Genomic DNA, 56,402 nt, shown 5'->3' on the forward strand with positions numbered 1-56,402 from the left:
ATGCACATCGGCTGATTTCAGAATCAGGGCCAGTGCAGAGCATCCCTAAGCTAAATGATCTCGACCTATCGTGTGTCCCCCAAGAAAAGCAGTGGACAGTTCAGCAAAGGAATGCCCGGAGATGGAGTCACCTAAATTCATAATGCCAACCAGTCTACTGGACGAGACGCCGCCCACGGCTTTGCGCCCGATCCGCGTCCATGCAGAGGAGTACCCCGAATCCGCCGCCGCCGTGGCGCCACACAGTCATCCAGTTCATGGACAACTGTTAGCACCCACCTCGGGGGTGATCCGCATTTCGACCGACGAAGGCTATTGGATGGTGCCGCCAGGCATGGCCTTGCTTTTGCCCCCAAGAATCAAGCATGCGGTGCACTGTCCGCGGGGCACGCGTATGCACGCGGTGGTGATGGCCGCGACGGCCTTGACCAGATCCCCTGAGCCGGCCTGCCAGGTAATTACGGTGAACGCGCTACTGGGCGCCTTGATCGATGCGATGAGTGACATGCCCCACGATTACGAAATCCCCTCACCGCCGTCGCGCATGGTCGACGTTTTCGCCGATCATCTCGCCTGCGCACGCCCGCAACCGTACGGCCTGAAACGTCCCCGCGACAGCAGGCTGCGACGCGTGACTGATGCATTGGCGGCCCGGCCCGGCGACATGCGCCAGCTCGCAGGCTGGGAGGAGGTAGCTGGCGCGAGCACCCGTACCTTGGAACGGTTGTTCCAGTCCGGGACCGGTATGAGCTTCGCCAATTACCGTCGCCAGCTGCAAATGCACTCAGCAATTGCCCTGCTTGCGAATGGCATGACCGTTGGGCAAGTCGCACAGGAACTCGGCTACGCTACCCCTTCGGCATTCGGTGTCGCCTTCCGATGTGTCATGGGAACGCCACCAAGCCATTGGCGAAAATAGCTGCCCGAGAGTGATTGATCTTGCTCAAAGTCACTGCGAACATGGCGCTTGTGCGATATAAGCTGTCGCTCTGAGGAGAGTCGTTCCCGTCAATCTTCTCTATCGTTAATTTCAAGCTTCAAAGCAAAAATGGAGTTTGAAAAGCGATGGAAACAAATCACTCACGTGGGCTTGGCCCCGAGGCGATGGACTACTTATGTATCCGTCACCAAATCTACGATCTGCTCAGGCGGCTGTTCATCGAAGAACCCACGCCGGAATTGCTTTCCTTAGTGCAGAAAGGCGGAAAGGGCGTTCGCACTGATTTTCCCTGCGGGCTCGAACATGCCGTCCAAGGTAGTTTGGACCGCATTATTGGCGCTCTCTCAGGTCGGTCGCTGTCGGCCTGCGATAGCGACTATGAAGACATCCATTGGGACTTTACACGCCTGTTCATCGGTCCGCAGGTACCTGTCGCACCACCCTGGGAATCCTGTTATGTCGGCGAAGGTCTGCTGTTCCAGGAATGCACCCGCAGTGTCGAGGAATACTACCGCGCACACGGCTTTCGCCTCAAAGGCTGTGAGTTTGAAGCCGCCGACCATGTTGGTTTCGAACTGGATTTCATTTTCGCACTAAGCGGTGCGGTGCTTCAAACCGCCACCTTGTCCGCCCTGGCGCAAAGCGACGCCGAACCGGTGCTAATCGACGCGGGCCTGTTGATCGGATCGGCTGACTCTCAACTCGATTTCATTCGTAGGCATCTGATGGTCTTTGTAGATCAATTTGGGCAGAAGATCTCACGACATGCCTCGACCCAATATTACAAAGAGATCGGCACCTTCTTGCCGATGTTCATTCAGTACGACGAGAGCAGATTGTCATGCCTAGTGCAGGATCTGGAAGTCTGCTTGGCCTCGTAACACTCGCAGGAGCCTACTATGCAAGGCAGTATTATCTTTGAAATAAGTCGGCGAACCTTCGTCAAATGGTCAGCGGCCGTCGCTACGCTTGCCGCCTTGCCGCTGAGTAAGGGATTGTTCGCGTCGTCCCCGGCAGCTTCGCCCGCCATGACCACGCTGGCGGCGGGCTCTCCCCCGGCGCGCGAACCGTTAAAGGGAGTCTGGAAGCCGTCCGCCTGCTGGCAGAACTGTGGCGGGCGTTGCCTGAACAAGGTTTTCATAGTCGGCAACAGCATCATCCGGCAGAAGACCGACGACTCCCATCCCGACAGCGCGGATTATCCCCAGCAGCGCGGTTGTCTGCGCGGCCGGTCTCAGCGCCGCCACGTGCTTGGGCCGGATAGGCTGCGATATCCTATGATCCGCAAGAATTGGTCTCCCGGAGGCGGCGATAAGTCATTGCGCGGTCGGGATCGGTGGGTACGTATTAGCTGGGATCAGGCGCTCGACATCGTCGCGAGCGAGACGCGGCGCATTACCGGAAAATATGGTCAGGATGCGCTCTGGCTAACAGGAAAACCCTCTGACAACCCGCATTACCACAACATGTTTGGCGTCGCCGGCGGTTTCACCACCGATTGGGGCACCTTATCAACCGGTGCCTGGGAAGAGACCGCTGGGATGCTGGGAGTGTATACGGGCTATTTCGGCGTCAACGACCGGTTCGACCTGCGCAAATCCCAGTTGATTGTGCTGTGGGGATCTAATGCGACCTGGACCAGTCCGGGGAACCCCGTTAATTATCTGCTACACGCCAAACAGGCGGGTGCGAAATTCATCTGCATCGACCCTGTATACACCGATGTGGCGGCGCTGACCGATGCGGAGTGGATTCCGATCAACCCGGCGACAGATCAAGCGCTTGCGCTCGGTGTAATGAATGCACTGCTACAAGAGGATGATCCGGCAAACAATCCACTAATCGATTGGGACTTCCTGCACCGATGCACGGTTGGCTTCGACGCTGACCATATGCCGCCTGGCGCCGACCCGAAAGATAACTTCAAGGACTATCTGCGGGGCACCTACAGCGGCCAACCAACAACTCCGGAATGGGCTTCGGAAATCTGCGGCGTTCCGCCAGACGTCATCCGCCGATTGGCGCGCCAGATCGGCGGGACTCGTCGTGTGGCGCTTACCTGTGGCTGGGCACCCGCACGCATAAACAATGGCGAAGGCTGGGTGCAGGCATTCTCCACGCTTGGATTCATGACGGGGCACATGGGCCGCCCTGGCCGTATGACCGGACCCAACTGTCACTCGGTCGCCAACAACAATGGAACCTTCCTAGTCAACCCCGGCAAGAGTGGCTTGCCCCACTTCGATAACCCCATCACCAGGAAGATTAACCACAATGAACTGAACCGGGCTTTGCACGAGGGCAAACATCGCCAGGCGGGCAAAGGTGAAGTCGACGTCAACATTCAAATGATATTCCACGCCTTTAACAACACTATGCAGACTAGGTCGAACATCAAGGAGGCAGTCGCCGGCTATCGCAAAACGGTCGAATTCGTCGTCACACCAGCGTTTGCCTACACCACCAATGCGAAATACGCTGACCTGGTACTGCCCGTGACCACACCTTGGGAGCGCGTTGGATATTTCTCGGACAAATACGCCCGCGAATGCCTCTTCGTCACCGCCAACGTCATTCCGCCATTGTATGAGTCACAAAGCGACCAGTGGATCGCCAAGGAGATTGGTAGGCGCATTGGGCTGGATGTCGACCAGATATTTCCTATCAGCGAGAAGCAACAGTTTTTCAATGAGCTGGCAGGTGCTACGGTTATAGATACGGACGGCAAGACGCCAGTTCCCCTGGTTACGATCACGGAGGAAAATATCGTGACGTGGGGAGTGTCGGGCAAACCGCAGCAGGGGCGGATCGCGCTTGAAAAGTTCCTAGCGGAAGGAAAATACCAGGTGCAGCGGCACGATGGTGACAACTACGGCTTTATCGCCTTCGAGGATTTCGTTCGCGACCCTGAGGCCCATCCGCGCAAAACTGAGAGTGGGAAATTCGAAATCTACTGCCGTCAGCTGAACGCCCGATCAAAAGCCTATGGTTGGTCGGAGGTCCCACCGATCGCTAAGTACATCCCGCCGGTCAAGGGCTATGAAAGCACATTCGATGACTGGCAGGCGAGACGTAAAGGCGCCTATCCCTTCCAAATTGTGACGCCACACTACTTGCGCACCTCACACAGCACCTTTGACAATGTTCAGCAGTTGCAGGAGGCCATGCCCAGCCCGGTTCTCCTCAATGCCTCCGACGCGAAGCGCCTGAGCATCCGGCAAGGCGACACCGTGTTGATATCCACAGCTATGGGTCAGGTACTACGGCCAGCTCGCGTGACACACACCATCAAACCCGGAGTCATCTCACTGCCGCATGGCCGCTGGGCCAATATAGACGAGAAGACAGGCATCGACCCGGCTGGCGCCGACAATGTGCTGTATGAGCAAGTGGCTACGGGGCTAGGTACGTCAGGATGGAATTCCGGGGTGTGTAATGTCGAGAAGTGGCACGGAAAGCCACTGATCGCCGATGCGCGGCGGCCGCTACGGCTCCCCGACTTTGAGGGAGCAGAGAAATGAGCAACCCAAATCAAGTGGGCTTTTTCATCGATACGACCAAATGCGTAGGTTGCAAAACTTGCGTAGTGGCTTGCAAGGACAAGAATCAGCTCGAAGTCGGCCGCAACTTCAGGCGTGTTTACGATATGGAGAATGGCACCTACCCCAAGCCCAAGCTTTGGCATCTGTCGATCTCCTGCAATCACTGCGACGCGCCGGCGTGCGTCATCAATTGTCCGACGACAGCGATGCACAAACGCCCGGAGGATGGTGTAGTCCTAGTGGATCATACCAAATGCGTCGGCTGCCAGTACTGCACCTGGGCCTGCCCGTACGAGGCACCGCAGTTCAATCCAGCGCTTGGCATGATGACTAAGTGCGACACGTGCTACGACCTTCGCGCGCAAGGAGGAAATCCGGTGTGCGTCGATAGCTGTCCAATGAGAGCCATTGAGTTTGGGTTAATCAGCGAACTGCGTGCCAAGCACGGCACCAATGCCGACGCGGAAGGTTTGCCGAGTTCCAGCCGGACGCATCCGAACCTGGTCGTCCGCTATAAAGGAAGGGAGTAGGATCATGCATGAATGGCCTTTGATGGTGTTCACTCTAATGGCACAGGCCTCGATCGGCGGACTTTTGCTGACCTTGCTACTGTGCGTGCCCCGCTTCGCTTCTTGGACGGAGCCGCAACGTGATGAGATTTTGCGGCTGCCATTGCTGGCATTTTTCGCGGTCGGCGCGATCGGCGTCCTGGCTTCGATCCTACATCTGGGCAATCCGTGGCACATGTTCTACACGATTACGCACGTCTCCACTTCATGGATGAGCCGGGAGATTGTATCCGTCTGCGTTTATATGGGCCTGTTGGGACTTTGTGTGGCATGCGTGTGTCTGGAATGGTCCCTCGTGGCGAAGCGGTTTGCCGTGCTGGCCAAGCTAGTGCGGTGGAAACGCGCTCTTTTTCGTCCCCTTCTCCTAGTCACTGGTCTGGTCGGGTTCGGCACTGTTTTCGTTATGTCGGAGTGCTACACGGACAAAATTTTCGTAATGTGGAGCCGCCCGCTTGTGTATGCCTCCTATTGGGGAGCGACATTATTGGTCGGCGGCGCTCTGGCTTGCGCCACGCTGCTCATCACCTTGCGCAAATACGACAAAGACCAGACGTCAGTAGGACGAATGATCCAGACGGCGTTCTTCGCCGGCTGCGCCGGCCTGTTGCTGTTTGCGGCCTCGGTGCTCGCACTCCCGCCGCGTATGGACGCGCCGGTGACCAATGCTATCACGCCCCGGCAAGTTAACTTCGACACGCTGTTCCAACTGGGCCTGTTGCGCGGGGCCTTGTTGGCCGCTGGACTATTCGTCATCTATCGGATGGTCAGGCGGCCGCCCGCAGCGGCGCTAACCCTCCGGCCGCTCCTAGCCGCCATCGTTATCTTTGCTGGCGAATTCATCGGAAGGTACGTGTTCTTCAGCCTAGGCTTGAGCGCGGTGCACTGACCGTGCATTGAGAGGACCGAGAGAAGAAGCCATGCCGAGCGACATCTCTTCTACTGTATGCGTCAGGACCGATCATCAATGGTCTGCCTGCCGCGCTTGCCTGGATAGCTGCCCAGCCAAGGCGATCACCCTGAGTGCCCAAGGCGTGAACGTGTCTGCGGATGGCTGCACTGATTGTGGCCAGTGCATAGTTGCCTGTCCCGTCGGTGCCATCACCGGCAGCCCGCCCCAACGACGGCGCAACGCTACCCAGCTCTGGAGCGATGCGTCAGCAGGCCCGACGCCCAAGGAACTGCTGTTGTTCCGCGCGGACGGCGTGACCGAAGTGGCGATCTTCCCAGACCATGCGCTGTGGCGGGCGGCGCTCGATTCAGCAAACAATTTGCTGCGGCAGATGGAACTACGCCCGCTCGAGGCCGTTACCCCGCCCCCTCCCTCCCTGGAAACCGTCTCCATTGCCCGCCGATCATTCCTGCGGATGAGTCGGGACGGTGACGGCGGGGTCAGAGAAGGCGTCAAGATCCTGTCGCTCGTTGCGGCTTACCCGACACATCAATTTTTCGACATTGCCATCGATATCCACACCTGCGACCGGTGCGGTGCTTGTGCCGCTCAGTGCCCAGAGCAATGTATTTCGTTCAGCGAGGACGGGATCGAAATCGAGTCTGGCCGATGCACGGGGTGCCAGCTATGCCGGGACGGATGCACCTCGCGCTCGATTGTCGTAACTGCCGAAGTTGGGGCCCGACAGGTGAAATCCCTCGCATTCGTTCGCAAGCAATGCGATGTTTGCAAACGCGACTACGATGCCTTCAAGAATAGTAAGGCCGACGAAATCCTTTCACGCTGTCCGGCCTGTCGCTTTCGCGAAACGGTTGGCATACCTCGCCCCACGATCGGACAATGCGGCGCAGTTTCCTGAATATACGTTTACGATAATGATGACACCGATTTCCATGCAAAATATCGAGGATATCCGGAACCCGGAGTTTAGGTTCTATGCCAGACGCTACGCGGACATTGAGTCTAGGGTGATCGATACAATCGAGTCATATGGCATAGAGTTCGATCGGGATGACGGTGTTGCAGCGGCGCAGTGCCTGGCACTGAAAGCCGCGCTGGCCGCCAAGGGGGCAGTAATTTCGAATAGCGGGCATAGCGTCCACGTCAACTGGCTCTCCCCGGCGTGCGTGGCGTGCCGGACGGGCGAGGGGAGCTACACAACATTCGCTTCCCTGAAGTGCCACAGAGATTGCTACTTCTGCTTTAACCCAAATCAGGAGCATTATAAGTTCTATCAGGACCACATCCGGAATCTTCGCCGGGATGCGGCGGCGATCTGCGAGTCCGAAACTCCGTTGAAATATGTGGCGGTCACCGGCGGCGAGCCACTGATGCACAAGGCCGAAACGGTGAGTTTCTTTGGTGAAATTCACCGCCGATGCCCATCGACGCACACTAGGCTTTATACGACTGGCGACCATTTTGGCCGGTCGACGGCGGTGGAGCTCCAACAGTCTGGACTCAAGGAGATCCGGTTCAGCATCAAAATCGATGATCCGCCCGACAGACAAAGGAGAACGCTGGATCGGATTGCTCTGGCAAAGGAGTACATTCCCGCCGTCATGGTCGAGATGCCCGTTGAGCCCGGATCCCTGCTGGCCATGGAGCACCTCTTCGACGAGTTTGAGCGCATCGGCCTGGATGGCATCAACCTCCTCGAACTGTGTTTCCCGCTTACGAATGCACCGGCCTTCCGCGCCCGCGGACTGTTGTTGAAGTATCCGCCTTACGAAGTTTTCTACAACTATTGGTACGCCGGTGGCTTGGCCATCGCCGGCAGCGAGGAGTTGTGCCTGACGCTGATGCTGCGTGCGCTTGAGAAGCGTCAGCGATTCGGCATGCATTACTGTTCTTTGGCCAACAAGCATACGGGCCAAGTATTCCAGCAGAATGAAAACGCGGAGGCTGGCCCGCTGATGCACCGCTCGCAGCGTGACTTTTTCTTCAAGTCCGCCAAGATTTTCGGCGCCGGGGCCGTTCGCGTCACGCGCAACATCCTGCAAAAAGAAGGCTGGCCGTTCAGGATGGATGACCAACAGTCGAGCATCGAATTTGACCCCAAGGCGATATGCGCGCTGCGAAATCCCGACCAGGAGGTGTGCGTGGCATACTTCGTGGCCGAAGAGGATGAAACGGGCCAATCAGTCCTTGTCGAAGTCAAACTACACCGGACGACACCAGGAACATTTTCGCGCGGAGATCTTTGAACGAAGTGGAAGTCACACAATTCCTAGTAATTGGTAGGGCTCGAGTTGGTTGGCGTGCAACATCGAGACGGAGATTACTTGAACTTACAATGCCTTGTCACGGGTCCTCACCGGGTGACCATTGCGTTAGTTATGTTGCCGCATCCGTTCAGTCGCGCGGAATCAGTTCATCAGCATGCCAGCAGCTCGCGTATTGACGATCGGCAGCCCGATCCCTTTCCCCTTCTTGGACATGGAAACCTCCTGTAGGCAAGTTGCCGGACAGGGGTGCGGTTCAATCACTTTACTAAACGGGGTCGCACAAAGCGGCACCACAACTGGGTCCGCATGATTCCCAGGGGCCACGTTTTTTGACGGGGACGAAGCCTCCAAAAAGCTGACGGCCACGGTCCAGCACGGTCAATGTAGGCAGCCGGGTGTTTCTGTACAAAGGGCCGGGGCAACGCCACGATGGCCGTTTTTAGGATGTCGCGCTCCTCCTCGGTGCGTCGAAGCTGTGCGCGCAAGCGAAGGATCTCGCTCTTGGCTTCGAGCAGTTCACCGGCACGTTGCTCCGTCTTATCCGGATCTACTGCGTTCACCCAGTTGTACAGACTATGAGCCGAGACCTAACTGGGGCGGCGACTTCGCTGACAGAGTACCCGCGCTCGGTCACCTGCCTGACCGCTTCTTCCTTGAATTCCGGGGTAAAACGTTTGGTGCTCATGGACTTCCTCCTATGCTCAAATCATAGGCCCAAGCTGTCTACCTGCCCGGGGGAAGTCCAGTGCACCGCTTGTTTCTCGGCTCAGAGCACGGGTTGTTTGCATTGACACCACCGCATCCCGTATCAAGGCTGCGCGGTATTTGATCTCTGCCAGCGCATTTTCAGCGCCCCCCGTGCTCAGTGCCAGAAACTAGCTAGAACGGGCACAATCAGAGCCGTTAGCAAACCATTTAAGCCAATGCCGATCGCGGCAAACGCAGCGGCTAGACCGTTGAGCGGTGCGATCTGCGCCGCTGCGACGCCGCTTCCAGCGACGCCTGCAGCGAAACCATGAGCCCGCCAGTCGCTGATGCGCAGCCAGCCAAGCACCGTCTGTCCAACCGCTGCCGCTACAATCCCGCCAGCGATGGCCAGCGCGGCCGTCAGCGCTGGAACGCCTCCGACTTCCTGAGCAACGGCGATGGCGATGGGCGTCGTAACCGATTTCGTGGCCATTGACATGGCCACGTCGCGCGCTCCTCCGAAGAGCCAGACAAGAAGTGCGCCGGAGACGGTTGAGGTCAAGGAGCCAGCAAGCAGTGCGCAACCGATCTCGCGCATGCTGTTGCGCACATGCCCGATATTGAGCGCCAGCGGCACCGACAGTGCCACTGTGGCGGGGCCAAGCAGGAAGTTGATGAACTGTGCTCCGTTGAAGTATGTTTGGTAGGAGGTGTCCGTGAGCTCGAGCAGCACTGCCATGATGGCGATAGCGATCAGAACCGGATTCACTAACGGCGAGCCTCCGCAGAGCCGCTGGGCGATCTTGCCCACGATGAACGAACCGAGCGTGAGCGCCAGCCACAACAGTGGGCTGACGGCCATTGGAGTCCATAGCGCGTGTAAGGTAGCCATTACGCCGTCTCCTTCACTGGCGAAGATGGATTGTCCCGCCTAAGGAACGTGTAGTGCATGACCAGCGCCGTCACGAGCAACCCGAGAACAGTAGAAACTATCAGGCCAATCAGAATGGGGAGCCAGTATTCGCGCAGCAGGTGGCTTTCCGTGATGATGCCAACCCCGGCAGGCACGAACAGCAAGCCCATATTGCCTATGAGTGCGTCGGCGATGCTCGTGAGTTCCGAGCGCCGCAGTTGCGTCTCTTGGCCCCGAAGCAGAAGCGCCGCCACGAGTAGGAACATGCCGATCACCGGCCCAGGCAGAGGCAGATGCAGCAGTTGCCGGAGCAGTTCGCCAAGCAACTGTGCGCCGATGAGAGCAGCAAGCGCGTTGATCATGATCAGTTCCTCATTTGCGCGGCAGCGCCGGGAACGTTCACTTCCATGCCAGCATCCCATGCTGCCAACGCACCGAGAGCAGACCAGTCAAGATCGTCCCAGCCGCGCGCCAGCAGTGCTACCAGCCGGTCGTGAACGACTGCTGCCAGCGGCATGGGCACCCGACATTGCTCCGCCTCGGCTAGGGCCAAGCGCAGGTCCTTGGCCGCCAGAGTCGCCGCCATGCCAGCCGGAAGGTAACGCTCATCCACCATCTTGCCGCCATATGCCTTATGCACACGGCCGTCGAACATCGTGCCGGTCAGGATTTCGAATGCGCGGCGGCGGTCAATGCCGGCCTTGGACAATAAGGCCAAGGTTTCCCCCATGCTCTGCAAGGTGATTCCGGTCAGTGCGTTACACGCCACTTTCATCAGGCTGGCCATCCCGGCGTCGTCGGCGACATGGAAGATGCGCTGGGCAATGAGGTTCAGCAAGGGGGTGGCGCGGCGCAGGTCGTTCTCGCTGCCGCCTGCCAGCACGAAGGCCTGGCCGCTGTGGACGATGTCGGGATTGCCTAGGATGGCCGTGACCAAGAAGCCCTGACTCAGAGCCAGGTGGCTGGCTGCGAGCCGCCGCGAAAGTGCTGGACTAACCGTACTGGTCGCTATATGCAAGGCATTCTTGCGTAACGTACTGAAAAGCCCGCCCGGAGACTTGGTCACGCTGTTCAAGGCATCGTCGTCCGGCAACGAGGTCAGGATTGCGTCGCAGGCAGCGAGCCTATCAATCGCCGAGACCACTTGGACATTGGGCGGTGCTTCACGTTGGACGCGCTCCAAGTCACGATCGTAGACGATGGTTTTAAAGCCACCTTCGCTGAGGCGCTGGCAAAGCGCCTGCCCCATGTGCCCAAACCCTAATACACCGACAGTAATAATCTTATGATCGTCAATCTTATTGGCGTGGGGGAAAGTCTTTTCGTTTGCCATGATGAAACTCCAATGAAAACAGGTTCATCATGCCTTTCGAAGTTCAAGTACGAAATGCTGAGACGGCAAAAGACCTTTGCCAAATAAGGCCTACTCCACCTGAACGCGGTGATTCACGGAATTCCCAGCCTTCCGAAATCGCCGACCTTCCTCAAGCGAAGGTTACGCGCATGTCCCCGCTAAGCAATTCTCTTTTGCGCGTTAGGGCTTAGCCAAATTGACGCACATCATTAAGATCCTGGAATCGTAACCACTACGACTGGGAGCTTTAATGTTGACACAACCTTCACAAACAAGATCGCGCGTAGCTGGCGCTATTTATGCACTATTCAATCCCATACCGTTTGGCTTTTTCGTGGCGGCGCTTATTTTCGACGCTATTTATTCACGCAACGGTGACGTTCTATGGGTGAAAGCAGCCGCTTGGCTCATTACGCTAGGGCTGATATTCGCGATCCTTCCCCGCCTCATCAACCTCTTTCACGTCTGGCGATTATCGAACCGGTCTTCGTTCGTTGAGAAGTCCGATTTCTGGCTCAACCTCGTCGCTATAGCGGCCGGCATCATTAACGCCTTCGTGCACAGCCGCGATGCGTACGGGAGCATGCCAGAAGGTTGAGATAGCCCCCTGATTCCCCGGTCCCGTCCTATCGCTTATCTTTGAGATAGGAATAGGACTATGAATACGACTAGGCATACGGAGTCGGTGGAGGTGATTTTGAAAGACCAGCGCCGCAGGCGCTGGTCCCTCCCTGAAAAGGCAGCGCTGGTGCGGCGCACCTACGAGCCTGGGATGAGCGTGTCGCTCGTGGCTCGACAGGAAGGCGTAGCGGCCAGCTTGTTGTTCCAGTGGCGCAAGCTCGAGCGGCAAGGCGCTTTGACTGCCGTGTCCGCTGGCGAAGCAGTGGTTCCGGCGTCTGAGCTGGCGGCTGCCCGTGCGGAAATCGCCAAGCTGCAGCGCGTGCTCGGCAAGAAGACCTTGGAGAACGAAATCCTCAAGGAAGCCGTGGAGTACGCCGCCGAAAAAAAGTGGATTGCGCGCTCGCCCTTGTTGCCCGGGGAAGACCAGTGAAGACGGTCTGCCGGACGATGGGGTTGGCGCGCTCGCATGTGTGTGAGGTGCTGGGACGCGGCGACGACTGGACGGACGGTCGAACGCATCGCACACCGAAAGGCGATGCAAGCTTGCTGGCCGAGCTGCGCCACGAGATTGCCGAGTTGCCAAGCTATGGCTATCGGCGCGCCTGCGCCCTGGTGAACCGCCAGCGCGACGCCAGGGGCGAGGCGCGGGTCAATCCCAAGCGCGTGTATCGCGTGATGGCGCACGCGGGCTTGCTATTGCCCAAGGCACCACGACGACGCCAGTCGGCCCGCACGCATGAGGGTCAGGTGTCCGTGACAAACAGCGACCTGCGCTGGTGCTCCGACGGCTTGGAAATCAAGTGCGACTCGGGCCAGACGGTGACGGCCACCTTCGCCAAGGACTGCTGCGACCGCGAGGTGATGGCCTGGCGTGCCTGGGAAGGCAAGGGACTGCCGGGCGAGCCGGTGCGCGAGATGCTCATCGAAGCGGTGGAGCGGCGCTTCGGGACCGTGGAAGCCGTCCCCGCGGGCCACCGGCTGGAGTTCCTGAGCGACAACGGCGGCGCCTACATCGCGGCGGACACGCGCGCACTGGCACGCTCGCTGGGCTTGCAGCCCATCAACACACCCGTATGCAGCCCACAGAGCAACGGCATGGCCGAGAGCTTCGTCAACACCTTCAAGCGCGACTACGTGGCGCGCATGGACCTGCGTGACGCACAGACGGTGCTGGCGCAGTTGCCGGCCGCCTTCGAGCACTTCAACGAGGTGCATCCGCACTCGTCGCTGAAAATGCGATCACCTCGGGAGTTCAGGCGGCAGCAGGCCGCCCAGGTGCGCCAAGAGTCAGTGATGGACCAGGCGCTTTATTGCGAATAGGACGGGCCCGGAAGTACGGGGGCAACATCAAAGGTCTGATTTTGTCGATCCTGACCGTTCTTCTTCTGGCGTCGGGCTTTGTTCTGGTTGCCGTATGGCATGCCGCTTTCAACGGAGTTCCTCATGCATAACGCGAATCTGATAAAAATGAGCGTGCTCGCGCTGGCGATCGCCCTGGCCGGATGCAGCGAGAAGGCGAACTACGACCCTGTACAACAATCCGGCGCCAATCCGCCATTGCCGAAGGCGCAGAATTTTCTGATGCCGCCGATGCAGGTGCCCGAGGGTACCGGCTGGAAATCTGGCGAGAAGCCCGCCGTTACGGCTGGCCTTAAGATCGAGGCGATCGCCTCCGGCCTCATGCACCCGCGCCAGCTCTATACGCTGCCTAATGGGGACATTCTGGTTGTCGAATCGAACAGTCCCGGTACCGAGCCGGTCACCACCCCCAAACAACTGATTGCCGGCATCGTCAAGAACCGCTCGGGCAAGGGCGGCAAGGGCGGCAACCGCATCACACTGCTGCGCAAGAAGGCGGGTAGCCCGGGCGACTGGGAGCAGCATATCTTCATTGAAAACCTGCATTCGCCGTTCGGCGTGCAGTTGATCGGCGACACGCTCTACGTTGCCAATACCGACAACATCATGAAGTACCATTACACGCCCGGTGAAACGAAGATGTCCGACTCGGGTGTCCAGTTCACAGATCTTCCCAGTACGATCAACCATCACTGGACCAAGTCGCTGCTGGCAAGTCCGGACGGCAAGAAGCTGTATGTCGGTGTCGGCTCGAACAGCAACATCACCGAGAACGGCCTGGACGTCGAATACCGCCGCGCGAACATTCTGGAAGTCGACGCGCAGACCGGTGCCAGCCGGATCTTCGCCTCCGGCATACGCAACCCAACGGGGCTGCAGTGGGAACCGACTACAGGCAAGCTCTGGGCCGTTGTAAACGAGCGCGACGAGATCGGCGCAGACCTGGTCCCCGATTACCTGACTTCGATACAGGAAGGCGGCTTCTACGGCTGGCCCTACAGCTATTTCGGCCAGCACGTGGACACGCGCGTCGTGCCGCAGCGCCCCGATCTGGTGGCCAAGGCTATTGCTCCCGACTACTCGCTCGGGTCGCACGTCGCTCCTTTGGGTCTGCTGTTCTACCAGGGCCGCAACCTCCCGGAAAAGTATCGCAGCGGTGTGTTCGTCTCCGAGCACGGCAGTTGGGACCGCACACCGCTCAGCGGCTATGCAGTGGCGTTCGTGCCCTTCAAGGATGGCAAGCCTGCCGGCGCTCCCGAATCCGTCGTGACCGGATTCGTGTCAGGCAACGAGAAGAAACTGATGGGCGCTCCGGTGGGTCTGGCCGAGGACGCCGATGGGGCGCTGCTCGTCGCGGACGACGTCGGCAATGCAGTATGGCGCGTGTCCTCCCAAGCCTCCGGCGCCAATTGAACCTTCCCGTCCAATGGAGATGGAAAAGACCTGACGTGTACCCCTCAGACAAGAATGTCCTGGGCCGAGCGACGCCGGTGTGGTTGCTTGTGTTGCCGTTCTGCGCTGCGGCGCAGGACAATACCATCGCCACGCTGCCGGTGGTGACGGTAGAGGCCATCCGCATGGATACGGCTCCTGTCCAGACGCCAGCGTCGGTCGACGTCGTCGATGGCAGCCAGATCCGCGCACGGCAGCCCGGTATCAATCTGTCCGAGGGCTTGGCGGCGGTCCCCGGCCTGCAGATCCAGAACCGGCAGAATTACGCCCAGGATCTGCAGGTTTCCATCCGTGGCTTCGGGGCCCGCTCCAGTTTTGGCGTGCGCGGGATCCGGCTGTACGTGGACGGCATCCCGGCCACGATGCCCGACGGACAGGGGCAAACCTCGAACATCGACATTGCTTCGATCGACCACGTCGAGGTGCTACGCGGCCCGTTCTCTGCGCTGTCCGGCAACTCCTCGGGCGGTGTGCTGCAGGTGTACACCGAGGACGGCCGGCGTCCGCCGTCCCTGTCGGCCGACGTCTCGGCCAGCAGCTATGGCACGTGGCACTACGGACTCAAGGCAAACGGTGCAAATGACCGGATAGACTACGCCGTCAGCGCCAACCGCTTCACCTCCCAGGGCTACCGCGACCACAGCGGCGCCCGCAAAAACCTCGGCAACGTCAAGCTCGGCCTGCAACTGGACGACGACAGTTTCCTTACGATCGTGGCCAACAGCGTAGACCTGATCGCGCAGGACCCGCTGGGCCTGACCCGCACGCAGTTCGATGCCGACCCACGCAGTGCGGCGCAACAAGCTGCGGACTTCAACACGAGCAAGACCGTACGGCAGACGCAAGGCGGCGTGGTGTACGAGCGCGACATGGGCGGCGGCAATAGCTTGCGCGCCATGGTGTATTACGGGCAGCGCGACACCGTGCAATATCAGGCGATCCCGGTCGTCCCGCAACTCGCGCCCAGCCATCCGGGCGGGGTGATCGACCTCGCCCGCGATTACGGCGGCGCCGATTTGCGCTGGACCTCGAATCTGACGATGGCCGGCCGCCCGCTCAAGCTCATCGGCGGCGTTTCATACGACGCCATGACTGAACAGCGCAAGGGCTACCAGAACTTCATTGGCAACGCCGCCGCGCCGGCGCTCGGCGTGCGAGGCGCGTTGCGACGCGATGAAACCAACCGCGTTTATAGCGCCGACCCTTACTTGCAGGCGTCCTGGGATGCGGCGCCGCGCTGGACCGTGGATGCGGGCCTGCGCTACAGCACGGTCTCGTTCGACGACGGCGATCACTACGTCACAGCGGGCAATCCCGACGACAGCGGCCACGCGCGCTATCTCAAGCTGCTGCCGATGGCGGCCCTGCGTTATGCGCCGAGCGAGGCGTCGAGCCTTTGCTTGTCTTATGGCCGTGGCTTCGAGACGCCCACGCTCAATGAATTGTCGTATCGCGCGGACGGACGATCTGGCCTCAATTTCGCGCTACAGCCGGCCCTCAGTGACAACGTCGAAGCAGGCACCAAGTGGCAGACCTCGATTGGCCTGCTGACGGCGGCAGTATTCCGCAGCCAGACTCAGGACGAGATCGTGCCGGCGTCCAGCGTGGGCGGCCGCACCTCGTACCGCAACGCCGGACGTACCCGCCGCGACGGAGCCGAGCTTGCGTGGAGTGCGCAGTTCGCCGGGCACGCAAAGGCGTACCTGGCGTACTCATGGCTGGATGCCCGTTACCGGGACTCGGTCACCGACGCCATCCGAGCCGGCAATCGTATTCCGGGCACGGCGCGGCAGACTGCATACGCAACGCTGGCCTGGGAGCCGCGCACAGGCTGGCAGGCCGGCGTGGAGGGCCGTTATCTCAGCCAGATCGCAACCAACGACGCCAACAGCGAGGCGGCACCCGCTTACTTCGTGGCAGCCTTGAGCACCGGCTATGTCTGGCGAGAGGGACCATGGCAAGTCCGCGCGTATGCGCGAGTAGACAACCTTTTTGACCGACAGTATGCGGGTTCGGTGATCGTGAACGAGGCAAGCGGCCGTTATTTCGAACCGGCGCCTGGTCGAAACTGGAGTACTGGCCTGGGAGCCACGTACACCTACTGATCCTGCATTGCCAACCTGTTCGAATTAGGCCGCGTGAAGCCCGTACGAAGCTGTTCGATGAGGCCTTCGTTGAAGAAGACGATGCTGCCGACGTGTCGTACGCATCGTCTTTTCAGCTTCTTGCGCTGGTGGTGGCGGCGGGCTGCTGCGTAGGTCTCGCACCACAATCGCGTATTGTTCAGGCGCGCCCCTGGGGCATCTTGGCCCGCCCGGTGGCCGGGAAGTCGACGCTCATCACGGCGCTACTTCGGTTGCCGGGACACTGCTCGCCTGTTGTGGAGCGGTTTGCTGAACGGGCTGGCCGAATTGCGACCACTCGACTACATGGGGATCCTCGGCAGCCCCCCGCGGAATAATGGCGCATGCCACCTTTTTCACGTTGGCGGCGGTTACCAGGTTGATCGCCGCACGGTCACCCAATTCGGGATACGGGGTCGTAAGCAGCCGATACAACGTCCATGAGTCAAGGTATGGGCACATGCTCATGAGCATCTGCGTTAGCTTGTGCTTGAGCGGCGCGAGTTGCCAATCGGGAACACGCTGCCCCCGATTGCCCAAACTGATGGACAGCAGTTTGCCGGCCTTCAACTCGCGGTTGATCTGGTCTTTGGACTTCCCTGCCAGCTTGCCGAACAGCGGCACCGGCAGGCAGCTCGGCGACTCGTAGATGGCCAGCATCTCTTCGCGATCGCGCTGGATTGCGGACACTTCCGGTTCCGGGGGCTGCATGGGCGGTGGAGGCACCTGGGACAGCCTCTGCAACGTGATCCTGGCGTCATTCGGCGTCACGACGATGGGCGTGGCCGCCACAGGCGGCACGGCAACCTCCTGGGAAGTAGCGGGGATAGCGGCGGGCGCTTCCTCCTCTGCCATGGCAGGCACTCCTTCAATGTGGATGGTGAGATGCGCGCTGGCGGCTTCCACCTGGCCCTGTTCGAGCAGATCGAGGCGGTCGGCCCAGTCCTGCATCATCCGGCGGCGCGGCTCCACGTACTTGGCATGGTTGTATGCAGAACTCACCTTGTTCGGGTCGGAATGCGAAAGCTGCGCATCCACCCAAATCTTCGGGTAGCCGATCTCGTTGAGCGCCGTCGAGATGGTGCCGCGAATGCCGTGGCCGGTCAGGCGGCCCTCATAGCCCATGAGCTGCACGGCCTTGTTGAGGGTGTTCTCGCTGATGCGTTTCTTGAGTTCACTGCGATGCGACAGCAAGTACTTCTGCGCGGGTCGCATCACACCCAAGAGGTAGCGCACGATCTCGATGGCCTGCAGGGACAGGGGCACGATGTAGGGAGGCACGTCCTGCGGCCGCTTGCCAGCCTTGCGCATTTCGTCCTGGAGCTGCTTGACGACCTGCGGCGGAATGATCCACAGGCCCCGGTCAAGGTCGAACTGTTCGGGCTCGGCCAACCGCAGTTCGCCCGTGCGTACCCCGGTCAGGAACAGCAGCCGGACGCCAAGCTGGGTCTGCCAGCCGCGCGGGTTGTAGAGCCGGAGCTTCTGAAGGAACTCGGGCATCTCGGGCAGGTGGAGATAAGGATTGTGGGCCACCGGGGGCTTGGGTTCGGCCACCACGTCCAGGTCCGCGGCCGGGTTGACCTCCAGCCCCTCGGCGATGACCAGGGCATAGCGGAACATTTGGTTGAACCAGGTACGGACCTTCTCGGCGGTGGTGAACGCCTTGCGCTTCTCGATCGCCGCCAGGACGCCCAGGAGTTGGGGCCGGCGAATGTCGTAGATAGACATCTTCCCCAGGGTGGGTAGCACGTCCTTGTTGAAGATACGCAGGATCTGCGAAAGCGTACTTTGGCGGCCTTCCTTGAGTTCCTTACGGCGATGCTCGACCCAGGCATCGAAGACATTCTTGAAGGTGTATTCGCCGGCCAGCTTGGCCGCATGCCGACGCTGATCGCGTTCGATTTGGGGATCGATTCCCCTGGCGAGCAGGGCCTGGGCCTTGTCCCGCTCGGTACGGGCCTCGCGCAGGCTGAGGGCGGGATAGCCGCCCAGGGCCATGCGCTTTTGTTTGCCCAGCCAGGAGTAGCGGAACATCCAAGACTTGCCGCCTGCGGCAGAGACCATCAGGCTCAGGCAGTCGTTATCGTAGAGGGTGTAGCGTTTGCCGGTGGTCTTGGCCTGCCGGACGATCAGATCAGAGAGTGCCATTTCGAGGCTCCTAAGTGATGACTTAGGCCCTATGCTCGCCATGGTTCCCGCTCAGCCCCAGCAACTATCCGGAATCCGCCTCACCCATATTCCTGTGCCTAGATTGGCGCCTGAAAAAGGCTGGCTGCGGGTGGATTTCCGTGGCGCTCGCTGGAATGAAAAAAGGGGCCGAAGCCCCTCTTTTCAACGACTTACAGACGTCAGTAGAAGTCTGTAGATCATAACTTGGAGCGGGAGACGAGTCTCGAACTCGCGACCTCAACCTTGGCAAGGTTGCGCTCTACCAACTGAGCTACTCCCGCATGGGTTCTGCACATGAAACAGCCAGAACCTGTTTTCTTATTCACTCTGATCAACTTGGTTATCGATCAGAAGGCGCGCATTCTACATGATTTTTTTGAGCTTGTCTTGGCCTGGATTTATTTGGGTCTGTTCACTGCAAGCAGTTTGCGAACAAAGCCTGAAATTCAGGGCAAGCACTCAATCAAGTAATATGAGCGAAGACAGAAACTATAGCAATCCGCAGCACTCATGTCAAATTCTCGCGTCCAAGTCCATCCGTCCCCCGCCTTGTCGCCCGTCAGCCAGGATCTCACCGGGCTGAATACGCTGGGCCTGGCGTCGCGGGCCGGGGCCTTCGTGACCCTGGAGGATGCGGCGCAGTTGCCGGCGTTGTCGCAGTTGGCGCGCGCGGCGTCCTCTCTGCTGGTACTGGGCGGCGGCAGCAATCTGGTGTTGCCGCGCCAGGTGGAGGGGCTGGTGGCGCGGGTCGCGTTCAAGGGCGTGCGCCTGCTGGAGGCCCGGCCCGATGCCTGGCTGGTCGAGGCGGCGGGCGGCGAGGCCTGGCACGGCTTTGTCGAAACCTGCGTGAACCAGGGCTGGGACGGGTTGGAAAACCTGGCGCTGATACCCGGCACGGTGGGCGCGGCGCCGGTGCAGAACATCGGCGCCTACGGCGTCGAACTGCAGGAGCGTTTCGACAGCCTGACCGCCTGGGACGTGTGCGCAGGCCGCCTGGTCGAAATGAGCGCGGCCGATTGCCGCTTTTCCTATCGCGACAGCGTGTTCAAGCACGATGAGCCGGGACGGTGGGTCATCGTGAGCGTGCGTTTTGCCTTGCCCCGGCCCTGGCGGCCCGTGCTCGGCTACCCCGACCTGCAACGTCACGCCCGGCTGGCGGCCGGGGAGCCGCGCGCCCGCGATATCTTCGATGCGGTGTGCGAGATCCGCCGCGCCAAGCTGCCCGATCCGGCGGTGACGGGCAACGCAGGCAGTTTTTTCAAGAACCCCATCGTGTCGGCGCAAGTGCGGGACGGGCTGCTGGCCCGTTTTCCCGGCCTGGTGTCCTACGCCCAGCCGGATGGCGGCTACAAGCTCGCGGCCGGCTGGCTGATCGACCAGTGCGGCTGGAAGGGCCGCTCGCTGGGGGCCGCGGGCGTGCACGAGCGCCAGGCCCTGGTATTGGTCAACCGCGGCGGGGCCACGGCAGCCGACATCATGGACTTGGCGCATGCCATCCAGGGCGCGGTGTCCGAGCGTTACGGCGTGCGGCTCGAGCCGGAACCCGTGGTGGTGTAAGGCTGTTTCGGCCCGGCAATAGAAAAGGACCCCGCAGGGTCCTTTTTTCTTGCCGCCGAGGGCTTCAGAGGCCCAGCACGGACTGCATGTCGTACAGGCCGTTGTGCTTGCCTTCCAGGAAGCGGGCGGCGCGCAGGGCGCCTTCCGCGTAGGTGGCGCGGCTGGCCGAGCGGTGCGTGATCTCGATGCGTTCGCCGGTGCCGCAGAAGGACACGGTGTGGTCGCCCACGATGTCGCCGCCGCGCAGCACGGAGAAGCCGATGGTGCCGGGTTTGCGCACGCCGGTGTCGCCGTGGCGGCTCCAGGTGGCGACGTCCGGCAGCGCCACGTTCCAGGCCGAGGCGATGGTTTCGCCCATTTTCAGCGCGGTGCCCGAGGGCGCGTCGACCTTGTTGCGGTGGTGCGCTTCGAACACTTCGACGTCGTAGCCGGAGTTCAGGATGCGCGCGGCCATGTCCAGCAGCTTGAGCGTGGCGTTGACGCCCACGCTCATGTTGGGCGCGAAGACGATGCCGATCTTCTGGGCGGCGACTTCGATCGCGGCGCGGCCGTTATCGTCGAAACCGGTGGTGCCGATGACGGCGTTCACGCCATGCTTGACGCAAGCCTGCAGGTGTTCGAGCGTGCCTTCGGGGCGGGTGAAGTCGATCAGGCAGTCGGCCTGGGCCAGGGCGTCGAGATCGGCGGTGATGGCCACGCCCGTCTGCTTGCCCAACGGCGCACCCGCGTCCTGGCCCAGCGCGGCCGATTCCTGGCGGTCCAGCGCCACGGCCAGCTGCAGGCCAGGTGCGTTCAGGACGGCTTCGATCAGCATCTGGCCCATACGGCCGCTGGCGCCGGCAATTGCAATACGCATAGATAGTCCTTGGTGTTACCTGAGCGGCTCGGGGGCGTTGCCGGGCTGGCCAGGATACTGGTTGAGGGGGCTGGCCGGAGCGGCGGAGTCGCGCTTGAGCTGGTCTGCCTCTTCCTTCTGGCGAGCCTCGTCTTCCGTGAGGCGCTTTTCCGCCTTTTCGTCGGCGACGGCGTTGGGCGTGTTGATCTGGTAGGGCTGCAGGTCAGGCTGCTTGTCGCCTTCCCAGCGGGTCAGCCGGTCGTTTTCGAACCAGACGGTGAATTTGCGTTCCTGGGCGTCGCCGTAGCCGGGCTTGAAGTAGTAGGGGTAGTCCCAGCGGTTGGCGTGCAGCACGCTGGTCAGCGTCGGGCTGCCCAGGGCGAAGCGCACCTGTTCGCGCGTCATGCCGGGCTGCAGCAGGGCGACCTGTTCCTGGGTGATCCAGTTTCCTTGCTGGACGCCGGCCTTGTAGGGGAAGCCCCACTTGTCCCCCGAGCATCCGGCCAGGGCGACGGCCAGGGCGGCCACCATCAGGCCGGTCTTCAGCGAGCGGGAGGGAATTCGTGCAATCATGGACACTACGCGCCCCTATTATTTGGAAGCAGACAAAACCGTTATCATAAAGGTTTCATAAGGATAGTTCCGCGTGGCGGCATGATTTCGGTGAGCCGGCTCGCGGTGAACCTATCCTGCCCATGCCAACGCGGACGGAGAGCGATTACACCATGAGCGACCAAAGCGAACTGAAGAACATGGGTTTGAAGGCGACGTTCCCTCGCCTGAAAATTCTTGATATTTTCCGGAAATCGGATCAACGGCACCTGAGCGCGGAAGACGTCTATCGCGCCCTGATCGGCGAAAACGTCGAAATCGGGCTGGCGACGGTCTACCGAGTCCTGACCCAGTTCGAACAGGCCGGCATCCTTGCCCGCAGCCAGTTCGACAGCGGCAAGGCGGTGTTCGAGCTCAACGACGGCGATCACCACGATCACCTGATCTGCACGAATTGCGGCAAGGTCGTCGAGTTTTCGGACCCCGAGATCGAAAAGCGCCAGCAAAAGATTGCCAAGGACAACTCCTTCGCGTTGGAAAGCCACGCCATGGTGTTGTACGGCATCTGCGGCAGTTGCATGAAGGGCCGCTGATCCGGGCCTGCGGACTGCCCACGGCTACGCTCGCGGCGGGCAAGTGAGATCCAAATCCCCTTCCGGTTGAAGGGGATTTTTTTATGGCGGGAATCGGCCCTTTTTCTGCCGGCGGGCCGGCAGTTCAGTCTTGGCCGAAGCCCGCCAGCATTTCGCGGGCGTGTTCGCGGGTGGTGGCGGTGAGCTTGATGCCGCCCAGCATGCGCGCGATTTCCTCGACGCGGGCGGAGGCGTCCAGCTCTTCGATGCTGGAGCGGGTGACGCCCCGAGATTCGGCCTTGCTGACCAGGAACTGGTTGTTGGCGCAGGCGGCGACCTGGGGCAGGTGGGTCACGCACAGCACCTGATGGCGTTCGCCGAGCTCGCGCAGCAGCTTGCCGACGGCCTCGGCCACCGCGCCGCCCACGCCGCTGTCGACTTCGTCGAAGATCAGGGTGGGCACGCGCGCGGCGCGGCTGGCGATGACGGACAGCGCCAGCGAAATCCGCGACAGTTCGCCGCCCGAGGCCACCTTGGCCAGCGGACGCGGCGTGGTGCCGGCATGGCCGGCCACCAGGAATTCGACCTGCTCGTTGCCATGCGCGGAGGGCACCGATTCGGCCAGCGTGGGCTCGAATTTGCCGCCTTGCATGGCCAGCGTCTGCATGGCCTGCGTGACCTGCTTGCCCAGGTCCTTGGCGACCTTGCGGCGCGCAGTCGTCAGCTTGGCGGCGGTGGCGTCGTACTGCGCCTGTGCGGCCTGCGTCTGGGCGCGCAGGGCATCGATGTCGCCCGCGGCTTGCAGCGCCTTGAGCTGCGCATGCAGCGTGTCGCGCAGCTCGCAAAGCGCGTCGGGCTCGACACGGAATTTGCGGGCGGTTTCGAACACCAGGCCCAGGCGCGCTTCGACCGTCACGAGCCGCTGCGGATCGAGATCGACGCGGCTGACGTAGTTGTTCAGGTCCGACACGGCTTCGCTCACCGCGATACGGGCGGATTCCAGTTCGTCGTAGACGCCTTGCAGGCCGGGATCATGGCGCAGCATCTGCTGGATGCGGTGGTTGGCGGACGTGAGCCGGTGGTGGGCGGAGTCGCCCTCGCCGTCCAGGGCTTCGAGGATCTGCGTGGCGCCATCCAGCAGGGATTGCGAATGCGACAGGCGCGTGTGCTCGGACTGCAGCGCATCCCATTCGTCGGGGCCGAGATTCAGGTGATCGAGTTCGTCGACCTGCCATTGCAGGCGATCCCGTTCGGTGGCCAGGCTGGCGGCGTCCTTTTCGGCGGATTCCAGCTGGCGCGCCAGCGCGCGCCATTGCTTCCAGGCCTGGCCGACCGCGTTGCGCAGTTCGCCATGGCCGCCGTGGGCGTCCAGCAGGTCGCGCTGGGCGTCGGCGCGCATCAGGCTTTGGTGGGCGTGCTGGCCATGGATGTCGACCAGGCTGTCGCCCAGTTCGCGCAATTGCGCCACGGTGGCCGGCGTGCCGTTGATGTAGGCCCGGCTGCGGCCCTGGGCGTCGATGACGCGGCGCAAGGACAGTTCCGTGTCGGCGTCGATCTCGCGCTCTTGCAGCCAGGCGATCAGGCCCTTGGGAGTATCGAAGACCGCGGTGATGTCGGCGCGCGGCGCGCCTTCGCGCAGCATGCTGGCGTCGCCGCGTTCGCCCAGCGCGAGCGCCAGCGCGTCCACCAGTATGGATTTTCCCGCGCCGGTTTCGCCGGAGAATACGGTGAAGCCGGGGCCGAAATGGATCTCGGTCTGTTCGACGATGACGAAGTCGCGGATATGCAGGGTGCGCAGCATGTCGGGGCGCTTACTACTCTACGTTGTCGGAGGCTTCGGGCATCAGGTTCCAGTGCAGCTTGCGGCGCAGGGTGGAGAAGAAACTGTAGCCTTCGGGGTGCACGAAGCGGATGGTATAGGGTGCGCGCTGCACGACGATGCGGTCGCCCGGCTGCAGGTCGGACCAGGTCTGCATGTCGAAATGCACGCTGGCGCCGACCTCCACGCGGCCCATGGCCGTGAGCGTCATGTTCAGCACGCCGCTGTCGGGAATGACGATGGGGCGGTTGGATAGCGTCTGCGGCGCCACGGGCACCAGCACCATGGCGTTCATGCCCGGATGCAGGATGGGACCGTTGGCCGACAGCGCGTACGCGGTCGAGCCCGTGGGCGTGGCGATGATCAGGCCGTCGGCGCGCTGCGTGTACATGAAGGCGCCGTCCAGTTCCACCCGCACTTCGATCATGCCGCCGCGTCCCGCGCGGTTCAGCACCACGTCGTTCAGGGCGGATGCGGAATACATCTTCTGGTCGCCGCGCCACACGCTGCCTTCCAGCAGCATGCGTTCCTCGATCTGGAAGCTGCCTTCGAGCACGCGCGCCAGGGCGCCGTGCGCGTCCTGCAGCGCGATGTCGGTGATGAAACCGAGGCGCCCGTGGTTGATGCCGACCAGCGGCATGCCATAGGGAGCGAGGTGGCGGCTTGCGCCCAGCACGGTGCCGTCGCCGCCCATGACCACGGCCAGCGACGCGGTCTTGCCGATTTCCTCGAGCGTGGCGACGGGGTATTCGGTCAGCCCGGTATTGCGCGCCGTGTCCGCATCGATGAGCACCTGCCGGCCCGCTTGCGTCAGCGCATGGGCGAGCGCTCTCAGCGGTGTGTCCAGGCCGGTGTCCTGGTATCTGCCGATCAGGGCTACGGTAGGAAAATGCATGGCTGCTTGCGTATCAAAAAAGGCCGGACCAGAAGCCGAAACCTGCCCGGAATGGGCGGTTTAGCCGATTATATGGGGCCGCATATGTGCTTGCGGGACAAAAATCGCCTCAATTGAAAAAGATTCCCTAAAATACTTGTTATGGATGACCGCGCACGCGCACTACTGAAAGCGTTGATCGAACGCTATATCGCCGATGGGCAGCCAGTCGGCTCGCGGACGCTATCGAAAGTATTCGACTTGTCCCCGGCCACGATCCGCAATGTCATGGCGGATCTCGAAGAACTGGGACTGATCCACAGCCCGCACACCTCCGCCGGCCGCGTGCCCACGCCGCGGGGCTACCGCATGTTCGTCGATTCGCTGCTGGCGGTGCAGTCCTACCAGCTCGAGCCCCACAACATGGGCGAGATGCTTGCAGCCGCCGAACCCACGCGCGCGGTCAACGCCGCGGCGGCCTTGCTGTCCAACCTGACCCAGTTCGCGGGGGTGGTGCTGACGCCCAAGCGCGCCCAGGTGTTCCGCCAGATCGAATTCATCCGCCTGTCCGACAAGCGCGTGCTGCTCATCATCGTCACGCCCGACGGCGATGTTCAAAACCGCATCCTTTTCGTCCAGCGCGACTACGCCGAGGCGGAATTGCTGGAAGCCGGCAATTTCTTCAACATGCATTTCGCCGGCAAGTCCTTCAATGCCGTGCGGCAGACGCTGTCGACCGAGCTGGCGCAACTGCGCGAAGACATCTCGCGGCTGATGCAGGCCGCGGTCGAAGCCAGCGCGGAAGCCGCCGAGGACGGCGACGCCATGGTCATCTCCGGAGAGCGCAAGCTGCTGGACGTGACCGACATCGCCTCCGACATGGACCGCCTGCGCAAGATGTTCTCGCTGTTCGAGAAAAAGACCGATCTGCTGCAGTTGCTGGACGTGTCCACCCGCGCCCAGGGCGTGCAGATCTACATCGGCGGCGATTCGCAGCTGGTGCCGATGGAAGAAGTCTCGGTCATCACCGCGCCTTACGGCGTGGACGGCAAGGTCGTGGGCACGCTGGGCGTGATCGGTCCCACGCGCATGGCCTACGAACGCGTCATTCCCATCGTGGATATCACGGCGCGCTTGCTGTCCAACGCCCTCAGCCACAACCAGTAGGTCCATCCAAAGCTACGTCCTCCTCGCGGAGGAAGGGGAGTGTTTGTGTTTCTTCGCCTGTTCAAGTACCTGTGGCCTGAGCGCTATCTGCCGGAACCCGAGCAGGATGACCCCTTCGACGAAGACCCCGCGCCGCGCGGACCGGGCAAGGTCGGCGTGCTGCTGGTGAACCTGGGCACCCCGGACACGCCGGGCAAGCAGGACATACGCAAGTACCTGGGCGAGTTCCTGTCCGACCCGCGCGTGATCGAGATTCCGCGCTATCTGTGGAAGCCCATCCTGCATTGCCTGGTCTTGACCATGCGGCCCAAGAAACTGGAGCCGCGCTACGCCGGCGTCTGGATGAAGGAAGGTTCGCCGCTGATGGTGTACAGCCAGCGCCAGGCCGACGGCGTGCGCGCCGCCCTGGCCGAGGCCGGGATCGATGCCCTGGTGGAGCTTGGCATGCGCTACGGCAACCCCTCGATTCCGGACGCCATCTCGCGCCTGCGCCGGCAGGGCTGCGAGCGCATCCTGACCGTCCCGCTCTATCCCCAGTACGCCGCCAGCACCACCGCCACGGTGGTGGACGCGGTCACGCGCCATGCCGGCCGCCTGCGCGATCAGCCCGAACTGCGCTTCATCAAGCGCTTCCACGAAGAGCCGGACTACCTGGACGCGCTGGCCGGCCGCATCGAGCGCCACTGGCAGGAACACGGCAAGCCGCAGAAGCTGGTCATGAGCTTCCATGGCCTGCCGCGCTATTCGATCGAGCTGGGCGATCCCTACTACCGCGATTGCATGGACACGGCGCGCCTGCTGTCCCAGCGCCTGTCGCTGCCGCGTGAGCAGATCGAGGTGACCTTCCAGAGCCGCTTCGGCACTGCCCGTTGGCTGGAGCCCTATACCGAGCCCACCCTGAAGGCGCTGGCCGCGGCCGGCGTGACCGAGGTCGATGTGGTGTGTCCGGGTTTTGTGGCAGACTGTCTGGAAACCCTGGAAGAGATCAGCCTGGAGTGCCGCGACGCCTTTATCGGGGCCGGCGGCAAGCGTTTTCGCTACATCCCGGCGATCAACGACGATCCGGCCTGGATCGCGGGGCTGGCCGACCTGGTGGCACGCCACTTGCAGGGATGGCCCACGCAAATCACGGACTTGAAGGAGAAGGCGCATGCACCATGATCCCAAGACTGGAAAGATCGTCAAAAAGGGGCAGGTCAGCACCCCCGTGGACGAAGATCAGGTGGAACACGAACTGGACGAGGCCTTGGCCGAGACCTTTCCCGCCAGCGATCCCATTGCAATCAGCCCCGAGCCCGACGAAGACCGGGACGTGGATCGCGCCCTGAAGGACAGTTTTCCCGCCAGCGATCCTGCCGCACCCGCGCAACCGCACAAGAAGTAGTTTGCCGCGGCAGGCGTCCGCCATTTGCAGGATGGCAGGGGAAAATGCTGAATCTATGCTTGCAGTCTGATATTTGACGGCAATTGGCAGAGATTGGGCGAATTTTTGATTACATTCCGCCTGCCTCCGCTACCCAGCGCCGTCAGGGAATATTTGCTTTCCCGGGCTTGAAATAGGGGTATTGGCCCCCATTCATGTCTGCGAAAGCCATACTTTTTGGAGGATTCCCCATGACGGCACCCAACGAGCCTGTAGATCAGACGCCCGAAGTCGGCCGGAACGCCGATGCGGCCTCCGCCGCCGAGGACGCCGTGCAGGCCGAGCTGAACGAGTTGCGCGCCCAGCTGGACGCCGCCCAGGCCACCGTCAATGAGCAGCAGGACCAGCTTCTGCGCATACGGGCCGAAGCCGAGAACGTGCGCCGCCGCGCCCAGGAAGACGTGTCCAAGGCGCGCAAGTTCGGCATCGAGTCGTTCGCCGAAAGCCTGGTTCCGGTCAAGGACAGCCTGGAAGCCGCCCTGGCCCAGCCTGACCAGACCGTTGAAACGCTGCGCGAAGGCGTCGAAGTGACGCTCAAGCAATTGACGGCCGGCTTCGAGCGCAATCTGCTCAAGGAAATCGCGCCGGCGCAGGGCGACAAGTTCGACCCGCATCAGCATCAGGCCATTTCGTCCATCCCCGCCGAGCAGCCCGCCAATACCGTGGTCCAGCTGCTGCAGAAGGGCTATGCCATCGCCGACCGGACCCTGCGTCCGGCGCTGGTGGTGGTGTCCGCAGGCCAGGGCTGAACCGGCCGCAAGCCATGACGGATCCCCGGTTCGACCCCGCCCAGGTATTCCAGGCGTTCGACATGCGGCATGTCGACACCGAGGGATTCGACGCGGCGGTGGTGCAGGCGCCGGGGACGGATCTGCGCTGCGTGTTCCTGTGGGGACAGGATTGCTATAACTGCAATATTTTCAAGCAGACCGCCTTGCTGCATCGGGACGCGCTGCTGGAACTGGGCCTGACCTGGTTCGAAGCCGACGTCTACGCGGACGAGGCGCTGGGAAGGCGCTTTGCCCTGCATGGCGTCCCCACTTTTGTGCTGTATCGGGCGGGCAAGCGGCTGGGCCGCATCACGGGCTGGCCCGGCTTGCCGCAGTTCACCGGGGCCATCCGCCGTTTGCAGGAACCGGTTGTAGAAAATTCCGGCCCGGCGTCTTGAAAAACCCTGCGGGCAGCCCCAGTTATGTGGGGACAAGAAGTTTCTCCCTATTTTCATAGATTCAATCAAGGTAACCGACCATGAGCAAGATTATTGGCATTGACCTGGGCACGACCAACAGCTGCGTGGCTGTCATGGACGGCGGGCAGGTCAAAATCATTGAAAACGCGGAAGGCGCTCGCACCACTCCCTCCATCGTCGCCTACATGGACGATGGCGAAACCCTGGTCGGCGCGCCGGCCAAACGCCAGGCCGTGACCAATCCGCGCAACACCCTGTACGCGGTGAAGCGCCTGATCGGCCGCAAGTTCGAAGAAAAGGCTGTGCAAAAGGACATCAACCTGATGCCCTATGCCATCGTCAAGGCCGACAACGGCGACGCCTGGGTGGAAGTGCGCGGCAAGAAGATGGCGCCTCCCCAAGTGTCGGCCGACGTGCTGCGCAAGATGAAGAAGACCGCCGAGGACTACCTGGGCGAGGAAGTGACCGAGGCCGTCATCACTGTGCCCGCCTACTTCAACGACAGCCAGCGCCAGGCCACCAAGGACGCCGGCCGCATCGCCGGCCTGGAAGTCAAGCGCATCATCAACGAACCCACCGCTGCCGCGCTGGCGTTCGGCCTGGACAAGACCGAAAAGGGCGACCGCAAGATCGCCGTCTATGACCTGGGCGGCGGCACGTTCGACGTGTCCATCATCGAAATCGCCGACGTGGACGGCGAAAAGCAGTTCGAAGTGCTGTCGACCAACGGCGACACCTTCTTGGGCGGCGAAGACTTCGACCAGCGCATCATCGACTACATCATTGCCGAGTTCAAGAAAGAACAAGGCGTGGATCTGTCCAAGGACGTGCTGGCCCTGCAGCGCCTGAAGGAAGCCGCTGAAAAGGCCAAGATCGAACTGTCCTCGACGCAGCAGACCGAAATCAACCTGCCGTACATCACGGCGGACGCCTCGGGTCCGAAGCACCTGAACCTGAAGATCACGCGCGCCAAGCTGGAAGCGCTGGTCGAAGAACTGATCGAACGCACGATCGAGCCCTGCCGCGTGGCCATCAAGGACGCCGGCGTGAAGGTTTCCGACATCGACGACGTGATCCTGGTCGGCGGCATGACCCGCATGCCCAAGGTCCAGGAAAAGGTGAAGGAATTCTTCGGCAAGGATCCGCGCAAGGACGTGAACCCCGATGAAGCCGTCGCCGCTGGCGCCGCCATCCAGGGCTCCGTGCTGTCGGGCGACCGCAAGGACGTGCTGCTGCTGGACGTCACCCCCCTGTCCCTGGGCATCGAAACCCTGGGCGGCGTGATGACCAAGATGATCCAGAAGAACACGACCATCCCGACCCGGTTCTCGCAGACCTTCTCGACCGCTGACGACAACCAGCCGGCCGTGACGATCAAGGTGTTCCAGGGCGAGCGCGAAATCGCCGCGGGCAACAAGGCCCTGGGCGAGTTCAATCTCGAAGGGATCCCGCCGTCGCCCCGCGGCATGCCGCAGATCGAAGTCACGTTCGACATCGACGCCAACGGCATCCTGCACGTGTCCGCCAAGGACAAGGGCACCGGCAAGGAAAACAAGATCACCATCAAGGCCAACTCGGGTCTGTCGGAAGACGAGATCCAGCGCATGGTCAAGGATGCCGAGGCCAACGCCGAGGAAGATCACCGCGTCGCCGAGCTGGCCCAGTCGCGCAACCAGGCCGATGCGCTGGTGCATGCCACCCGCAAGTCGCTGACCGAGTACGGCGATAAGCTCGAGGCCTCCGAAAAGGAAGGTATCGAAGCCGCCATCAAGGAACTGGAAGATACGCTGAAGGAAGGCGACAAGGCCGCGATCGACGCCAAGGTGGAAGCCCTGTCGACGGTTTCGCAGAAGCTGGGCGAAAAGATGTACGCCGACATGCAGGCGCAGCAAGCCGCCGGCCAGCAGCAAGCGGCCGACAACGCGAAGCCGGTGGACGACAATGTCGTCGACGCCGACTTCAAGGAAGTCAAGCGCGACCAATAATGGCCGGGCGCTGACCTGCCTCTGCCGCCCGGTAGCCGGAGAAATCCGCCTACCGGGCGTACTCATTCTGTAGCACTGAAAAGAAGGCTCGTTTTCGAGCCCACGGATCATGGCAAAACGTGACTATTACGAAGTCTTGGGCGTTGCGAAGAACGCCTCGGATGACGACCTCAAGAAGGCCTATCGAAAGCTGGCCATGAAGTACCATCCGGATCGCAATCCGGACAGCAAAGAAGCCGAAGAGAAGTTCAAGGAAGCCAAGGAAGCCTACGAGGTCCTGGGTGACGATCAGAAGCGCGCCGCCTACGACCGCTATGGGCATGCGGGCGTGGATCCCAATTCCGCCGGCATGGGCGGTGGCATGGGCGGCGGTTTTGCCGACGCCTTCGGCGACATCTTCGGCGAAATCTTCGGCGGCGGCGGCGGCGGTGGCCGCCGTGGCGGCGGCCCGCAGGTCTACCGCGGCGCCGACCTGAAGTACGCGCTGGAAATCACGCTGGAGCAGGCCGCAGCCGGCTTCGACACCGAGATCCGCGTGCCCAGCTGGGAAAACTGCGACACCTGCCATGGCTCCGGCGCCAAGGTCGGCACCTCGCCCAAGACCTGCCGCACCTGCGGCGGCTCGGGCGCTGTGCGCATGCAGCAGGGTTTCTTCAGCGTGCAGCAGACCTGCCCGACCTGCCATGGCAACGGCAAGGAAATCACCGATCCCTGCCCCGCTTGCGATGGCGTGGGCCGCATCCGTCGCAACAAGACGCTGCAGGTCAAGATTCCGGCCGGCATCGACGACGGCATGCGCATCCGCTCCAGCGGCAACGGCGAACCGGGCATCAACGGCGGCCCTCCGGGCGACCTGTATGTGGAAATCCACATCAAGCAGCACAAGATCTTCCAGCGCGACGGCGACGACCTGCACTGCGAACTGACCATCCCGTTCACCTCGGCGGCGTTGGGCGGCGAGCTCCAGGTGCCGACGCTGGGCGGCAAGGCCGAGATCTCGATCCCCGAAGGCACGCAGTCCGGCAAGACCTTCCGCCTGCGCGGCAAGGGCATCCGCGGCGTGCGCGGCAGCTACCCGGGCGATCTGTACTGCCATGTGGTGGTGGAAACGCCGGTGCGCCTGAGCGACGACCAGAAGAACATCCTGCGCCAGTTCGAGGCTTCGCTGAACGACGGCGGCGACCGCCATTCGCCGCAAAGCAAGTCCTGGACCGACCGGGTGAAGGAATTCTTCAGCTGAATCGGCTGAAGAAACGAGAAAACCGCGACAAGTTTGTCGCGGTTTTTTTATGCCTCCTGACGCGCCCGGGCTGGAATTCCTATACGTCGATGATGACCAGGGTACCGTGGCTGCCTGGCAGGACCGCGTGCGGAACGCCGGCCTGTGCCAAATACATCTGCCCGGCCTCGACGACGACCTCCGCTCCTTCGACGAACAGGCGCATCAGGCCGTTGATGACCAGCAGCGCTTCGTTATAGTCGTGAGTCTCACTGTCGTAGGATTGGCCATCCATGCGCAGGATCTTGATCCTTGCAGGTCCGACTTGACCGGCTACAACTGACTTCCATGCAGCGGGCAGGTCATCGGCGATGGCTTTGAAATCAATCGGCGACATAGGCTCCTCGCAGAAACGGCTAGAGTATTCGTGCCGCACAGTATGTCATCCCATTGTCCGGGAATGCGAAAAGACCGCGGCTTACGCCGCGGTCCCAGGTGCTGCTACTGCTATATCAACTTCAACTTCTACTTCTACTGCTACATCGACCGCCGCTGTCGCCGATAAAAAACCGGCCTCAAACCATGATGCCGTCCGAGGCCGGCCGGGCCACAGCAAGCAGCTCACCGGGTGATCGGCGGGTACTCGAGTTCGCCGAACGTGTATTGGCCGCTGGCCTTGGCTTGCGCCAGTTCCTGCTGGACATCAGCGCGCGTCTTGGCGCTGGCGGGGGCGGACACGGCCGCCGGGTATTCCAGTTCACCGAAGGTGTACTGGCCGCTGATCTTGGCTTGTTGCAGCTGGGCTTGCACTTCCTGCGAGCTCAGGCTGGTGGTCTGGGGCAGGGCGGGCGGATAGTCCAGCTCGCCGAAGGTGTACTGGCCGCTGGCCTTGGCTTGCTGCAGTTCGGTCGCGACCTGGGCGCTGCTCTTGGCTTGTTCCACGCCGGCGGCTTGGGCGCCAACGCCAACCAGGGCCAGGGATAGCAGCAGGGTGGTGGTTAGGGTTTTCATGGTAGACCTCCAATTCGTCTTGGTTGGGGACCGAATCCGGCGGCCCTCCGTCGTGGTTCGTTGTGTGTTCCCGATGACTGAATTGTGCTCGTTATCCCACCTGGGATAAACCCGTATTCCTTGAAAACATCTTTCCAAATAATCGAGTAATCACGTTCGCTTTTATGATTTCATCCATTTTTGGCATAGTCGGGGGATGTTCTGGTGAATTTTGGTGAGCTGACCAGCGCCGGAAAGCCAAAAAAAGCCCCGCCGCAGCGGGGCTTGAGCGAGGCGGGCTTGGTCAGGGCGCCGGCTTCTTCTTGAAGTCGCCGGCAACCGCGGTGCTGAAACCGTCCGCGCGCAGATACTTGCGCAAAGCCGCATTGACCGAGTCGGCCGTCAGCGCGGAGATCTTCTTGTCCATGTCGGCGGACCAGGCGAACGTGCGGCCGCGCTGCATGTAGTCCAGCCAGGTGCTGGCCAGGACGTCGTCCTGGGCGCGGGCCAGGTTGCGGTAGTTCAGCAAGGCCGTGATGCCGTCCGAGATTTCCTTGTCCGTGAAGCCGTCCTTCAGTACGCGCGCCAGTTCTTCGCCGATGGCCTTTTCCAGGCGCTCGCGGTTTTGCGGCGCGTAGATGGCGTACATGGTCCAGCTGGCGGAGGGCTCGAACGACGAGACCGCCAGCGAGCTGCGCACGTTGTAAGACAGGCCGTCGGTTTCGCGCACGCGGTTCCACAGGCGCGAGGTTTCGGAGGCGCCGAACAGGTAGTTGGCCAGGTACAGCGCGGCGTAGTCCGCGTCCGTGTCCTGCAGCTTCAGCGGCATGCGCGAGATGTAGAACGCATTGGCCTTGTCCGGCGTGTCGATGTCGAACTGTTTGGCGGGAATGTCACGGTACGGGTTGGGCACGCGGGTGTAGGCGGGCGCCTTCTTCCAGCCGGCCAGTCCGGTCTTGAGCGCGTTCTCGACGGCTGCGGGCTCGAAATCGCCGACCGCCGAGTACTCGATGTTGCCGGCGCCGTAGAACTTGGAATGGAACTTGACCAGGGCGTCGCGATTCAGGGCGCGCACGCCAGCCAGCGATTCCTCGAAGGTCGGCACGTAGCGCAGGTCATTGGCGGGCCACGGGTTGTCCTGGCGGGCCAGCGCGCGTCCGGCCAGCGCCGAGGGTTCGGTCATGGCGTTCTGGATCGAGGTTTCGAGCTGGCGCTGGTATTCCTCGAGTTGTTCCTTGGGGAAATTGGCGTTGCGCACGATGTCCAGCGCCAGGGCGGTGAGTTCGGGCAGGTTTTCGCCTTTGGTCGACATGGCGATCTTGAGCGTGGTGCCGCCGCCGCTGAAGCCGAGTTCGGCCTGCAGCTTGTCCAGGCGGTCCTGGATGTCCTGGCGCGACAGCTTGGCCGTGCCGCGGGTCAGCAGGTCGGCCACGGCGCTGGAATTCACGCGCTGGCCGAGCAGGTCTTTTTCATTGCCGAACTGGATCAGCATCTGCGCCTGCACCCGGTTGCCGCGCGTGGCCTTGGGCAGCAGCGCCAACTGCACGGGGCCGTTGGGCAGATCCAGCTTCTTGCGTTGCGTCAGCTTGTCGATGTTCTCGGGCGTGGGATCGAAGGCCGAGGCAGCCTTGAAGTCCGGATCGCCCTTGTAGTCCTTGAATACGGCGGTCAGGTCCACGCGTTGCTCCTGCGGCGCGCGCACGGGCTTCTCGGTGGGGATGTAGCGCCCTTCGATGCTGTTGCTTTGGACCAGGTAGGTGGTCGCGGCGCGCTGCACTTCGGCCAGCGTGGCCTTGCGGGCACGGTCACGCTGCAGGAAGAACAAACGCCAGTCGCCGGCGGCGATGGCCTCGGACAGCGCCACGCCGACTTGTTCAGGATCGCTGTAGGTCTGCTCCCAGGCGGTCAGCCATTTGCTGCGGGCGCGATCCAGCTCCTGCTGGGTGAACGGCTTCTTGGCCAGGGACTCCAGCGTGCCGGTCAGCGCCTTCATGGCGGCGTCCAGGCTCTTGCCCGGCGTCAGTTGGGCGGCGAACATCGCCAGGCCCGGGTCCAGGTTTTCCATGGTGAAGCCGAACACGCCCGAGGCCAGCTTGGTCGGGACCAGCGCGTGGTAGAGACGGCCCGAGGGCGTGTCGGCCAGGATGGTGGCAGCCAGGTCCAGCGGCACGAAGTCGGCGCTGCCGGCGGCGGGGATGTGGTACATGGCCGCCACCAGCGGCGTGCCGCCCGTGCGGCGCAGGGTCACGGAACGTTCGCCGTCCTGCGCCGGTTCAACCGTGTATTCGGGCGGGAGCTTGCGCTCGGGCTTGGGCAGCTTGCCCAGCGTTTCCTCGATGTCGGTCAGGGTCGCCTGCGGGTCGAACTTGCCCGCCACGATCAGCACGGCGTTATCGGGCTGGTAGTACTCGTGATAGAAGGCGCGCAACTGGCCGATGTCCACGTTCTCGACGTCGGAGCGGGCGCCGATGGTGTTCTTGCCGTAGCTGTGCCACTGGAAGGCCGCGGACTGCATCTTCTGCATCAGGATGCGGAAGGGGCTGTTCTCGCCGCTTTCCATTTCGTTGCGGACCACGGTCATTTCCGAATCCAGGTCTTCCTTGGCGATCAAGGAATTGACCATGGCATCGGCCTGCCAGCCCAGGTACCACTTGAGGGTCTCGGGGTTGGCGGCGAAGCTGGCGAAATAGTTGGTGCGGTCGCTGGAGGTCGAGCCGTTGGCCTGCAGGCCGCGGCGCGAGAACTCGCCCATGGCGTTGCGGGTGGTGGATGTGCCCTTGAACAGCATGTGCTCCAGCAGGTGCGCCATGCCCGTCTGGCCGTAGTTCTCGTTGCGCGAGCCCACCAGGTAGGTCATGTTGACGGTGGTGGACGGCTTGGATTCGTCGGGAACCAGCAGCACTCTCAGGCCGTTGGCCAGGCGGTATTCGGTGATGCCTTCAATCGAGGCGGCCTCCGAGACGCCCGCCGGCAGGCTGGCGGCGCCGGCCTGAAAGGCCAGGAAGGAGGAAAACAGCAGCACGCTCAGCGGGCGCGGCAGCTTCGACAGGGACAGGCGCATGGCAGACAATTCCTTTGGCATGGCAGAATCCGTTGGAGTGTATACGTTGGCAATGGTTCAGGGGCGTGGGGCGGTGTTCGCCGCGGCGCGCGGCCCGGGACCGCAAGCAAGGAAGTCCGCCATGTCTTTATCCCTGGAAGTCGAAACGCCCCGCCTGGTGCTGCGCCAATGGCGCGCCGCCGACCGTGAACCTTTCGCGGCGCTGAACCAGGATCCCCGCGTCACCGAGTACCTGCTGCCGCTGAACGCACAGGAAAGCGATGCGCTCGCCGACAGGCTGGCTGCCGGCATCGACGAGCACGGTTGGGGCTTCTGGGCCGTGGAAGCGCCGGGCGTGGCGCCTTTCATCGGTTTTGTCGGCATCAAGCCGCTGGCGCCCACCCTGCCGTTCGCGCCAGGCGTGGAGATAGGCTGGCGCCTGGCGCAGCGGCACTGGGGCAAGGGCTACGCCAGCGAAGCGGCCGAAGCAGCCTTGCGCGCGGGGTTCGAACAAGTCGGGCTGGACCAGATCGTGGCCTTCACGGCCACGGGCAATCTGCGCTCGCGCGCGGTGATGGACCGCTTGGGCATGAGGCTGGAGCCAGAAGGCTTCGACCATCCCGCCGTCCCGCCGGGGCATCCGCTATGCCGGCATGTGCTGTACCGGATCGGGCGCCAGGACTGGCGCGCGCGAGAAAATGGTGACGCAGATGCAGGCGCCACGCCGGTTGCGGCGGCATAAGGGTCCGAGAGCGCCGTCCAGGCACGATGCTGCGTCGCAATATGACCAAACGGCGGGCTGATTTGAGCCCTCCGGGCTTGCGGGTGTAAGCTTTTCAGCACGCAGTACCTAGTTGCAGACCCAGTTGCAGACGGGATGCGCGACAGCCCGCCCACAGGTTTCCCGTCCAACGCCAGACGCCGCTTCGTGCGCGGCGCCGGTGCTTGTCGTTCGCGCCTTCGCCGCCGGCATCGTGCCGGCGCATTTACCGGAGGAACGACCCATGCTGACCGAGATCGTCACGCGTGCCTTGTCCCAATTGACCGGCAGCTCCTTGAGCGGCGACGGGATCAAAGGACAGTTTCAGTACGCCTATGCCAGCGATGACGGCCAATTCGTGGCCATACTGACCCATGACATGACCACCTACGTGGTGGACTTGAGCACACAACGTTATTTTGCGGAGTGCGGAGGCTCGCCCCGGGGCTTTGCCGGGCATGTGCTGGAAATGGAAGGCGCCGCGGCGCGCAGCCATCCCTGGCCAGCCGCCAACGATCTGTTCGATCTGGACATGGATGCGGATGAGCTTGCATGGCGCAGTTGCCCCGGCCTGCGCCGCGAGCCGCCCGCCGCCCGATCAGCGGAGAGCCGCGCCGCCTGAGAGTGGCCAGAAGCGGCAACATCCCATATTGAACCGGCGGCTCCGCCGGTTTTTTTTGCCAGTGACGGGCGCGAATCCAATAGCCGCAAGGCCGCGCGGCTCGCTACAATTTGCGCCATGATTACGCACGCCGAAACCCGCGCGCCGGATGGCGCAACCCTGGTCGATTGCACGCATGAGCGCCATGCCGACCAGATACTGGCCATATTCAACGACGCCATCGCCAATTCCACCGCGCTGTACGACTACAAGCCGCGGCCACGCGAGGCGATGCAGGGTTGGTTCCAGGCCAAGCAGCAGGGCGGTTTTCCGGTGCTGGGGTACGAGAACGCAGCCGGCGAGCTGATGGCCTTCGCCAGCTACGGCACCTTCCGCGCCTGGCCTGCCTTCAAGTATTCGGTGGAGCATTCCGTGTATGTGGACGGACGCTTTCGCGGACTGGGCTTGGGCGAGGCGCTGATGCGCGAGCTGATCCAGCGGGCGCGCGCCAATCAGGTGCACGTGCTGGTCGGCGGCATCGACGCAAGCAACCAGGGCAGCATCCGCCTGCACGAGAAACTGGGCTTCAGGCACGCGGGCACCATCCGCGAGGCAGGCTTCAAGTTCGGGCGCTGGCTGGATCTGGCGTTCTATCAGCTGACGCTGGATACGCCTGAAAAGCCGGTCGACGGGTGACCGGCAATCCTACTTCGATAGCACCCGCATGGCCTGTTCCAGGCCGGCGACCGTCACGGGGTACATGCGGCCCTGCATGATGTCGCGCATCAGCGCGATGGACTGGCGGTATTGCCAGGATGCGGTGGGCTCGGGGTTGAGCCAGACCGATTTCGGCCAGGCGTCCAGCAGGCGGCGCATCCATTCGGCGCCAGGCTCTTTGTTGTAGTGCTCGACGGAGCCGCCCGGCTGCAGGATTTCGTAGGGGCTCATGGTGGCGTCGCCGACGATGATCAGGCGCCAATCCGGGTTGTACTTGCGCAGCACGTCCCAGGTGTCGAAGCGTTCATTCTGGCGCCGGCGGTTGCTTTGCCACAGGCTTTCGTACGGGCAGTTGTGGAAGTAGTAGACCTCCAGGTTGCGGAATTCGCTGCGCGCCGCCGAAAACAGTTCTTCGACGCGTCCGATGTGGTCGTCCATGCTGCCGCCCACGTCCAGCAGCATCAGCACCTTGACGGTGTTGTGGCGCTCGGGGACCATGCGCAGGTCCAGGTGACCGGCATTGCGCGCGGTGCTGGCGATGGTGTCGTCCAGGTCCAGTTCCATTTCGGCGCCTTGCCTTGCGAAGCGCCGCAGGCGGCGCAGCGCCACCTTGAAGTTGCGCGTGCCCAGCTCGACCTGGTCGTCGTAGTCCTTGAACTGGCGCATGTCCCAGACCTTGACCGCGCTGCGGTTGCCGGCCGAGTTACCGCCCACGCGTATGCCCTCGGGGTGGTAGCCGCCATTGCCGAAAGGCGAAGAGCCGCCAGTGCCGATCCATTTGCTGCCGCCGGCATGGCGTTCCTTCTGTTCTTCCAGGCGCTCCTTGAAGAGCTCCATCAGCTTGTCCCAGCCGTGCTTCTCGATCGCGGCCTTTTCTTCCGGGCTCAGGCTTTTTTCGAACTGCTTGATGAGCCAGTCCAGCGGGATTTCCTTGCCTGGCGGCAAGGCGGCCGCGATGCCCTTGTAGTAGGCGCCGAAAGCCTTGTCGTAGCGGTCGTAGAGCGCCTCGTCCTTGACCAGCGTGGCGCGCGCCAGGAAGTAGAACTCGTCCAGCGTGGGCGCCATGAGGTCCTGGCGCAGGGCGTCCACCAGGGTCAGGTATTCCTTGACCGAGACGGGGAGCTTGTGCGCCCTGAGGTGGTAGAAGAAGTCGATCAGCATGGGCGGGCCGCTGGTGGGTGATGGCGGATCAGCGGCGCTGGCCGCCGCGCGTCATGGCCGCCAGGCGTTCCAGCAGGTGCACGTCCTGCTCGTTCTTGAGCAGCGCGCCGGCCATCAGCGGCACGGCCGTGGCCGTGTGCGCGTCGATCTCGGCGGCGGTCGAGCCTTCGGCCAGCAGCAGGCGCAGCCAGTCCAGCAGTTCGGAGGTGGACGGCTTTTTCTTCAGGCCCGGCGCGTCGCGCAGCGCGAAGAAGGTATCCAGCGCGGCACGCAGCACCTCCTGCTTCAGATGCGGATAGTGCACGGCCACGATGTCGCGCATGGTCTCGCGGTCGGGGAAGCGGATGTAGTGGAAGAAGCAGCGGCGCAGGAACGCGTCGGGCAGGTCCTTTTCGTTGTTGGACGTGATGATGACCAGCGGACGATGCCGCGCCGAGATGGTCTCGCGCGTTTCGTACACGTGGAATTCCATGCGGTCCAGTTCACGCAGCAGGTCGTTGGGGAATTCGATGTCGGCCTTGTCGATCTCATCGATCAGCAACACCACCGGCTCGGCCGACTGGAAGGCCTGCCACAGCGTGCCCTGCACGATGTAGTTGCGGATGTCGCGGACCTTTTCGTCGCCCAGCTGCGAGTCGCGCAGGCGCGACACCGCGTCGTATTCGTACAGGCCCTGATGGGCCTTGGTAGTGGACTTGATGTGCCACTGCAGCAGCGGCCGCCCCAGCGCCCGCGCCACTTCCTCGGCCAGCATGGTCTTGCCGGTGCCGGGTTCGCCCTTGATCAGCAGCGGGCGCTGCAAGGTGAGGGCGGCGTTGACGGCGAGTTTCAGGTCATCGGTGGCGACATAGTTGTCGGTCCCGTCGAAGCGGTCTGGCGAGGCGGAAGTAGCGGACTGGGCTGCGGACATGGTCTGATGGCTTCTGAGATTTGACGGTGATCAATACCATAGTGGAGGTATTAATCCTGAGCAATTATCGTACAATCAGGCGGTTTTGCTTTGGGTTCGACCCGCAACGTGTTTGCCGAGGGCCTTTTCGTGTGAGCAGGCCCTAGTCCTTAGCCATACCAAGAAGAGCCATTCCAATGAAGTTGCGAACCTCTCTGAAGTACACGGTATCCGTGTTGGCCGCGTTGGCATCCTGTGCGATCGCCGGCCAGTCTGTTGCTGCTGACGCAGCAGTGGTCGGTAATGTCCAGAACGCCCGCGACAAGGTTTCCATGTGCATCGGTTGCCACGGCATCGAAGGCTACAAGGCAACGTTTCCCGAGCTGTACCACGTGCCGATGATTGCTGGGCAGAATGCCAAGTACATCGAAACCGCCCTCAACGAGTACAAGAAAGGCGCGCGCAGCCATCCCACGATGGACGCCATCGCCGGCAGCCTGTCCGACCAGGACATCGCCGATCTGGCCGCGTACTACTCGAATCTCAAGTAAGGGGGCAAACACATGAATCGCTACATGCTTGCCCTTGCGGGCGCGACCCTGGCCATGACGGGCGTTGCCGCCCAGGCGCAGGACCTGGCGGCCGGCAAGGCCGTCTTCGACAAATTCAACTGCGCGTCCTGCCACGGCGCGGACGCCAAGACGGCCGTGGATCCGGCCTATCCGACCCTGGCTGGCCAGCACGCGGACTACCTGGTCCACGCCCTGAAGGCCTACAAGCGCGGCGCCTCCGGCAGCGCAGCCACGGCCAACGTGCGCAAGAACCCCATCATGGGCGCGTTCGCGACCCAGTTGTCCGACCAGGACATCTCCAATGTGGCGGCCTGGCTGGCTGCGCAGCCCAGCGACCTGGGCGTGCGTAGGTAAGCCGTCTGAATCGGTCCCGGAAACAAGAAAGCCCTCGGAGTTCGAGGGCTTTTTTTCCGCCGGGCCGCCCCAAGGAAAAAAGGCCCCCTCGGGGGGGCAGCAAGCCGAAGGCGCAGCGTGGGGGCTTTTTTTTCCGCCGGGCCGCCCCAAGGGAAAAAGGCCCCCTCGGGGGGCAGCAAGCCGAAGGCGCAGCGTGGGGGGCTTTTTAGGCGGGCGCCAAGTTCAGCGGCTGGCGCGCTGGCGGATCAGGTCGATATACGTGTCGCTGTCCAGCGGCGTGCCCAGGCGCTGCGCTTCCCAGACCACCTGGCCCAGGCATTCCATGATTTCATGCGCGGCCTGGTGCGCGTCGCCGCGCGCCACCAGCTGCTGGTAGGCCTGCCGGATTCCCGGCGGATGGTCGATGGACAGCTGCTCTGCAATGGCCAGGTGCATGGACAGGTGCAGAAAGGGGTTGGTGCGGCCCTTTTCCACCGAGTATTCGGCCGTCATGGCCTCGGGGTTTTCCAGGTCGCCGTGGTACTCGGGATGTTCGATGATCCAGTCCAGCGCGATGGCCTCGAGCGGCGTCAGCACGTCGGAAGCGCGGTGTTTGCGCCAGGTTTCGATAAAGAATTCGCGGACTTGGTCGCGGGAGGGATTGAACATCTGAGGGGGCGGAAAACGGGCTGGTGATGCATTATTTTACCGCCGCGCGCGGGCCGTCAGGCCCGCCAGCCCCTTTGCGATATAGAATTGGTTGCTATCGGCCATCCAGTGCGCGGTTCCCGTGGGCGATCTTCCCCGCCGGAACGGACACTTCCCGATGCCGGCGCGTGCAGAAAAACCACTCGGAGCAAATGGAGCATTCATGTCCTACCAACATATCAAGGTTCCCGCTGGCGGCCAGAAGATCACGGTCAATGCTGATTTCTCGCTGAATGTGCCCGATCAGCCCATCGTCCCCTACATCGAAGGCGACGGCACGGGTGCTGACATCACCCCGGTGATGATCAAGGTCGTCGACGCGGCGGTGCAGAAGGCCTATGGCGGCAAGCGCAAGATCCACTGGATGGAAGTCTATGCCGGCGAGAAGGCCACCAAGGTCTACGGCCCGGACGTGTGGCTGCCTGACGAAACCCTGGAAGTCGTCAAGGACTACGTGGTGTCCATCAAGGGCCCGCTGACCACGCCTGTCGGCGGCGGCATCCGTTCGCTGAACGTGGCCCTGCGCCAGCAGCTGGACCTGTATGTCTGCCTGCGCCCGGTGGCGTACTTCAAGGGCGTGCCTTCGCCGGTGCGCGAACCCGAAAAGACCAACATGGTGATCTTCCGCGAGAACTCGGAAGACATCTATGCCGGTATCGAATACATGGCCGAAAGCGAGCAGGCCAAGGAACTGATCCAGTTCCTGCAGACCAAGCTCGGCGTGAAGAAGATCCGCTTCCCGAACACCTCGTCCATCGGCATCAAGCCGGTCTCGCGCGAAGGCACCGAGCGCCTGGTGCGCAAGGCTGCGCAGTACGTCATCGACAATGACCGCACGTCGCTGACCCTGGTGCACAAGGGCAACATCATGAAGTTCACGGAAGGCGGCTTCCGCGACTGGGGCTACGCGCTGCTGCAGAAGGAATTCGGCGCCACGCTGATCGACGGCGGCCCGTGGTGCAAGTTCAAGAACCCGAAGACGGGCCGCGAGATCATCGTCAAGGACGTGATCGCCGACGCCTTCCTGCAGCAGATCCTGCTGCGTCCGGCCGAATACGACGTGATCGCCACGCTGAACCTGAACGGCGACTACATCTCGGACGCGCTGGCCGCGCAAGTGGGCGGCATCGGCATCGCCCCGGGCGCCAACCTGTCCGACTCGGTCGCCATGTTCGAAGCCACCCACGGCACCGCGCCCAAGTACGCCGGCAAGGACTACGTGAACCCCGGTTCCGAAATCCTCTCGGCCGAAATGATGCTGCGCCACATGGGCTGGACCGAAGCCGCCGACCTGATCATCTCCAGCATGGAAAAATCCATCCTGTCCAAGAAGGTCACGTACGACTTCGCCCGCCTGCTCGAAGGCGCGACCCAGGTGTCGTGCTCGGGCTTTGGCCAGGTGATGATCGATAATATGTAACTGGCGGCTTGCCGCCCGCATGTCCAGTAAACCCGCCCGCCGTCATGGCGGGCGGGTTTTGTCTGATTAACCAAACTGCATGGCGCGCGTCGCGCTTGTTTCGTTTTTACCAGGTTGAGTGTAGTGCCCCGACTGTACGTTTTCTTGGCCACGTCGCTGGTGGTGTTGGTTCCCGCGCTGGCGTTGACCAGCCCGGTGGGTGGGCCGGCCATTGCCTATCTGACCGGTTTGATCGCATTGACGGCGCTAGCCGCCAACGCGATCAAACGCTACGAACCGATGGATTTCCGGGCCTTGTGGCCCATGGCGCTGGCGCTGCTGCTACCGCTGTTGTGCATGTTCATCACGGCCGCCGTGCGAGGCGTATGGAGCGATTCCGAATTGGAAAAGCTGCTCCGGTTCGCGCTGGCGCTGCCTGTGCTCTGGCTGTTGCTGAGAGCGCCGCAAGATTGGCTCAAGCAGATCCAGTGGAGCATCTTGACCGGCGCGCTGGCGGGGTCGGCGATGCTGATCGTCACCATGAAGCTGTGGGGCCGCGAGGCGGTCGTCGAGATCGGAGGGCGCTACAACGCCGTTTCCTTCGCGAACATGACCCTGCTGTTGGGCATGATGTCGCTGTTGTCGATCAGATGGGGGCCGAGCAAGCCCTGGCCGCATTTTGCAACCGGCCTCAAGGTGCTGGCCTTCGGCATGAGCGTGTGGGCGACCTGGGTTTCCCAAACGCGTAGCAGCTGGATGTTGCTCCCCATCCTGGCGCTGGTGTTTCTGTTGGGGTTGCGCGGCTGGAGCCGTCGGCACAAGGTGTACTGTGCGCTGGCGGTCAGCGCGGCCCTGGTCGTCAGCGCGGCTGGGCTATGGCATTTCAGCAGTCGCATGCAGGCGGTCAAGACGGATCTGCAGGATTTCACCACATCAGCCGACCGGGACTCCTCGCTCGGCATCCGTTTGCAACTGTGGCGGGCATCCATCGAGATGTTCAAGAAGAGCCCTGTCGTGGGCGTGGGGCCGAGCAACTTCCGCAAGGAACTGGCCGAGCTCGAGAAGCGCGGGGTGGTGTCGCGCGAAGTCGTCGAAGGCTACGGCGAACCCCACAACGACCTGCTCGCCGCCCTGTCCGGATACGGGCTGCTGGGCCTGCTGAGCATACTCGCGCTGTATCTGGTGCCGGCCTACATTTTCCTGCGCCGGCTGGCCAGCGATGACCGTGTCATACGCGTCGGCGCGCAATTGGGCTTGCTGTTCTGTCTGGGTTATTGCGCATTCAGCCTGACTGAAATGATGTTCCGCAATATGCGCAGCGTACCGACGTATTCCTTGATCGTGGTGGCCCTGATCGCGCTGACCACGCCGCGCTCCGCAGGCGCAGCACGGGCGCCGGCCTAGGAAAGGGCTGTATAAAAGGCGGAATGAACCGCCACTACGAAAAAACGCAAGGCAAGCGCGCCTTGCGTTTTTTTTATGGGCTTTGCGCTAGATCAAGCGCGTCGCGCTGGCTTGGCGAAAACCCTGGTGCTGTCCCTTATTCTGACGGAACAAATACATAAAACGTCACATTCTGCCTTGATTAGTTTCATGGCCGGATGAACAAGGATAAGAGGACTATGAAAAATTCCAGCTTGCGCAGGGAGCTGCTGTGGTTCGTGTTCGCGGTCGGCGCCGTTGTGCTGGCCTTGGGCGCCTGGGACGCCTGGGAGCGCCGCGCCGAGATGGTGGCCGAGCGCAAGACCGAACTGCGCCACGTCCTCGATCTGGCATCCAGCATCGTGCGCAACGGCAAGCAAAGCGTGCGCGAGGGCATGCCTCAGGAGGAGGCCAAGCGCAATGTGGCGCGCCGGCTGGCGCAACTGCGCTATGGCGCGGACGGTTACGTGGGCGCCTTCGGCGACGGCTATGACCTGCTGGTGCATCCCGATCCCAAGCTGGTCGGCACCAACGTCCGTTCCGTCAAGGACAGCGCAGGGCAGCCGATCTTCGAAAACCTCTACGCCCAGGGCAAGGCTGGCGGCGGCTATACGCGCTACCAATTCCCGCGGCCAGGAACGGAACAGGCGCTGCCCAAGATCAGTTACGCCGCCTACGACGCCGACTGGGGCTGGCTGTTGTTCACGGGCCTGTATGTGGATGACGTCGATCAGGCGTTCTACGCCACCTTGTGGCGGCAGGGCGGGGTGACGCTCGGCCTCCTGGTGCTGCTGTTGGCGGCGGCGCTGCGCTTTTTCCGCGCGCACATCCTCGGTCCGCTGGATCAGGCGGTGGCGGTATGCGAACGCGTGGCCAATGGTGATCTGTCCGGCAGCGTGCCGCGCAACCAGCGTGGCGAGATCGGGCGCCTGTTCGACGCGCTGGCGCGGATGCAGGAGCGCCTGGACGGGGCGGTGCGCAGCATCGTGCATTCCACCACCTCGATCGCCGCAGCCTCGCGGCAGATCGCGGCGGGCAGCATGGACCTGTCGGACCGCACCGAGAAGCAGGCCGCCGCGCTGGAGCAGACGGCCGCCAGCGTGGAACAGATCACCGCGACCGCCCAGCAGAGCGCGCAACATGTGCGCGAGGTCAGCGCGCTGGCCGGCCAGGCGGCGCAGCTGGCGCGGCAGGGCAGCGATGAAACCCAGCATGCCATCGACGCCATGCGCGAAATTTCACATAGTTCGCAGCGCATCGACGAGATCATCCGGCTGATCGACGAGATCGCGTTCCAGACCAACATCCTGGCATTGAACGCCGCGGTGGAAGCAGCGCGGGCCGGAGAACAGGGCCGGGGCTTCGCGGTGGTGGCGGGCGAGGTGCGCGCGCTGGCTCAACGCTCGGCCACCGCCGCCAAGGAAATCAAGACGCTGATCGAAGCGTCGGCGGATTCGGTGGCGCGTGGCAGCCAGCGCGTGGAACAGGCCAGCGCGACGATGGGTAATGTGCTGGAGTCGGCCGCCACCAGCGCGCCGCTGATGGGCGAGATCGCCACGGCCTCGGCGGAGCAGAGCGTGGGCATAGAGCAGATCAACCAGGCCGTGACGCATCTGGACGGGGTGACGCAGCAGAACGCGGCGCTGGTGGAAGAGTTCGCCGCGTCGGCTGCCGCCCTGCGCGATCAGGCGGGCGAACTGGCGAACGCGGTGTCCGTCTTCAGGCTGTCTGCAGCCGGCTAGGCGAGCCTTGCACCACGCTCATGGCCCGTTGCAGGCGTTGTCCAAGCTCGCGGCTGGCGCTGGTCATGGGCATGCGCAGCTCGTCGGCGATGAGTCCCTGCATGGCGAGGACGCGCTTGATGGGCGCGGGATTGGGTTCGGCAAACAGCAGGCGGATCAGGCCGCGCAGCGGCTCGAACAGCTCGCGCGCGGCCTCCGCGTGGCCTTCGCGGGCCAGTTGCATGACCTCGACATAGCGCTCGGGAAAGATATGCGCGGCGGCCGGGATGGCGCCGCCGCCGCCGGCCAGGAAGTGGTCCAGCAGGGCCAGGTCCTCGCCGCATAGCGGGGTCAGCGCGCTGCGCCGGTTCAGCGCCGCCAGCACCGAGGGATTGCATTCCTTCACGGCGCTGAAGTTGGGCAGCGCCGCCAACGCCTCCATGGTTTCGACCGTCATCGTTACGCCGGTGCGCTTGGGGATGTTGTACAGGATGATGGGCCGCTCCGTGGCCCAGGCGATCTGCCGGTAATGCCAAAGAATGCCGGCCTGCGACGGACCCAGGTAGTAGGGCGGCGGCACCAGATAGCCGGCCGGCTGGTACTTGTCCAGGCGGCGGATTGCGGTCGCGACGCCGCGCGTATCCACGCCGCCGGCGCCGAATACCAGCGGCAGCGCGTGCGGATCGCTCGATATGGCTTCTATCATGTCGACCTTTTCCGGCACGCTGAGCAGGTTGCCCTCGCCGGTGGAGCCAAACAGCACCAGGCCGGCGATACCCGCGTTGCGGTAGTAGCGGGCCAGCGCCTGCGCGGCGTCCAGGTCCACATAGCCGCCGCGCAGCGGCGTGACCATGGGCAGCCAGAGGCCCTCGAATGCGGTCTTGCGTGGCATGTCCATGACTTACTGCACCGTCATGGCGTGCGCGGGACGCACCGGGCCGAACTCGGCGCGGGGCAGGCCGGACATTACGGCGTGCATCAGCGCGTCCAGTTGGCCGCGTTCGCATTGCAGCTGCAGCACGCTTTGCGCATGCGCGTGATCCACCGACAGCACGTAGACGCCGATGCGCTCGCCCAGCGCGCGGTGCAGCGCCAGTCGCACGTTCAGCGCGTCCAGCGTATCTATCCTGATGGTCAGCGCGACCAGATCGGCACGGGCTTGGGTGCGCTGCGCGGGCAGGATATCGGGCATGGGGGCGTGGCGGGCTTGCAGTCGGGGGATCATGGCGGGTAGCGGGATCGGAGGCGCCGCTGGCGGCGTTCCGGGGGATCCGGTTGGTTGATGACGGTTCCACTATAGGAAGCGCGCCGTAAATCCTGCCAATAAAAGCGGACGTGGCGCGTAAAAAACGCGTCAACGTCCGGGGCGCTCAGAACGTCTTGGTCAGCGACAGCAAACCTGTCGCGCGGCCCATGTCGCGGCCGCGCGTATTGGTGTAGACGGCGCGGTCGGCGTTGGTGTCCAGATAGGCCAGCGATACCGACAGGCCCTGGCCGAAGTCCTTCGTCAGCCCCAGCTTCCAGTCCGTGTACGAACCGTTGTCGACGTTGCGCACTTCCTGGCGGCCCACGTGAGCGTTGACGGTCAGGCCCCAGACGCCCGTGTCGAAGTTGCCGGACAGGTCGAAGTACTGGCTGTATTTGCTGTCCGCGAAGCCGAACAGATTGGTCATGGCGATGGAATACTTGAACATCACCGGTCCGTAGCCGATGCCGGCGTAGAGCTCGGTGGTGTCGGGACTGGTGTAGCCGGACGGATAGTCGCCGGGATAGTAGTACTGCAGGATGCCCAGGTCCACGGGCACGTCTTGCGCGAGATTGCCTTTGTAGCCGCCGTAGAAGTCCATTTCCACGGGGGCGGAGACTGCGCTGTTGCTATCGTTGAGCCAGCTGATGCTGGAGTTCCAGTTGCCCAGGTAGAAGCCGCTGGCGTGGGCCAGGTCGAATCCGCCCTGGATGGCGGGCTTGTTATTGCTTTGCATCAGGCCGCGATAGCGGTATTGGCTGGCCAGGGTGATGTTGGCCGTCAATGTGAGGTCGGACGCGGCGGGCGCTGCGTCGGCGGGCGCGTCGGCGGCCAGTGCGTTGCCGGCTTGCGCGGCGGCCAGGGTCAGCAGCGCGAACGCGGCCAGGGTGTGGCGGGGCATGGGGGTGTTCCTAGAGTGGGATCGGACCGCAACAATAGGAGCAACCGCATAAAGGCCGAGACAAGACTTGCGGGCTGCGCGTAAACGCGGCGTCAACGCGCGCCCGCCGCGCCGGCCTCAGCCCGCGAAGCGATAGCCCACGCCGATCTCGGTCAGCAGGTAGACGGGCTGGGCGGGATCGGCTTCCAGCTTCTGGCGCAGATGACCCATGTAGATGCGCAAGTAGTGGTTGCTCTCCACGTGCGACGGCCCCCACACCTCGCGCAGCAGTTCGCGGTGCGTCATGACCTTGCCGCGATGCGCCAGCAGCGCCGCCAGCAGCCGGTACTCCATCGCGGTCAGGTGCACGTGCTGGCCGCCGCGTTCGACCACGCGCTTGGCGAAGTCCACGCGCACGTCGCCGAAGCTGATTTCGGAAGCATTGCCCGCGCCGCCTCTTGCGTGCCGCCGCAGCAGCACGCGCAGGCGCGCCAGCAGTTCGCTGACGCCGAAGGGCTTGGTCAGGTAGTCGTCGGCCCCGGCGTCCAGCGCGGCGACCTTGTCGGCCTCGGCGCTGCGGGCGGACAGCACCAGTACCGGCACTTCGGTCCAGCCGCGCAGTTCGCGGATCAGCGTCATGCCGTCTTCGTCGGGCAGGCCCAGGTCCAGCACCACCGCGTCGGGCTGCCGGGTGCCGGCCTCGATCAGGCCGCGCTTGACGGTATCGGCTTCGTGGACGGCGCAGCCCTCGCTTTCCAGGGCCTGGCGCACGAAGCGCCGGATGTTGGCGTCGTCTTCAATGATGAGGACGGTAGGCTGGTAATCGAACATGCGTGGCGGCGATCAAGGATTTTCGGATTGGATCGGGGGCGGGGTGCCCAGGGGCAGGGTGAAGACGAACTGCGCGCCGGATTCCTGGCCCGGCGCGTGTTCGACCCAGATTCTCCCATGATGGGCGGCGATGATGGCTTCGCAGACCGCCAGGCCCAGGCCGACGCCGGGCGTCGCGGACTCGCGGTCGCCGCGCGTGAATTTCTCGAAGATGCGGCGCTCCGCGCCTGGCGGCACGCCCGGGCCGTTGTCGCTGACCGCCACGCGCAACTGGCCTTCGTGCACGTCGGCATGCACGCGCAGGGCGCTGCCGGCGGGCGTGTACTTGGCCGCGTTCTCCAGCAGATTGCACAGCACGCGCTCGATCAGCACGCCGTCGCATTCCACCAGCGGCAGCTGCGACAGACTGTCCACGGCGATGCGATGGCCGGCCAGCGGTTCGCGCATGGCGGCAAGCGAGGCGCCGACCAGTTCTTCGATGGATTGCCATTCCAGGCGCAACGGCGTGTCGCGGTTCTGCAGCCGCGCCATGTCCAGCAGATTGACGACCAGCGCGTGCATGCGCTGGGCTTGGTCGCGCATGGCGCGGACGGTGTCGTGGATGCCGGGGGGCAGCGTCGCCTGCTGGCGCATCAGCGTGTCCGTCATGCCGACCAGGCTGGTCAGCGGGGTGCGCAGGTCGTGCGATACGGCCGCCAGCAGCGAGTTGCGCAGCTTCTCGGATTCCATGCTGACCAGCGCCTGCTGCGCTACTTCCACGTAGTGCAGGCGCTCCAGCGCAATGGCGATCAGGGTGGCGTAGGCCTCGATCTGGCGGCGCGAGTCGGGATTCAGGAACAGGCTGCGGCGCGGCGCCGCCAGCGCCAGCACGCCGCGGGTGCGCATTGGCGCCTTCAGGGGCAGATACAGCAGTTCGCTGTTGGACAGGGTGGCGGTGCCTGCACCGGCGGGCTGCCCGTGGTCGTAGACCCACTGGGCCAGCGCGGATTCCAGCGGCGGCATGTCGTCGGCGGCCGCGGATGCCAGTTTCAGCCTGTCGTCCATGCCCAGGATGTACAGCGCGCAGCGCGAGCCGAAGGTGGCATGCACGAAGGCGCCGGCCAGGGTGACGATCTGCTCCGGCAGCAGCGCGGACGACAGCTCGCGCGCGAATTCATAGAGGCTGCGGGCGTCGGCTTCGCGCTTGACCGAGGCTTGCGCCTGCAAGCGCAGGCCGGCCGTCAACTGGCCGATGAGCAGGCCCACCGAGAGCAGCACGCCGAAGGTCAGCAGGTACTGCACGTCCGACACGGCGAAGGACGCCAGCGGTTGCACAAAGAAGAAGTCGAACAGCCCGACGCTGACGACCGAGGCCAGCGCCGCCGGCCCGCGGCCATGGCGCAGCGCCACCGCCACCACCGCCAGCAGGAACAGCATGACGATATTGGTCTGGTGCAGGGCGGGAAAGGCCAGCATGGACAGCGCCGTGGCCGCGGCGCAATAGCACAGCGCCCAGGCATAGCCCGCCAGCGGCCGCGGATTGCGTTCGTCCGCGCTCAGGCGCGCGCGTTGTCCCAGCGTGAGCGGATCGCGCCCGGGCGCCGTGGCGGCGGGCAGCGGCGGCGCGCCCAGGCGGATGATGTCGATCTCGGGGCAGCCCGCGGCCAGCATGTCGGCGAAGCTGTGGCGCCGCCACAGCCAGCCCGGCGAGATGGCCGCGGTCAGCAGCGCGGACAGCGACAGGCGCAGGCGTTGCAAACCACTGGCGCGGGTGCGGCCGATGATGGCCTTGGTGATGTTGTGCCGGCGCACGTAGCGCACCACGGCGTCGACCATGTCGCCGCCGGCCAGGGTTTCGCTGCGTGCGCCCAGTGAATCGGCCAGCGCCAGGCTGCGCTGGATGCGTTCCTGTTCGGCCTGGGGCGGCGGGGCCGCGCGCGGCGTGTCGATGGTGACCACGTGCAGATCGCATTCCAGCTGCTGGCTCAGGCGGTGGGCGCTGCGGATGACGTACTCGGCGTCCACGTCCGGACCGATGCAGGCGACCACGGCTTCGCGCGTGCGCCACACCGGTTCGATGGCGCGGTCGCGGCGATAGGCCTGGACGTCGTCGTCGACGTGGTCGGCGGTGCGGCGCAGCGCCAGCTCGCGCAGCGCGATCAGGTTGCCCTTGCGGAAGAAATTGCGGGTGGCGTGGCGGGCCTGCTCTGGCAGATAGACCTTGCCTTCCTTCAGGCGACGCAGCAGCTCGTCGGCGGACAGGTCCACCAGGATGACTTCGTCGGCCGCATCGAAGACCTCGTCGGGCACGGTTTCCCAGACGCGCACCCCGGTGATGCTGCCCACCGCTTCGTTCAGGCTGTCCAGGTGCTGCACGTTCAGCGTGGTCCAGACGTCGATGCCTGCGGTCAGCAATTCATGGATGTCCTGCCAGCGCTTGGCGTGGCGCGAGCCGGGCGCGTTGGAGTGCGCCAGCTCGTCCACCAGCACCAGATCCGGGCGCCGGGCCAGCGCGCCGTCCAGGTCGAATTCCTTCAGCACATGGCCGCGGTACGGCACGTCCTTGAGCGGCAGGACAGGCAGGCCTTCCAGCAGCGTGGCGGTTTCGCGCCGGCCGTGGGTTTCGACGATGCCGGCCAGCACGTCGGCGCCCTGGGCGGCCTGCGCGCGCGCCGCCTCCAGCATGGCGTAGGTCTTGCCCACGCCGGCCGACGACCCGAAGTAGACGCGCAGCTTGCCGCGCACCGCCTGGCGCGCGGCGTCGTCCAGGGTCTTCAAGAGCGCGTCGGGATCGGGACGCTCGCCAGCGATATCAGCCATGAACGCGCAAGAGGAGTGAGGGAACGGCTGGCAATACTATACGCCGCGGCATCAGCGCGCCGGACGCAATTGGTCCAGCGCTAGGTTCAGCGTCAGCACGTTGACCGCGGGGTCCCCCAGCACGCCCAGCCAGGGCTTCTCGGTATGGGCCTGGATCAGGGCATCGACCTGAGCGCGCGGCAGGCCGCGGGCGCGCGCCACGCGGGCCGCCTGGTAGGCCGCGGCGGCCGGGCTGATGTGCGGGTCCAGCCCGCTGCCGGACGCGGTGACCAGGTCCACCGGCACGGGCACGGGGTTGTCGGGATCAGCCGCCTTCAATGCGGCGATGCGGGCCTGGATGGCGTCGGCCAGCGCCGGATTGCGCGGGCCCAGGTTCGAACCGCCGGAGCCGGCGCCGTTGTACGGCATGGGCGCGGTGGCCGACGGCCGGCCCCAGAAGTAGCCGGGCGAGCTGAACGACTGGCCGATCAGCTCCGAACCCACGACGCGGTCGCCTTGCTTGATCAGCGAGCCGGCCGCTTCGTGCGGGAACACGGCGGCGGCGATGCCCGTGGTCAGGAAGGGGTAGGCCAGGCCGGTGACCAGCGACAGCGCGGCGAAGACGACCAGCGCGGGGCGCAGGATGCCGCCTTGGCGCGGCAGGGTGGCGGAATTTTTCATGATGGGTTCCTTGCGGTTTTGGGGCTCAGGCCCAGCCCAGGGCGGCCAGTACCATGTCGACCAGCTTGATGCCGGCAAACGGCACCAGCAGGCCGCCCAGGCCATAGATGAGCAGATTGCGGCGCAACAGCACGGCCGCGCCCAGCGCGCGGTAGCGCACGCCCTTGAGCGCCAGCGGGATCAGCACCACGATGATCAGCGCGTTGAAGATCACGGCCGACAGGATGGCCGAGGCCGGCGTGGCCAGGCCCATGATGTTCAGCACGTTCAATTGCGGATAGACGGTGGCGAAGGCGGCCGGAATGATGGCGAAGTACTTGGCCACGTCGTTGGCCACGCTGAAGGTCGTGAGCGCGCCGCGGGTCATCAGCATCTGCTTGCCGATCTCGACGATCTCGATGAGCTTGGTGGGGTTGGAATCCAGGTCCACCATATTGCCCGCCTCCTTGGCGGCCTGGGTGCCCGAATTCATCGCCACCGCCACGTCGGCCTGCGCCAGCGCAGGCGCATCGTTGGTGCCGTCGCCCGTCATCGCCACCAGCCGGCCTTCCGCCTGGTAGGCGCGGATCAGCTTGAGCTTGGCCTCGGGGGTGGCTTCGGCCAGGAAATCGTCCACGCCGGCCTCGGCGGCGATGGACGCGGCCGTGAGCTTGTTGTCGCCCGTGATCATCACGGTCTTGATGCCCATGCGGCGCAGTTCCGCGAAGCGCGACTGGATGTCGGGTTTGACGATGTCCTTCAGCTCGACCACGCCCAAGGCGCGGTTGCCGTCGCTGACCATCAGTGGCGTGCTGCCGCGGCGGGCCACGTCCTCGGCCAGGCGCAGGGCCTGCTCCGGCACGGTCGAGTCCTGCTCGGCCAGCCAGGCCTGCACGGCGTCGACCGCGCCCTTGCGGATCATGCGGCCGTTCAGGTTCACGCCGCTCATGCGCGATTGCGCGGTGAAGGGCACGAATTCGGCGTGCGCCATGGGCGCGGCCGGCGCGTGGATGGATTTGTCGGCCAGCGCCACGATGCTGCGGCCTTCCGGCGTTTCATCGGCCAGCGAGGCCAGGCGCGCGGCCTCCGCCAGTTCGCGCGCGGACACGCCGGGAGCCGGCAGGAAGGTCGAGGCCTGGCGGTTGCCGAAGGTGATGGTGCCGGTCTTGTCCAGCAGCAGCACGTCCACGTCGCCCGCGGCTTCGACCGCGCGGCCCGAGGTGGCGATGACGTTGGCGCCCATCATGCGGCTCATGCCCGCCACGCCGATGGCCGACAGCAGGCCGCCGATGGTGGTGGGAATCAGGCAGACCAGCAGCGCGACCAGCACCGTCACCGTGACGACGGACCCGCCGCCGGCGGCGTTGACCGCGTAGATCGAGAACGGCATCAGGGTCACGACCACCAGCAGGAACACCACGGTCAAGCCGACCAAGAGGATGGTGAGGGCCAGCTCGTTGGGCGTCTTCTGGCGCTTGGCGCCTTCCACCATGGCGATCATGCGGTCCAGGAAGCTCTCGCCCGGATCGGCGGCGATGCGCACGAAGATCCAGTCCGACAGCACGCGGGTGCCGCCGGTAACGGACGAGAAGTCGCCGCCGGATTCGCGGATCACGGGAGCGGATTCGCCGGTGATGGCGCTTTCATCGACCGACGCCACGCCGGCGATGACCTGGCCGTCGCCGGGGATGGTTTCGCCCGCTTCGACCAGCACCACGTCGCCGCGGCGCAGCAGGCCCGAGGGCTGCTTGGCGGCCCGGCTGCGCCAGTCGCCCGGCTGCGCCGTGCTGGCGTCGACGTCGCGAAAGCCCTTGAGCAGGCGCGCGTCGATGGTGGTGCGCAGGCCGCGCAGGGTGGCCGCCTGCTGTTTGCCGCGGCCTTCGGCCAGGGCTTCGGCGAAGTTCGCGAACAGCACGGTGAACCACAGCCATACGCTGATCGCCAGGATGAACCCGGCGGGGGCTTCGGCCTGGCCGCGCAGGGCCATGACCCACAGCACCGTGGTCAGGATGCTGCCCACGTAGACCACGAACATCACGGGGTTCTTCAGCTGCGCGGCGGGTGAGAGCTTGCGCAGGCTGTCCAGCATCGCGGGGCCGACCAGGGCGCGCGACCACATGCCGAACTGGCGTTCATGCACGCCGTGCGATGCGGCGCGGGCGGCGCCGCCTCCGGCGCCGGTAGTAGAGGTTTCAATCTTGGCCATTTTCATTCCTAGCCTTTAATTTGCAGATGTTCTGCGACCGGGCCGAGAGCCAGCGCCGGCACGTACGTCAAAGCGCCTACCAGCAACACGGCGCCGATCAGCAGCACCACGAACAGCGGGCCGGTCGTGGGCATGCTGCCGGGGCCGGCTGGCAGCCGGCGCTTGGCGGCCAGCGAACCGGCCATCGCCAGGATGGCGACGATGATGGCGAAGCGGCCGAACCACATGGCGATGCCCAGCAGCACGTTGTAGAAGGGCGTGTTGGCGGACAACCCGGCGAAGGCGCTGCCGTTGTTATTGGCGGCCGACGTCAGGGCATAGAGGATTTCGGAGAAGCCGTGGATGCCCGGGTTCAGCACACCGGCCTGGCCGGCCGATACCGAGACCGCCAGCGCCGTGCCGACCAGCACCAGCAGCGGGGTCGCCAGGATGACGATGGAAACCATCTTCATGTCGTAGGCTTCGATCTTCTTGCCCAGGTACTCCGGGGTGCGGCCTATCATCAGCCCGGCGATGAAGACGCCCAGGATGGCGAAGGCCAGCATGCCGTACAGACCCGAGCCCACGCCGCCGAAGACCACCTCGCCCAGCTGCATCAACAGCATCGGCGTCAGGCCGCCCATGGCGTTGAGCGAATCGTGCATGCCGTTGACCGCGCCGCAGGAAGCCGCCGTGGTGACGGTGGCGAACAGCGAGGTGGCGGCGATGCCGAAGCGGGTCTCCTTGCCTTCCATGTTGCCGCCCGGCGAGAACGCGCTGAGCGCGCTGTCGGCGCCGGCCTGCGCGGCCATCGGATTGGGCTGCTGCTCGAAGTAGGCGGCGGACAGGGCGAATACCGCGAACAGCACGGTCATGGCCGCCAGGATCGCGATGCCCTGGCGCCGGCTGCCCACCATCTCGCCGAACGAGAAGCACAGCGCGGCGGGAATTGCCAGGATGGCCAGCATCTCCAGGAAGTTCGCCAGCGGCGTGGGGTTCTCGAAGGGATGCGCGGAGTTGGCGTTGAAGAAGCCGCCGCCGTTGGTCCCCAGCAGCTTGATCGATTCCTGCGAAGCGACCGGGCCCATGGCCAGGGTCTGGGTCTTGCTGACGGCGGGATCGGTCACGGCCTGTCCCTGGGCGTCCAGTACGGGTTGGCCCTGGGCATCCACGCGGGGCTGCTCGTAGTGCACGGCCTCGACGGTCTGGACTTCCTGGTAGGGGCTGAAATTCTGGATCACGCCCTGGCTGACCAGCGCCAGCGCCAGCACCAGGGACAGCGGCAGCAGCACGTACAGCGTGCTGCGCACCATGTCGGTCCAGAAGTTGCCCACCGTGGCCGAGCAATGGCGTGACAGGCCGCGGATCAGCGCGAACAGCACGGCGATGCCAGTGGCGGCCGAGACGAAGT

General features: G+C 63.5%; 50 protein-coding genes, 1 tRNA gene and 1 pseudogene (1 of these 52 running past the window's edge). 28 read left to right on the forward strand and 24 right to left on the reverse strand.

Annotation, left to right across the window (positions count from 1 at the left end):
* Positions 1–121 precede the first annotated feature (121 nt).
* From BRO63_RS04990 to BRO63_RS05020, 7 genes are all read left to right on the forward strand, one after another.
* Positions 122–919, forward strand: coding sequence for an AraC family transcriptional regulator (locus BRO63_RS04990; protein WP_218824083.1), 798 nt, complete (start codon positions 122–124; stop codon positions 917–919).
* 146 nt (positions 920–1,065) lie between these two features.
* A complete protein-coding gene (locus BRO63_RS04995) occupies positions 1,066–1,821 on the forward strand; it encodes a TorD/DmsD family molecular chaperone (RefSeq protein ID WP_088138685.1) in 756 nt (251 codons plus the stop codon).
* An 18-nt stretch (positions 1,822–1,839) separates the two neighbouring features.
* A complete protein-coding gene (locus BRO63_RS05000) occupies positions 1,840–4,461 on the forward strand; it encodes a molybdopterin-dependent oxidoreductase (RefSeq protein ID WP_088138686.1) in 2,622 nt (873 codons plus the stop codon).
* Positions 4,458–5,012, forward strand: coding sequence for a DMSO/selenate family reductase complex B subunit (locus tag BRO63_RS05005; RefSeq protein WP_088138687.1), 555 nt, complete (start codon positions 4,458–4,460; stop codon positions 5,010–5,012). The genes BRO63_RS05000 and BRO63_RS05005 overlap by 4 nt, the downstream gene beginning before the upstream one ends.
* A gap of 4 nt (positions 5,013–5,016) precedes the next feature.
* Positions 5,017–5,937 (forward strand): dimethyl sulfoxide reductase anchor subunit family protein, encoded by a 921-nt coding sequence (locus BRO63_RS05010; protein ID WP_179215039.1) that lies wholly within the window; start codon positions 5,017–5,019, stop codon positions 5,935–5,937.
* A gap of 31 nt (positions 5,938–5,968) precedes the next feature.
* The gene (locus BRO63_RS05015) at positions 5,969–6,859 is read left to right on the forward strand and encodes a 4Fe-4S dicluster domain-containing protein (protein ID WP_088138689.1); all 891 of its coding nucleotides are present in this window, start codon (positions 5,969–5,971) and stop codon (positions 6,857–6,859) included.
* Positions 6,860–6,893: 34 nt separating this feature from the next.
* On the forward strand, positions 6,894–8,207 hold the full coding sequence (locus tag BRO63_RS05020; protein WP_088138950.1) for a radical SAM protein: 1,314 nt from the start codon (positions 6,894–6,896) through the stop codon (positions 8,205–8,207).
* 457 nt (positions 8,208–8,664) lie between these two features.
* On the opposite strand, the pseudogene BRO63_RS05025 reads toward BRO63_RS05020, so the two are convergent.
* From BRO63_RS05025 to BRO63_RS05040, 4 genes and pseudogenes are all read right to left on the reverse strand, one after another.
* A pseudogene (locus tag BRO63_RS05025) lies at positions 8,665–8,913 on the reverse strand (transposase); the annotation flags it as partial.
* 177 nt (positions 8,914–9,090) lie between these two features.
* Entirely contained in the window at positions 9,091–9,807 is a 717-nt protein-coding gene (locus BRO63_RS05030; protein WP_179215040.1) for an LrgB family protein, read from the reverse strand.
* Positions 9,807–10,190 carry a CidA/LrgA family protein gene (locus BRO63_RS05035; protein ID WP_088138690.1) on the reverse strand — a complete coding sequence of 128 codons (384 nt, stop codon included), beginning with the start codon at positions 10,188–10,190 and terminating at the stop codon, positions 9,807–9,809. The genes BRO63_RS05030 and BRO63_RS05035 overlap by 1 nt, the downstream gene beginning before the upstream one ends.
* Positions 10,191–10,192: 2 nt before the next feature.
* Positions 10,193–11,161: an NAD(P)-dependent oxidoreductase gene (locus BRO63_RS05040; RefSeq protein WP_088138691.1), complete on the reverse strand. Its 969-nt coding sequence runs from the start codon at positions 11,159–11,161 to the stop codon at positions 10,193–10,195.
* A gap of 271 nt (positions 11,162–11,432) precedes the next feature.
* Between BRO63_RS05040 and BRO63_RS05045 the strand changes: the two genes are divergently transcribed.
* The 4 genes from BRO63_RS05045 to BRO63_RS05060 all read left to right on the forward strand — a co-directional run bounded on the left by BRO63_RS05045 (position 11,433) and on the right by BRO63_RS05060 (position 16,719).
* Positions 11,433–11,780, forward strand: a complete 348-nt coding sequence (locus BRO63_RS05045; RefSeq protein WP_179215041.1) for a hypothetical protein — start codon at positions 11,433–11,435, stop codon at positions 11,778–11,780.
* A gap of 60 nt (positions 11,781–11,840) precedes the next feature.
* Positions 11,841–13,123, forward strand: a protein-coding gene (locus BRO63_RS05050; RefSeq protein WP_245610619.1) for an IS3 family transposase whose coding sequence is annotated in 2 segments (ribosomal slippage) — positions 11,841–12,177 and positions 12,177–13,123 — 1,284 coding nt in all. Because the reading frame shifts where the segments join, the coding sequence is not laid out codon by codon here.
* Positions 13,124–13,246: 123 nt separating this feature from the next.
* Positions 13,247–14,575, forward strand: coding sequence for a PQQ-dependent sugar dehydrogenase (locus BRO63_RS05055; protein ID WP_088138692.1), 1,329 nt, complete (start codon positions 13,247–13,249; stop codon positions 14,573–14,575).
* Positions 14,576–14,634: 59 nt separating this feature from the next.
* Entirely contained in the window at positions 14,635–16,719 is a 2,085-nt protein-coding gene (locus BRO63_RS05060; RefSeq protein WP_373557763.1) for a TonB-dependent receptor domain-containing protein, read from the forward strand.
* 234 nt (positions 16,720–16,953) lie between these two features.
* Here BRO63_RS05060 and BRO63_RS05065 read toward each other — a convergent pair whose 3' ends face one another.
* Entirely contained in the window at positions 16,954–18,885 is a 1,932-nt protein-coding gene (locus BRO63_RS05065; protein WP_088138693.1) for a tyrosine-type recombinase/integrase, read from the reverse strand.
* Positions 18,886–19,111: 226 nt separating this feature from the next.
* Positions 19,112–19,187 (reverse strand) — tRNA-Gly (locus tag BRO63_RS05070).
* A 229-nt stretch (positions 19,188–19,416) separates the two neighbouring features.
* Here BRO63_RS05070 and murB point away from each other — a divergent pair.
* Complete coding sequence (gene murB / locus BRO63_RS05075; RefSeq protein WP_088138694.1) at positions 19,417–20,463, forward strand: UDP-N-acetylmuramate dehydrogenase; 1,047 nt, start codon at positions 19,417–19,419, stop codon at positions 20,461–20,463.
* 64 nt (positions 20,464–20,527) lie between these two features.
* Here the strand turns inward: murB and dapB are convergent, their stop codons facing one another.
* Together dapB and BRO63_RS05085 are read right to left on the reverse strand one after the other, a co-directional pair.
* Positions 20,528–21,319, reverse strand: coding sequence for a 4-hydroxy-tetrahydrodipicolinate reductase (gene dapB, locus BRO63_RS05080; RefSeq protein WP_088138695.1), 792 nt, complete (start codon positions 21,317–21,319; stop codon positions 20,528–20,530).
* Between the two features lie 15 nt (positions 21,320–21,334).
* A complete protein-coding gene (locus tag BRO63_RS05085) occupies positions 21,335–21,871 on the reverse strand; it encodes an outer membrane protein assembly factor BamE (RefSeq protein WP_088138696.1) in 537 nt (178 codons plus the stop codon).
* A gap of 152 nt (positions 21,872–22,023) precedes the next feature.
* Here BRO63_RS05085 and fur point away from each other — a divergent pair, with 152 nt between their 5' ends.
* Positions 22,024–22,443 (forward strand): ferric iron uptake transcriptional regulator, encoded by a 420-nt coding sequence (gene fur / locus BRO63_RS05090; protein WP_043543731.1) that lies wholly within the window; start codon positions 22,024–22,026, stop codon positions 22,441–22,443.
* 124 nt (positions 22,444–22,567) lie between these two features.
* Here fur and recN read toward each other — a convergent pair whose 3' ends face one another.
* The gene (recN, locus tag BRO63_RS05095) at positions 22,568–24,223 is read right to left on the reverse strand and encodes a DNA repair protein RecN (RefSeq protein WP_088138697.1); all 1,656 of its coding nucleotides are present in this window, start codon (positions 24,221–24,223) and stop codon (positions 22,568–22,570) included.
* Positions 24,224–24,236: 13 nt separating this feature from the next.
* Positions 24,237–25,136, reverse strand: a complete 900-nt coding sequence (locus tag BRO63_RS05100; protein ID WP_054450031.1) for an NAD kinase — start codon at positions 25,134–25,136, stop codon at positions 24,237–24,239.
* Between the two features lie 141 nt (positions 25,137–25,277).
* Between BRO63_RS05100 and hrcA the strand changes: the two genes are divergently transcribed.
* The 7 genes from hrcA to dnaJ all read left to right on the forward strand — a co-directional run bounded on the left by hrcA (position 25,278) and on the right by dnaJ (position 32,119).
* Positions 25,278–26,282 carry a heat-inducible transcriptional repressor HrcA gene (gene hrcA, locus BRO63_RS05105; RefSeq protein WP_088138698.1) on the forward strand — a complete coding sequence of 335 codons (1,005 nt, stop codon included), beginning with the start codon at positions 25,278–25,280 and terminating at the stop codon, positions 26,280–26,282.
* A gap of 45 nt (positions 26,283–26,327) precedes the next feature.
* The gene (gene hemH / locus BRO63_RS05110; RefSeq protein WP_088138953.1) at positions 26,328–27,443 is read left to right on the forward strand and encodes a ferrochelatase; all 1,116 of its coding nucleotides are present in this window, start codon (positions 26,328–26,330) and stop codon (positions 27,441–27,443) included.
* Complete coding sequence (locus BRO63_RS05115) at positions 27,433–27,666, forward strand: hypothetical protein (protein WP_088138699.1); 234 nt, start codon at positions 27,433–27,435, stop codon at positions 27,664–27,666. The genes hemH and BRO63_RS05115 overlap by 11 nt, the downstream gene beginning before the upstream one ends.
* 230 nt (positions 27,667–27,896) lie before the next feature.
* The gene (gene grpE / locus BRO63_RS05120; protein WP_088138700.1) at positions 27,897–28,454 is read left to right on the forward strand and encodes a nucleotide exchange factor GrpE; all 558 of its coding nucleotides are present in this window, start codon (positions 27,897–27,899) and stop codon (positions 28,452–28,454) included.
* Positions 28,455–28,468: 14 nt separating this feature from the next.
* A complete protein-coding gene (locus tag BRO63_RS05125) occupies positions 28,469–28,873 on the forward strand; it encodes a thioredoxin family protein (protein WP_088138701.1) in 405 nt (134 codons plus the stop codon).
* 80 nt (positions 28,874–28,953) lie between these two features.
* Positions 28,954–30,879, forward strand: a complete 1,926-nt coding sequence (gene dnaK / locus BRO63_RS05130; protein WP_088138702.1) for a molecular chaperone DnaK — start codon at positions 28,954–28,956, stop codon at positions 30,877–30,879.
* Between the two features lie 109 nt (positions 30,880–30,988).
* Positions 30,989–32,119: a molecular chaperone DnaJ gene (dnaJ, locus tag BRO63_RS05135; protein WP_088138703.1), complete on the forward strand. Its 1,131-nt coding sequence runs from the start codon at positions 30,989–30,991 to the stop codon at positions 32,117–32,119.
* A 79-nt stretch (positions 32,120–32,198) separates the two neighbouring features.
* Here the strand turns inward: dnaJ and BRO63_RS05140 are convergent, their stop codons facing one another.
* The 3 genes from BRO63_RS05140 to BRO63_RS05150 form a co-directional block, all read right to left on the reverse strand.
* Positions 32,199–32,495, reverse strand: coding sequence for a cupin domain-containing protein (locus tag BRO63_RS05140; protein WP_088138704.1), 297 nt, complete (start codon positions 32,493–32,495; stop codon positions 32,199–32,201).
* Between the two features lie 224 nt (positions 32,496–32,719).
* Positions 32,720–33,109 carry a DUF4148 domain-containing protein gene (locus BRO63_RS05145; protein WP_088138705.1) on the reverse strand — a complete coding sequence of 130 codons (390 nt, stop codon included), beginning with the start codon at positions 33,107–33,109 and terminating at the stop codon, positions 32,720–32,722.
* Positions 33,110–33,392: 283 nt separating this feature from the next.
* The gene (locus BRO63_RS05150) at positions 33,393–36,149 is read right to left on the reverse strand and encodes a M16 family metallopeptidase (protein WP_088138706.1); all 2,757 of its coding nucleotides are present in this window, start codon (positions 36,147–36,149) and stop codon (positions 33,393–33,395) included.
* 121 nt (positions 36,150–36,270) lie between these two features.
* Between BRO63_RS05150 and BRO63_RS05155 the strand changes: the two genes are divergently transcribed.
* From BRO63_RS05155 to BRO63_RS05165, 3 genes are all read left to right on the forward strand, one after another.
* Complete coding sequence (locus BRO63_RS05155; protein ID WP_088138707.1) at positions 36,271–36,870, forward strand: GNAT family N-acetyltransferase; 600 nt, start codon at positions 36,271–36,273, stop codon at positions 36,868–36,870.
* 262 nt (positions 36,871–37,132) lie between these two features.
* Entirely contained in the window at positions 37,133–37,510 is a 378-nt protein-coding gene (locus tag BRO63_RS05160) for a hypothetical protein (protein WP_088138708.1), read from the forward strand.
* Positions 37,511–37,627: 117 nt separating this feature from the next.
* Complete coding sequence (locus BRO63_RS05165) at positions 37,628–38,185, forward strand: GNAT family N-acetyltransferase (RefSeq protein WP_088138709.1); 558 nt, start codon at positions 37,628–37,630, stop codon at positions 38,183–38,185.
* Positions 38,186–38,194: 9 nt separating this feature from the next.
* Here BRO63_RS05165 and BRO63_RS05170 read toward each other — a convergent pair whose 3' ends face one another.
* Positions 38,195–39,367, reverse strand: a complete 1,173-nt coding sequence (locus BRO63_RS05170) for a vWA domain-containing protein (RefSeq protein ID WP_088138710.1) — start codon at positions 39,365–39,367, stop codon at positions 38,195–38,197.
* A 28-nt stretch (positions 39,368–39,395) separates the two neighbouring features.
* A complete protein-coding gene (locus tag BRO63_RS05175; protein ID WP_088138711.1) occupies positions 39,396–40,277 on the reverse strand; it encodes an AAA family ATPase in 882 nt (293 codons plus the stop codon).
* Positions 40,278–40,453: 176 nt separating this feature from the next.
* Here BRO63_RS05175 and BRO63_RS05180 point away from each other — a divergent pair, with 176 nt between their 5' ends.
* Both BRO63_RS05180 and BRO63_RS05185 read left to right on the forward strand, forming a co-directional pair.
* Positions 40,454–40,807 carry a c-type cytochrome gene (locus BRO63_RS05180; RefSeq protein WP_088138712.1) on the forward strand — a complete coding sequence of 118 codons (354 nt, stop codon included), beginning with the start codon at positions 40,454–40,456 and terminating at the stop codon, positions 40,805–40,807.
* Positions 40,808–40,819: 12 nt separating this feature from the next.
* Positions 40,820–41,182 (forward strand): c-type cytochrome, encoded by a 363-nt coding sequence (locus BRO63_RS05185; protein WP_088138713.1) that lies wholly within the window; start codon positions 40,820–40,822, stop codon positions 41,180–41,182.
* A gap of 222 nt (positions 41,183–41,404) precedes the next feature.
* Here BRO63_RS05185 and BRO63_RS05190 read toward each other — a convergent pair whose 3' ends face one another.
* Positions 41,405–41,830: a DUF1841 family protein gene (locus tag BRO63_RS05190; protein WP_088138714.1), complete on the reverse strand. Its 426-nt coding sequence runs from the start codon at positions 41,828–41,830 to the stop codon at positions 41,405–41,407.
* Between the two features lie 202 nt (positions 41,831–42,032).
* Here BRO63_RS05190 and icd point away from each other — a divergent pair, with 202 nt between their 5' ends.
* From icd to BRO63_RS05205, 3 genes are all read left to right on the forward strand, one after another.
* Positions 42,033–43,289, forward strand: a complete 1,257-nt coding sequence (icd, locus tag BRO63_RS05195) for an NADP-dependent isocitrate dehydrogenase (RefSeq protein ID WP_013391875.1) — start codon at positions 42,033–42,035, stop codon at positions 43,287–43,289.
* Between the two features lie 123 nt (positions 43,290–43,412).
* Positions 43,413–44,672, forward strand: coding sequence for an O-antigen ligase family protein (locus tag BRO63_RS05200; protein WP_088138715.1), 1,260 nt, complete (start codon positions 43,413–43,415; stop codon positions 44,670–44,672).
* Positions 44,673–44,890: 218 nt separating this feature from the next.
* Positions 44,891–46,432, forward strand: coding sequence for a methyl-accepting chemotaxis protein (locus tag BRO63_RS05205; RefSeq protein ID WP_088138716.1), 1,542 nt, complete (start codon positions 44,891–44,893; stop codon positions 46,430–46,432).
* On the opposite strand, the gene BRO63_RS05210 is transcribed toward BRO63_RS05205, so the two are convergent.
* From BRO63_RS05210 to kdpA, 8 genes are all read right to left on the reverse strand, one after another.
* The gene (locus BRO63_RS05210; protein WP_088138717.1) at positions 46,410–47,309 is read right to left on the reverse strand and encodes a dihydrodipicolinate synthase family protein; all 900 of its coding nucleotides are present in this window, start codon (positions 47,307–47,309) and stop codon (positions 46,410–46,412) included. The two genes, BRO63_RS05205 and BRO63_RS05210, sit on opposite strands and share 23 nt — an antisense overlap.
* Before the next feature lie 3 nt (positions 47,310–47,312).
* Positions 47,313–47,636, reverse strand: a complete 324-nt coding sequence (locus BRO63_RS05215) for a hypothetical protein (RefSeq protein WP_256942839.1) — start codon at positions 47,634–47,636, stop codon at positions 47,313–47,315.
* Between the two features lie 145 nt (positions 47,637–47,781).
* A complete protein-coding gene (locus BRO63_RS05220) occupies positions 47,782–48,558 on the reverse strand; it encodes a TorF family putative porin (RefSeq protein WP_088138718.1) in 777 nt (258 codons plus the stop codon).
* Between the two features lie 117 nt (positions 48,559–48,675).
* The gene (gene kdpE / locus BRO63_RS05225) at positions 48,676–49,368 is read right to left on the reverse strand and encodes a two-component system response regulator KdpE (RefSeq protein ID WP_088138719.1); all 693 of its coding nucleotides are present in this window, start codon (positions 49,366–49,368) and stop codon (positions 48,676–48,678) included.
* Between the two features lie 12 nt (positions 49,369–49,380).
* On the reverse strand, positions 49,381–52,167 hold the full coding sequence (locus BRO63_RS05230; protein ID WP_088138720.1) for a sensor histidine kinase: 2,787 nt from the start codon (positions 52,165–52,167) through the stop codon (positions 49,381–49,383).
* A gap of 51 nt (positions 52,168–52,218) precedes the next feature.
* Positions 52,219–52,827: a potassium-transporting ATPase subunit KdpC gene (gene kdpC / locus BRO63_RS05235; RefSeq protein WP_088138721.1), complete on the reverse strand. Its 609-nt coding sequence runs from the start codon at positions 52,825–52,827 to the stop codon at positions 52,219–52,221.
* 25 nt (positions 52,828–52,852) lie between these two features.
* Positions 52,853–55,012, reverse strand: coding sequence for a potassium-transporting ATPase subunit KdpB (kdpB, locus tag BRO63_RS05240; protein WP_088138722.1), 2,160 nt, complete (start codon positions 55,010–55,012; stop codon positions 52,853–52,855).
* A gap of 8 nt (positions 55,013–55,020) precedes the next feature.
* Positions 55,021–56,402, reverse strand: partial view of a potassium-transporting ATPase subunit KdpA gene (gene kdpA / locus BRO63_RS05245; RefSeq protein WP_088138723.1) — the 3' portion only. 421 nt of this gene lie beyond the right edge of the window; the window shows 1,382 of its 1,803 coding nt (coding positions 422–1,803); the start codon falls outside the window, past its right edge; it ends in the stop codon at positions 55,021–55,023.

It is taken from the genome of Achromobacter xylosoxidans (genome assembly GCF_002192695.1).
Classification (GTDB): Bacteria; Pseudomonadota; Gammaproteobacteria; order Burkholderiales; family Burkholderiaceae_B; genus Achromobacter; species Achromobacter xylosoxidans_C.

What these genes read in the sequence shown, in the direction of transcription:
- BRO63_RS05185 (WP_088138713.1), top strand. Translation starts at nt 40,820, where the DNA reads ATGAATCGCTACATGCTTGCCCTTGCGGGCGCGACCCTGGCCATGACG.
- BRO63_RS05035 (WP_088138690.1), bottom strand. Translation starts at nt 10,190, where the DNA reads ATGATCAACGCGCTTGCTGCTCTCATCGGCGCACAGTTGCTTGGCGAA.
- BRO63_RS05065 (WP_088138693.1), bottom strand. Translation starts at nt 18,885, where the DNA reads ATGGCACTCTCTGATCTGATCGTCCGGCAGGCCAAGACCACCGGCAAA.
- BRO63_RS05140 (WP_088138704.1), bottom strand. Translation starts at nt 32,495, where the DNA reads ATGTCGCCGATTGATTTCAAAGCCATCGCCGATGACCTGCCCGCTGCA.
- BRO63_RS05220 (WP_088138718.1), bottom strand. Translation starts at nt 48,558, where the DNA reads ATGCCCCGCCACACCCTGGCCGCGTTCGCGCTGCTGACCCTGGCCGCC.
- BRO63_RS05145 (WP_088138705.1), bottom strand. Translation starts at nt 33,109, where the DNA reads ATGAAAACCCTAACCACCACCCTGCTGCTATCCCTGGCCCTGGTTGGC.
- BRO63_RS05000 (WP_088138686.1), top strand. Translation starts at nt 1,840, where the DNA reads ATGCAAGGCAGTATTATCTTTGAAATAAGTCGGCGAACCTTCGTCAAA.
- BRO63_RS05030 (WP_179215040.1), bottom strand. Translation starts at nt 9,807, where the DNA reads ATGGCTACCTTACACGCGCTATGGACTCCAATGGCCGTCAGCCCACTG.
- BRO63_RS05180 (WP_088138712.1), top strand. Translation starts at nt 40,454, where the DNA reads ATGAAGTTGCGAACCTCTCTGAAGTACACGGTATCCGTGTTGGCCGCG.
- fur (WP_043543731.1), top strand. Translation starts at nt 22,024, where the DNA reads ATGAGCGACCAAAGCGAACTGAAGAACATGGGTTTGAAGGCGACGTTC.
- BRO63_RS05045 (WP_179215041.1), top strand. Translation starts at nt 11,433, where the DNA reads ATGTTGACACAACCTTCACAAACAAGATCGCGCGTAGCTGGCGCTATT.
- BRO63_RS05210 (WP_088138717.1), bottom strand. Translation starts at nt 47,309, where the DNA reads ATGGACATGCCACGCAAGACCGCATTCGAGGGCCTCTGGCTGCCCATG.
- BRO63_RS05020 (WP_088138950.1), top strand. Translation starts at nt 6,894, where the DNA reads ATGCAAAATATCGAGGATATCCGGAACCCGGAGTTTAGGTTCTATGCC.
- dnaJ (WP_088138703.1), top strand. Translation starts at nt 30,989, where the DNA reads ATGGCAAAACGTGACTATTACGAAGTCTTGGGCGTTGCGAAGAACGCC.
- kdpB (WP_088138722.1), bottom strand. Translation starts at nt 55,012, where the DNA reads ATGGCCAAGATTGAAACCTCTACTACCGGCGCCGGAGGCGGCGCCGCC.
- BRO63_RS05215 (WP_256942839.1), bottom strand. Translation starts at nt 47,636, where the DNA reads ATGATCCCCCGACTGCAAGCCCGCCACGCCCCCATGCCCGATATCCTG.
- BRO63_RS05165 (WP_088138709.1), top strand. Translation starts at nt 37,628, where the DNA reads ATGATTACGCACGCCGAAACCCGCGCGCCGGATGGCGCAACCCTGGTC.
- BRO63_RS05055 (WP_088138692.1), top strand. Translation starts at nt 13,247, where the DNA reads ATGCATAACGCGAATCTGATAAAAATGAGCGTGCTCGCGCTGGCGATC.
- BRO63_RS05005 (WP_088138687.1), top strand. Translation starts at nt 4,458, where the DNA reads ATGAGCAACCCAAATCAAGTGGGCTTTTTCATCGATACGACCAAATGC.
- grpE (WP_088138700.1), top strand. Translation starts at nt 27,897, where the DNA reads ATGACGGCACCCAACGAGCCTGTAGATCAGACGCCCGAAGTCGGCCGG.
- BRO63_RS05100 (WP_054450031.1), bottom strand. Translation starts at nt 25,136, where the DNA reads ATGCATTTTCCTACCGTAGCCCTGATCGGCAGATACCAGGACACCGGC.
- BRO63_RS05125 (WP_088138701.1), top strand. Translation starts at nt 28,469, where the DNA reads ATGACGGATCCCCGGTTCGACCCCGCCCAGGTATTCCAGGCGTTCGAC.
- BRO63_RS05085 (WP_088138696.1), bottom strand. Translation starts at nt 21,871, where the DNA reads ATGATTGCACGAATTCCCTCCCGCTCGCTGAAGACCGGCCTGATGGTG.
- BRO63_RS05175 (WP_088138711.1), bottom strand. Translation starts at nt 40,277, where the DNA reads ATGTCCGCAGCCCAGTCCGCTACTTCCGCCTCGCCAGACCGCTTCGAC.
- hrcA (WP_088138698.1), top strand. Translation starts at nt 25,278, where the DNA reads ATGGATGACCGCGCACGCGCACTACTGAAAGCGTTGATCGAACGCTAT.
- BRO63_RS05205 (WP_088138716.1), top strand. Translation starts at nt 44,891, where the DNA reads ATGAAAAATTCCAGCTTGCGCAGGGAGCTGCTGTGGTTCGTGTTCGCG.
- kdpC (WP_088138721.1), bottom strand. Translation starts at nt 52,827, where the DNA reads ATGAAAAATTCCGCCACCCTGCCGCGCCAAGGCGGCATCCTGCGCCCC.
- BRO63_RS05155 (WP_088138707.1), top strand. Translation starts at nt 36,271, where the DNA reads ATGTCTTTATCCCTGGAAGTCGAAACGCCCCGCCTGGTGCTGCGCCAA.
- dnaK (WP_088138702.1), top strand. Translation starts at nt 28,954, where the DNA reads ATGAGCAAGATTATTGGCATTGACCTGGGCACGACCAACAGCTGCGTG.
- BRO63_RS04990 (WP_218824083.1), top strand. Translation starts at nt 122, where the DNA reads ATGGAGTCACCTAAATTCATAATGCCAACCAGTCTACTGGACGAGACG.
- icd (WP_013391875.1), top strand. Translation starts at nt 42,033, where the DNA reads ATGTCCTACCAACATATCAAGGTTCCCGCTGGCGGCCAGAAGATCACG.
- kdpE (WP_088138719.1), bottom strand. Translation starts at nt 49,368, where the DNA reads ATGTTCGATTACCAGCCTACCGTCCTCATCATTGAAGACGACGCCAAC.
- BRO63_RS05170 (WP_088138710.1), bottom strand. Translation starts at nt 39,367, where the DNA reads ATGCTGATCGACTTCTTCTACCACCTCAGGGCGCACAAGCTCCCCGTC.
- dapB (WP_088138695.1), bottom strand. Translation starts at nt 21,319, where the DNA reads ATGCGTATTGCAATTGCCGGCGCCAGCGGCCGTATGGGCCAGATGCTG.
- recN (WP_088138697.1), bottom strand. Translation starts at nt 24,223, where the DNA reads ATGCTGCGCACCCTGCATATCCGCGACTTCGTCATCGTCGAACAGACC.
- BRO63_RS05190 (WP_088138714.1), bottom strand. Translation starts at nt 41,830, where the DNA reads ATGTTCAATCCCTCCCGCGACCAAGTCCGCGAATTCTTTATCGAAACC.
- BRO63_RS05115 (WP_088138699.1), top strand. Translation starts at nt 27,433, where the DNA reads ATGCACCATGATCCCAAGACTGGAAAGATCGTCAAAAAGGGGCAGGTC.
- BRO63_RS05040 (WP_088138691.1), bottom strand. Translation starts at nt 11,161, where the DNA reads ATGGCAAACGAAAAGACTTTCCCCCACGCCAATAAGATTGACGATCAT.
- BRO63_RS04995 (WP_088138685.1), top strand. Translation starts at nt 1,066, where the DNA reads ATGGAAACAAATCACTCACGTGGGCTTGGCCCCGAGGCGATGGACTAC.
- BRO63_RS05015 (WP_088138689.1), top strand. Translation starts at nt 5,969, where the DNA reads ATGCCGAGCGACATCTCTTCTACTGTATGCGTCAGGACCGATCATCAA.
- BRO63_RS05150 (WP_088138706.1), bottom strand. Translation starts at nt 36,149, where the DNA reads ATGCGCCTGTCCCTGTCGAAGCTGCCGCGCCCGCTGAGCGTGCTGCTG.
- BRO63_RS05230 (WP_088138720.1), bottom strand. Translation starts at nt 52,167, where the DNA reads ATGGCTGATATCGCTGGCGAGCGTCCCGATCCCGACGCGCTCTTGAAG.
- murB (WP_088138694.1), top strand. Translation starts at nt 19,417, where the DNA reads ATGTCAAATTCTCGCGTCCAAGTCCATCCGTCCCCCGCCTTGTCGCCC.
- BRO63_RS05160 (WP_088138708.1), top strand. Translation starts at nt 37,133, where the DNA reads ATGCTGACCGAGATCGTCACGCGTGCCTTGTCCCAATTGACCGGCAGC.
- BRO63_RS05010 (WP_179215039.1), top strand. Translation starts at nt 5,017, where the DNA reads ATGCATGAATGGCCTTTGATGGTGTTCACTCTAATGGCACAGGCCTCG.